The organism is Amycolatopsis thailandensis (assembly GCF_042723255.1).
In the GTDB taxonomy this organism is placed as follows: domain Bacteria; phylum Actinomycetota; class Actinomycetes; order Mycobacteriales; family Pseudonocardiaceae; genus Amycolatopsis; species Amycolatopsis thailandensis.
This window is the reverse complement of record NZ_JBHXJK010000078.1, coordinates 1-40,535: the sequence shown is the minus strand read 5'-3', so window position 1 is coordinate 40,535 and position 40,535 is coordinate 1. Positions and strand designations below refer to the sequence as shown.

Here is a 40,535-nt window from a genome sequence, read left to right as displayed (position 1 = left end):
CGCACTAGCACCATTACGATTTCCTGTGTGTTTGTGTGGGATCTTATTTTTTTATATCACACTGTTGGCTTTTCTAAAAAAAACCGCTCGTGAGTGGCTAGGACGGTTCTAACCGTCCTAGCCACTCACGAGAAAGGGCCACCACCAGTCTGCGGCGCCCCCACCGGAATCTTCGAAACCTGCCGCCCCGCCCCCGGCTTGACCGGAGCCACCGAAGACCCGGGCGGCACCGGTTTCCCTGTGGAGACAGTAGGTTTCGGCGGTTTGCCCGACGAAGACGAAGTCGGGACGGCCGCCACTTCGAGGTTGATCGTCACCGTCTTCGTCTTGCAGATGGCCGTGACCGCGTAGAAACCCGGACGCGCCTTGTCGCCGATATGCGCGACGGCGCCCTGGATCACCGGACCCTCCGAGGTGACCTCGAACTTCCCGACACGGTCCAGCACCATCGATTTCACCTCGCCGAGATCGGCGACCGGGCAGCCGACGGAAACCAAGACGTCTTCTCCCGTCTTCGATTTCGACGGCGAAACCGCGATGAACGGGTACTGCATCGGCGGCGGCGTGAACGACGTCGTCGGCGGGGCCGAGCCGTCCTGCGCGAGCGCGACCGCCGGCGCGGCCAGGACCGCTCCGCACACCACCACCAGGACGGACCGGAACTTGATCATGGACCTCACCTCGCGATCAGCCGAGCGAAAACGATGATGTTGTCGAGATAGTTGCGCGACGCCTTGTCGAAGACCCCGCCGCAGGTGATGAGGCGCAGTTCCGGCGCGGTCGTGTCGCCGTAGACGGCGTCGGTGGGGAACTTGTCCTTCGCCACCCGCTCGACCTTCGTGACCGCGAACTCGGCCGTCGTGCCGTCCTTTCGGCCGACCGAGACTTTGTCGCCGGGCGCCAGCTCCTTCAGCCGGAAGAAGATGCCCTTCTGCTTGTTCCCGTCCACGTGCCCGAGGATCACCGAAGGCCCGACCTCCCCCGGGGTCGGCCCGTTCTCGTACCAGCCCGCCTGCATCGGCCGGGTCACCGGCGGCACCTCGACGGTGTTGTCCGCGTTGAGCCCGAGCGGGACCAGGCTGGACTTCGCCTCGATCTTCGGCACGTCGATCGAGACGGGATCGGCCTTCGGCATCCCTTCGACGACGGTCCCCCCGTCGGCGGGCACCCCCTGTTCGGCCGGCGGCGTCTCCGCCTGGCTCACGTCCCCCGGCGGCGCCGCCTGTCCGGTCTCCCCCGGACCGGACAGCACGAACGCCAGCGTCACCAGAACGGCCAGCAGGACGACGGCGAGCGCCAGCGGCGCCCCTCGCCCCCGAATCCATGTCGACTTCATGTCCACCCCTCGAGGAAGCGGCACGAGACCGGTCCCGGCCCCCAGACCCGGGACCGGCTCGTCGTTCACCCCCACGCCTGCCATACGCTCGAACCCGCCCCGCCGGTTGCCCGCCCAGGTCACGAAATGATCGCGATCGCTATTCCCCGCCTGCCCGCACGGCCCCGGTCGGCACCTTCGCGACCTGCTTGGCGAGCACCGTGAAGATGACGGTCGACTTCCGCCCCCGGCAGGTCAAGGTGACCGGATACTTGCCCGGTTTGATGTTCTTGACCGTCGCGGACCACTTCACGCGGTCGACGGCGAGTGCCGACGAGCTGACCTTCGGGCCGCTGTCGCACCGGAAGTTCAGCCGGATCTGGTCGCCGGGCCGCCCCTTGGCGGGCGAGAGACTCAGCGGCTTGGCATTTCCCGCCGGAGACGGAGAGGTCGCGAGAACGGCACTCGGAGCGAGGAGAAGCAGACCGGCGACCGTACCGGCGGTGAACAGAATGGCGCGCTTCATGCGATTACCCCCTTTTCAGGAAGCCATACTGCCGTCACCGGCGTGCGCGGAACCGGACGGCACCGCGCTCACCTGTCGGGCAGGTACCGAAAACGTTGCCGTATAAGACTTTCCGTTGCAGTTGACGGTCAGCGGGTAGCTACCGGGCGCGGTGCCCTTCTTGAGCTCGACCTCGGCGCTGACGTTCGCCGGGACGCCGATGAGTGGCCCGTAGTCGTACTTCCCGATGCTCAACACCGGCGAAGAGAACGTCGTCGACGCCGGCGCCTTCAGGCCCTCGCCGCCGGGGCACTGCGCCAGCGCCACGTTCGAGTCGCCGTGCACGTACTTGTTGACGAGCCCCAGGTCGTAGGCCGTGTTGTCGTTGAGCTGCACCGTGACACCGCCGGGATCGGGCTGGGGCTGAGCCTGCTGAGCGAGACCGGTCGCCGGACCCGCCAGCAACGCCGCACCGATCGCCATCACTCCGACGACACTCCTGCGAACCACGAAAAACCCCTAGCTGTCAACGAAACACCGACACGCGCTAGACGCGGGCACCCCCGCGATGGTTGCTCGGACGACGAAGATCAGTCCAAGTCGTCGTGCCGCATCAGCTGACGGCCCGCCTCGGTGATCGATCCCGAGAGCGACGGGTACACCGAAAATGTCAGTGCCAGGTGTTCCACTGTGAGCTGGTTCTGGACGGCGAGCGCGATGGGAAGGATGAGTTCGCTCGCGTTCGGCGCCACGACCACCCCACCGACGACCACGCCGGTGGCGGGGCGGCAGAACAGCTTCACGAAACCGCGTCGCAGGCCTTCCATCTTCGCGCGGGCGTTCGTCGCGAGCGGGAGCATGATGGTGCGGGCGGGCACCTCACCCGAGTCGATCGCCTGCTGGCTGATGCCGACGGTCGCGATCTCGGGGTGGGTGAACACGTTGGCGGCGACGGTCTTGAGCTTGATCGGCGCGACACCCTCGCCGAGCGCGTGCCACATCGCGATGCGGCCCTGCATGCTGGCCACAGAGGCGAGCATGAGCACCCCGGTGCAGTCACCGGCGGCGTAGATGCCGGGCGCACTGGTGCGGGAAACGCGGTCGACGCCGATGAAGCCGCCGGGGCCTGCCTCGATGCCGACCTTCTCCAGGCCGATGTCGGTGGTGTTGGGCACCGAACCGACGGTCATCAGCGCGTGACTGGCTTCGATCACGCGGCCGTCGGCGAGGTGGATCTCGACGCCCTTTTCGGTCCGCACGACCTTGTCGGCGCGGGCCTGCTTGGCGACCGTGGTGCCGCGCTGCGAGAAGACCTCTTCGAGTACGGCGGCGGCGTCGGCGTCCTCGTGCGGGAGCACGCGGTCGCGGCTGGAGACGACGGTGACCTTGACGCCCATCTCGGTGTAGGCCGAGGCGAATTCGGCGCCGGTGACACCCGAACCGATGACGGCCAGGTGCTCGGGCAGCTCGCGCAGGTCGTAGAGCTGACGCCAGTCGAGGATGCGCTCGCCGTCCGGCACCGCGCCGGGCAGCACGCGCGGGGTGGCGCCGGTGGAGATGAGGACGACGTCGGCGTCGAGCACCTCGGTCGAGCCGTCGTGCAGGGTGACGGCGACCTTGTGCGTGGCGAGCCCGGCCTCTTCGTCGTCGAAGCGGGCCTGGCCGATGACGACGCGGACACCCTCGCGCTGGACACGGGCGCGGATGTCGGCGGACTGCGCGAGCGCGAGGCCCTTCACGCGGCCGTGGACGGTCGGCAGGTCGACGCTGGTGTCGGCCATGTCGGTGTTGATCCCGAGCTCACGCAGGTCGTGCATGTTCGCGAGCGCGCCGGAGGAGGCGATGAACGTCTTCGACGGGACACAGTCGTAGAGCACGCACGCGCCACCGAGACCGTCGCGTTCGACGATGGTGACGTCGGCTCCGTGCTGGGCCGCGACCAGTGCCGCTTCGTAACCGGCGGGGCCTCCGCCCATGATCACGATCTTGGTCACTGGTCTCCTCCTCGCAGCGGTGTCTGTGACTGCGTTTACCGTACGCGGGCGACCGCTGGGCGGATTGAGTGGCCGGACACGGCATGTGCGTCCAGCCGGGTGACCGGCGGGTCGCTACTCTGTCACCGTGCCGTTGTATGCCGCGTATGGATCCAATATGGAGCCCGCCCAGATGCTGGAGCGCGCTCCGCACTCGCCCATGGCCGGCACCGGCTGGCTGGAGGGCTGGAGGCTGACCTTCGGCGGCGAAGACCTCGGCTGGGAAGGCGCTCTGGCGACCATCGTCGAAGACCCGGGCTCCCGGGTCTTCGTCGTGCTGTACGACGTCACGTCGCTGGACGAGCCCAACCTCGACCGCTGGGAAGGCGGCGAGCTGGGCATCCACTCCAAGATCCGGCTCCGCGTACAGACCATGGACGGCTCCGTGCTGGCGTGGCTCTACGTCCTGGACGCCTACGAGGGCGGCCTCCCGTCGGCGCGCTATCTCGGCGTTCTGGCCGACGCGGCCGAGACGGCCGGAGCTCCCGCGGACTACGTCGACGCGCTCCGCACCCGCCCCTGCCAGGGCATCTCCGGCTGATCACGCGAGTTCCGCCTCCAATCACGCGAGTCCCTGCCCCAATCACGCGAGTTCCGCCTCCAAGCACGCAAGTCCCAGTCCCAATCACGCGGGTCGCGCCGTTCGGCGCTCGAACGCACCCCGCAACTCGGCCAGCAACCTTCCTGGATCCCGCAGATCGGCCGCCGTCGCGCGGATCGTGATCCACCCGCGGGCCGCCATTCGGGCATCGCGCTCAGCGTCGTAGCCCTGCCTGCCCTCGTGAGCGGCGTAGCCGTCGTACTCCAGGGCGATGCGCAGCTCGGGCCACGCGAGGTCGAGTACGTACAGCCTCCGCCCGTCGACGGTGTGGATCTCGTACTGGCCGACCGGTATCGGCAGCCCTCCCTCCACGACGATCAACCGAAGGATGCTCTCCGGCGGCGATTCGGCCTCGCCCGTAGCGAGTGCGAGCAGCATCTGTGCCCTGTGGATACCTCGCCGATCGCGACGGTCGATGATGCGATCCCGGACGTTGGTGTGCAGGATGCCCCGATGGTCCGGCGCGAGGTTGTGCAGCGCCTCTTCGAGCGCGGCGAACGCCGTTCGCTTGTCGCCGTCGCAGAGGTGGTCGGCCAGCGCGCGGTCCAATGAGAACACCGGAAGCTCGTCCAGTTCGAGCACGTCAGACGGGTGAAATTCCGCCCTGTGCACCACGAGCCCCGACCTCGATTCGACCCGTCTCGAGTAGGGGACGGTCAGGTGGACCACTGGGCTCTCAGCGGCCGAAATCCCATGTAGGGCAAGAGATGTGGCGCCGGAAAGCACCGCGGGCGGGCCGACCGCGAGCAGCGCCGCCTGTGCCAGAGTCGGCAACTTGAGCAGATCCGCCGCATGGACGATCACGCCTCGCCACGGCTGAGCCAGCACACCAGCCGCCAGGCCTTTGACGACGGCTCGTCGCCCCAAGATCTTGTCCGCCTCGCCACGCGAGACGGCCCCATGTCTTCCTCCCCAGTTGATCACGTCTTCGAGAATCGAAGATCGAACCGGCCTTGGGAAGGGGTGATTCGACAGCTGTGGATAACTTGTTCGAGCTGTGGATAACTCTGTGCACGGATGTTCGGACCCGATAGGGCGAACATCCGTGCACAGAGACGGGATTGGCGTGCTTGAAGCCGGAACTCGCGTGATTGGAGACGTGACTCGCGTGATTGGAGGCGGAACTCAGGCCAGGGTGGCCAGGGCGGTGTGGACCAGGGTGCGGACCCCGCACAGGAGCGAACGCTCGTCGAGGGTGAAGGTCGGGCGGTGGATGTCGGCCATCGGGCCTTCACCGGGCCACACGCCGAGACGCGCGAAGGCGCCCTGGACGTGCTCCAGGTACCACCCGAAGTCCTCGCCACCGGACGACTGCTCGGTCCCGGCCACGGCGTCCTCGCCCAGCGCGGCTTCGACACCGGCCCGCATCAACGCGTGCGACTCCGGGTCGGAGACGACCGGCGGCACGCCGCGGCGGTAGTCGAGGGAGAACCCGACGCCGGTCGGCGCGAGCAGCGACTCCACCGAAGACGCGACGAGCGGCTCCAGCATCGTCCAGACCTCGTGGTCCGCGGTCCGGAGCGTGCCGCGCAGCACCCCGTCCTGCGGGACGGCGTTCGCGGCCTGCCCGGCGTGCACCGCGCCCCAGACCAGGACGGTCCCGGACCTCGGGTCGACGCGCCGCGAAAGGACCGCGGGCAGCGACGTGATCACCGTGCCGAGCGCGTGCACCAGGTCCGCGGTCAGATGCGGCCGCGAGGTGTGCCCTCCCGGCGAGGTGAGCCGCAGCTCGATGAGGTCGGCGGCCGAGGTCAGCGCGCCTTCGCGCAGACCGACCTTGCCGACCTCGAGCCGCGGGTCGCAGTGCAGCCCGTAGATCCGCTCGACGCCTTCCATCGCGCCGGCGGCGATCATGTCCAGCGCGCCGCCGGGCATGACCTCCTCGGCGGGCTGGAAGATCAGCCGCACGCGTCCCGGCAGCTCCGGCGCACCGGCCAGCGCCCGCGCCGCGCCCAGCAGGATCGCGGTGTGCGCGTCGTGCCCGCACATGTGCGCGGCGCCTTCGGTCTGGGAGGCGTACGGGAGCCCGGTGGCCTCGGTCAGCGGCAGGGCGTCCATGTCGGCGCGGAGCGCGACACAGCGGTCACCGCTGCCGATGTCGCAGACCACTCCGGTGCCCGAAGGCAGCACCCATGGCTTGAGCCCCACCGAGCGGAGCAGGGACATGACCATTTCGGTCGTGGCGAACTCGTGGCGGGAGAGCTCCGGGTGCGCGTGGATGTGCCGACGCCACGCGAGGACGTCGGTGGCGTTCGCGCGGAGCCAGTCGTCGAGCCAGAAAGGGCCGCGCCCGGCGCCCAGATCATGCACAGGTGCCATGCTGACGCCGGCCTCGGAAATCAGCGCGGTGGACGCCTCTATAGGGGCAACAACGCGACCCTCGGGGTCGCCTGGAATGTCCGGTCGTGAGTCGAGCACGGTCACGCCGCACCTCCTCCCGCAACACTGTTGCCTTCGTCTACCACCGTACGGGTGGCCGCTGAAGGCACGCTGGGTGCCGTTCGATCTGTGATACGCATTTGCGATAGATCGTGCACCATGCAGATGACAAGCCGCTCGTCGAGTGATCGAGCCGGAGATGGCCGGTAGTGGATCTGCGATGAACGGCTACGAGGAGTTCGGCCCGGACTAAGCGGAGAGTCCTTCTACTTACGGGTAGCGGTTCAGGACTTCTTTTTCTTGGAGCGCGAGCGACGACCGAGGATCACCAGGCCCAGCAGGATCGCCGCGGCGACGCCCGCGATGATCTTGTGTTTGGTCTCCTGGCTGTTGGCCTTGTCGGTCTCGGCGGGGTCGAGCACCGGCCCCGGCGGAGGCTGCCGCAGCGTGTCCTGCACGGTCGCTGCCTGCGCGATCGCCGGCGCGGGCGCCTGGATCTCCACAGCCTGCGCGGCGGGCGCGCAGACGATCAGCCCGGCGGCGACCAGTCCGGCCAGCCGCCCGAGACGAGACCTTGTAGGCATGACTCCCTTTCGTCGGCAGAATGCGCCTTAGATTCTGCACTCTGCCGCCTTCCCGCGTCAGCCGCCACGCGGAGGACCGGAGAACGCCTCCAGAATCCGTTGAGCGGCCAGCGTCGGAGTCAGTTCACCGTCCCGGACCGCCCGTTCGACGTCGGGAACGACCGCTCGCACGTCCGGATGCGCCGCGAGGCGCCCGAGCAGCTGTTCGCGGACCATCGACCAGGTCCACTCGACCTGCTGCCGCCGTCGCCGCCCGTCGAGTTCTCCGGACGCGGTCAGCACGTCGCGGTGACGGCCGATTTCGGCCCACACCTCGTCGAGCCCGACGTCGGTGAGCGCGCTGCACGTCAGCACCGGCGGGGTCCACTCGGCGTCGCGTCCGTAGATCATCCGCAGCGCGCCGGACAGCTCACGGGCCGCGCGTTTCGCGTCGCGCTCGTGGTCGCCGTCGGCCTTGTTGACCGCGATGACGTCCGCGAGTTCGAGGACGCCCTTCTTGATGCCCTGCAACTGGTCGCCGGTGCGGGCCAGGGTCAGGAACAGGAAACAGTCGACCATGTTCGCCACGGTCACCTCGGACTGCCCGACCCCGACGGTCTCGACCAGCACGATGTCGTACCCGGCCGCCTCCATCAGCACGATGGTCTCGCGGGTCGCGCGCGCGACACCGCCGAGCGTGCCCGAAGTGGGCGAAGGGCGGATGAACGCCTTCGGGTCCACCGCGAGCCGTGCCATCCGGGTCTTGTCGCCCAGGATCGAGCCGCCGGTCCGCGTCGACGACGGGTCCACGGCCAGCACGGCGACCTTGTGCCCGGCTTCGGTCAGGTCCGTGCCGAGCTGGTCGATGAAGGTCGACTTGCCGACACCGGGCACGCCGGTGATGCCGACCCGCTGCGCGCCACCCGCGTGCGGCAGCAGCTCGACGAGCAGTTCCTGAGCCTGCGCCCGATGGTCTTCGCGGTTGGATTCGACGAGCGTGATCGCCCGCGACAGCACCCCCCGGTCACCCCCGAGGACGCCCTTGGCCAGCTCGCCGACGTCGATCTTGCGCGGCAAGGTCAGGACTCCTGGGCGGTCAGCTGTCCGATGAGGTCGATCGCCGCGTCGGCGATGACCGTGCCGGGACCGAAGATCGCCGCCGCGCCGGCCGCGCGCAGCTCCTCGTAATCCTGCGGCGGGATGACGCCGCCGACCACGACGATGATGTCCTCGCGGCCCTGGTCCGCGAGCTCGGAACGCAGCGCGGGGACCAGCGAGAGGTGGCCGGCGGCCAGCGACGAAACGCCGATGACGTGCACGTCCGCCTCGATCGCCTGCCGCGCGACCTCGCCGGGGGTGGAGAACAGCGGGCCGACGTCGACGTCGAACCCGATGTCGGCGAAGCCGGTCGCGATCACCTTCTGGCCGCGGTCGTGGCCGTCCTGGCCCATCTTCGCGACCAGGATCCGGGGACGACGGCCTTCCTCCTCAGCGAACTTCTCGACCAGCTCGCGCGCCTGCTCGACGTTCTCGGCCTTGCCGACCTCCTCGCGGTACACACCGGAGATGGTACGAATCTGGCCGGAGTGCCGCCCCCAGATCTTCTCCAGCGAGTCGGAGATCTCGCCGACCGTGGCCTTCGCCCTGGCGGCGTCGATGGCCAGCGCGAGCAGGTTGCCGTCGGACTGGGCACCCGCCGTGAGCCGCCGCAGCGCGTCCTGCGTCGCGTCCTCGTCGCGCTCTTCGCGCAGCCGCCTCAGCTTCTCCAGCTGCTGCGCGCGCACGCCCGCGTTGTCGACCTTGAGCACGTCGATCTGCTCGTCGTCCGTGACCTGGTACTTGTTGACGCCGATCACCGGCTGGCGGCCGGAGTCGATCCGCGCCTGCGTCCGCGCGGCGGCTTCCTCGATGCGCAGCTTCGGGATGCCGGCGTCGATCGCCTTCGCCATCCCGCCCGCCCGCTCGACCTCGCTGATGTGGCCCCACGCCTTGCGGGCGAGGTCGTAGGTCAGCTTCTCGACGAACGCGCTGCCGCCCCACGGGTCGATGACGCGCGTGGTGCCGGATTCCTGCTGGAGCAACAGCTGCGTGTTCCGCGCGATGCGGGCGGAGAAGTCCGTCGGCAGCGCGAGCGCCTCGTCGAGGGCGTTGGTGTGCAGCGATTGCGTGTGGCCTTGGGTCGCCGCCATCGCCTCGACACAGGTGCGGACGACGTTGTTGTAGACGTCCTGCGCGGTCAGCGACCAGCCCGAGGTCTGCGAATGCGTCCTCAAGGACAGGGACTTCTGCGACTTGGGCTCGAAGCCCTTCACCAGCTTCGCCCACAGCAGCCGGGCCGCGCGGAGTTTCGCGACCTCCATGAAGAAGTTCATCCCGATCGCCCAGAAGAAGGACAGGCGCGGCGCGAACTTGTCGACGTCGAGCCCCGCGTCGACACCGGAGCGGATGTACTCGACGCCGTCCGCGAGCGTGTACGCCAGCTCCAAATCGGCGGTCGCCCCGGCCTCCTGCATGTGATAGCCGGAGATGGAGATCGAGTTGTACTTCGGCATGTTCCGCGAGGTGAACGAGAAGATGTCCGAAATGATCCGCATCGACGGCTGCGGCGGGTAGATGTAGGTGTTGCGGACCATGAACTCCTTGAGGATGTCGTTCTGGATGGTCCCGGCCAGCTTGTCCGGCGAGACACCCTGTTCCTCGGCCGCGACCACGTACAGCGCGAGCACCGGCAGGACGGCGCCGTTCATGGTCATCGAAACGCTCATCTTGTCCAGCGGGATGCCGTCGAAGAGCTGGCGCATGTCGTAGATGGAGTCGATCGCGACGCCCGCCATGCCGACGTCACCGGCGACGCGCGGGTGGTCGGAGTCGTAGCCGCGGTGCGTCGCGAGGTCGAAGGCGACCGAGAGGCCCTTCTGCCCGGCGGCGAGGTTGCGGCGGTAGAAGGCGTTCGACTCCTCGGCGGTGGAGAAACCCGCGTACTGGCGGATGGTCCACGGCTGGTTGACGTACATCGTCGGGTACGGGCCGCGCAGATAGGGCGCGACGCCGGGATAGGTCCCGAGGAAGTCCACTCCGGACAGATCGTCGGCGGTGTAGACCGGTTTGACGCCGATGCCCTCCGGCGTCTCCCAAGCGAGCGCGTCGGGGCCCTTGCCGGTGGCGGCGTGCAGCGCCTCGGTCCACTGAGGACGGTCGGCCGGGTCCGGGCTGCCGAGGTCGACACCGGCGAAGTTCGGGATGGTCATCACTGCACTCCGAGCTCGTTCAACGTGCCGGTCAGGACTTCGAGGGCGTCGCAGCCGGTGAAGAGGTAGCCCGTGACGTCCGGGTGGTCGCCGGGCTTACCGGCGAGAAGCACCGATGTGGCGCCCGCTTCCTTCAAGGCCTTCGCGACGCTGTCCGCTTCCTCCGCGTAGGAGGTGTTGCTGCCGCAGAGGCAGGCGATCGTCGTTCCGCTGGCGCGGAATTCCGCGACGACGTCCTCGGGGGCACCGGGGTTCACCGCCTCGATCCCGCCCGCCTGGAACAGGTTCGCCGCGAAACTCGCCCGCCCGGTGTGCGCCGCGACCGGGCCGAGCGTGGCGAGGAAGACGCGGGGACGGCTGGGATGCGCGTCCGCCCGGTCCCGCAGGGTCTCGAAGGCCTCGGCGTACCGGTACCGGGGCAGGCCGCCGCCAGGCACGTCTTCGACGGCGTCACGGACGACCGTTTTCTCCGTCAGGTTGGGGAATTCGCTGACGCCGGTGATCGGATCGCGACGCGTCCCGATCCGCTTCGACCGCTTTTCCCAGGTCTCGGCGAGACGTCCGGCCAGCGCGCCGGAGGCAAGTTCGGCCTCGATCCCGCCCGCCGCCTCGATCCCGGTGAACTCGCGCCACGCGGCCTGGGCCAGGTCATCGGTGAGGTTCTCGACGTACCAAGAACCGCCCGCCGGGTCGATGACGCCTGCCAGTTTGGACTCCTCCAGCAGGACGGCGTGCGTGTTGCGCGCGATCCGCGCGGAGAACGCGTCCGGCTGGCCGATCGCGGCGTCGAACGGAAGCACGGTGATCGCGTCCGCGCCGCCGACCCCGGCGCCGAAACAGGCGAGCGTGGTCCGCAGCATGTTCACCCACGGGTCGCGCTGGGTCAGCATCGCGGGCGAGGTGACCGCGTGCTGCCGCATGCCCGCCCCCTTCCCGCCGGAGACCTCGGTGACGCGGGCCCACAGGCGGCGCGCGGCGCGGAACTTGGCGATCGTGAGGAACTGGTCGGCCGTGGCGGCGAGCCGGAATTCGAGCTGCGCGGCCGCGGTGTCGACGTCGAGCCCCGCTTCGGTGAGCGCCCGCAGGTACGCGACGCCCGCCGCGATGGCCGCGCCGAGCTCCTGCGCGTCCGAGCCGCCGGCCTCGTGGAACGGCAGGCCGTCGGCGACGATCGTCCGCACCTTCGGGTGACTCGTCGCGACCCGTGCCGCCAGCCGCGCGGCGGGCGCGAGGGGATGCGCCGTGCCGGTGCGCGCGGTCAGTCCGATCGGGTCGGCGCCCAGGGTCGCGGTGACCGCGCTCGCCGGGATCTCGCGTTCGGCGAAGAGGGTGAACAACTCGTTCGCGGCGGCTTCGTAGTCCTCGCCCGCGTCGAGGGTGACAGGCGCCAGGTCGACGTAGACCTCGTTCAGCGCGTCGCCCAGCTCGGCGACGGGGACCCCGGTCGCGCCGGCGCGCAGCCAGATCGAGCTGACGCCGCCTTCGAGGTCGGCGAGGATCGCGGTGTTGGTGACCTTGGCGTCGCGGCGGGCGTACCGGGCGCGGATGTCCCAGCCCGTCGTCACCGAGCCCTCGGGCCGGGCGCTTCTCACGAACGGCGGAAGACCGGGGAAGCCGGTTCCCTCGACGGTGTCTTCGGCGGTGTAGAGCGGCTGGATCTCCAGGCCGTCGTAGGTCCGCGTGACCAGCTTGCTTTCGGGCAGGCCTTCGAAGTCCTCCCCGATCGCGCCGCTCTTGCGCAGCACTCCGGCGACGAGCTCCCGCCACTGCTCCCGGCTCGCTTCCGGGAACTCGGCCGCGAGCTTCAGCTCGTCAGGCGCGTCGGGGGTCGGCACTGACTCCGTCTCGGCCACTTCCGTCATAACCAACGATGCTAACGGCCCGCAACTGCCCCTACCTGTGACGCTAGTCGCGCCGGAAGGGTGACGGCGCATAGGGCCGCCACGGGGGCATACGACACAATTGGGCCGTGCCGTCCGACACCACCGAGTCCCCCGAGAGCCCCGGCGAAGAGAAGCGTGTCGTCGCCGGGCGATATCGGTTGCGCTCGGTGATCGGCTCGGGATCGATGGGCACGGTCTGGTCGGCCTACGACGAGTTCCTGCACCGACCGGTCGCGGTCAAGGAGGTACGGATGCCGCCCGGCGTCCCGACCTCGCAGGCCGACGAACTGCGCGAACGCACCCTGCGCGAAGCCCGGGCGATCGCCGTCCTGAGTCACCCGAACGTGATCATCCTGCACGACGTCGCGCGCGAGAACGACGAACCCTTCGTCGTCATGGAGCTGCTGCCGTCGCGCAGCCTCGCGCACATCCTGCGCGACCACGGGCCGCTGACGGTCGAACAGGCGGCGGCCGTCGGCATCGCGGTGGCGTCCGCGCTCGAAGCCGCGCACGCCGCCGGGATCACCCACCGTGACGTCAAACCGGGGAACGTCCTGGTCGCCGGGGACGGCCGGATCAAGCTCACCGACTTCGGCATCGCGCGCAACGTCTCCGAAGCCACCATGACCCGCACCGGGATGATGCTGGGCTCCCCCGCCTACATCGCGCCCGAGGTCGCCTCGGGCGGCGCGGTCGTGCCGGCCGCCGACCTGTGGGGACTCGGCGCGACGCTGTTCGCCGCCATCGAGGGCTCGCCGCCCTACGACGCCGACGGCGACCCGCTCGAAACCGTCGGCAAGGTCGTCAACGGGAAGGTGCCGAAGCCCGGCCCCGGCCCGCTGGCCGACGTCATCGGCGCGCTCATGAAGAAGGAGCCGTCGAAGCGGATCGCGCTGCGCGAAGTGCGGCGCCGCCTGTATCCGTTGCAGGCCAAGACGCTGATCGACCTCTTCCCCGCCGAGCTGTTCCACACGCCGGACGGCAAGAAGACCACCGCGCATCTCGACGCGACCGACACCCAGGTGATCAAACCGGTCGCACCGGAGAAGCCGGGCGAGGGCACGAGTTCCGAACTCGCCGCCGACCCCGGTCCGCTGCCGTTCCTGAACAAGCCCGCCGCGGCACCCGCACCGCCGGCCGAACTCCCGCCGATGCCGACCGTCGTCCCGCTGCCGCCCCGCCCGCCGGGCCGGTCCGCGGCGGGCACCGTACTGCTGGCTTTCGCGTCGGTGATCGTCTTCCTGCTGGCGGCGGGAGGCGGGTTCGTGCTGGCCAGGACGGTCGGCGGGCAGGATCTGCGGCCGCCGGAAGAACTGCGGCAGGGCGACACGATCGTCACGCAGGCGCCGCCGAAACTGATCACGCAGCAGGGTGACGCCAGTACGGTGAACGGCCTCAAGGGCGGCCGGTTCACCATTGGCGTGCCGGAAGGCTGGCAGAAGTTCACCGCGCCGCACATCACCCAGGGTGTACCGAGCACCGTGGTCCAGTACGTCTCGCCCGACGGCCGCCAGGTCATCCGGATCGAGCGGCTGAGCGGTTTCCTGGCCGAGCGCCCGCCGCCCGCCTACTTCAGCTGGCTGAAGACGCAGCACCCGGACATCGACCCGATCGGCGAGCCGTCCACCGTGCCCGGCCGGGGCGACAGCAGCATGCGCTACACCTACCGGACGACCGAGCGCGGCGCCGCGACCAGGGACGCCACGAACGACACCGCGCGGCGTACGACGTTCATGGACCTGTTCAGCGGGGGCTCGGATCTGTGGATCTTCTCGGTGACCTCGCCGATCGAGCAGGAGACCTCGGCGAAGACCGCGGTCTTCGAGCCCGTCGCGCTGTCGCTCATCGTCGACGGCTAGCCGGGCGGGGCCTGCCGCGGCTGAAGGGAACTTTCCCCGCATCCGACGTGGGGAAAGCGCCCTTCACCGCATGAGATGAGGGGAAAGTCCCCTTCAGCCCCCGTCGACGGCCTGCCGCGCGAAGTACGCCTTCGAAGCGCGCTGCTGCGCCAGCCTGCGAAGCACCGAGAGCAGCCTGTCCCCGAGGACGGTCTCGACGACGGCGACCTCGATGATCCGCTCCAGTGACTCGATCCCGGCGATGCCTTCGAGGTCCAGGTCGGCGGTCCGGTCGGCGATCTCCGCGTAGTCGTCGAGTTTGTCGAGGTACCAGCCGTGCCCGACCTCCCGGATCGCGCACAGGACGCCGACGAGGGCCTGGATGACCAGGTCGTCGTCCTCCTTGCAGGGCCAGTCACGTCGCTCGGCGAGGTCGCGGACCGTGGCGAGCGCCCATTCCCGGCTTTCTTCGTCGACGACCTGACGCGTGCTCGTGATGCCCTGCTGAGCGATGCCGAGGATGCGGTGCGGGCTTTCCTTCCCGGCGTCGACCGCGGCGAGCACCTCGCCGACCGTCGCGAGCGAGAGGCCGCCGACGTCCATCAGCGCCCTGATCAGCTTGATCCGCTGGACATGCCCCTCGTCGTACTTCGCCTGATTGGGACTGGTCCGCTCACCCGCCGGGAGCAGCCCTTCCCGCAGGTAGTACTTGATCGTGGCGACCGGGACCCCGGCTTTTTCACTCAGCTCCGCCATCCGCACGTGTGAGCTCTCCGATCTCGGGGACGGTTCCAGGGTCTTCCCTGAAGACTTCTCAGGATGGATAGTTTAGCTTCCCATAACGGAGAGCTTGACTATCCATTCTGGGAGGGACCCATGACCATCTTGACCGATCTCCGTGACAGAACCCGCACCTGGCACCGTGGTTCGTATCGCTGCGGACAGGCCTTCGCCGTGATCACCGCGCTGTGCGTCCTCGCCATGCTGATCGACCAGCGGACGCTGGAAGGCGCGCCGATCTGGGCGAAACCGTTCAAATTCGCCGTCTCCGGCTCGCTGTACTTCTTCAGCTGGAGCTGGCTCGTCACGCTGCTGCCGAAGTTCCGGCGCACGGCGAGCGTGCTGACGAACGTGCTCGTCGTGATCTTCTCGGCCGAGTACGTGCTGATGGTGTTCCAGGCCGCCCGCGTCCGCGCGAGCCACTTCAACTACGCGACCCCGCTGGACAACGCGATCTTCCAGACCATGGGCGGGATGGTCGCCACGCTGTGGGTGGTCAACCTCGTCCTGACCGTCGCCGTCATGTTCACCCGGCTCCCCGACCGCGCGACGCGATGGGCGGCCAGGATCGGCGCGGTCCTCGGCACGATCGGGATCTCGCTGGCGACGCTGATGACCGGCCCCACCCCGGAACAGCAGGCCATGCTCGAGAAGACCGGCCAGTCCGCGATGATCGGCGCGCACACCGTCGGCCTCCCCGACGGTGGCCCGGGCCTGCCGATCCTCGGTTGGAGCACGGTCGGCGGCGACCTGCGGATCCCGCATTTCCTCGGTCTGCACGGACTCCAGGCGCTGCCGCTGCTCGCGCTCGCCCTCGGCGTCCTGGCCGCGCGCTACCCGCGGCTGCGCGACGACGTCGTCCGGCTGCGCCTGGTCGTGATCGCCGGTGTCGGGTACGCGGGTCTTCTCGCGCTGCTGACCTGGCAGGCGCTGCGCGGCCAGTCCATCGTCGCCCCCGACGGCGCCACCCTGACCGCCTTCGCCCTGCTGATCGCGGGCGTCGCCTTTAGCGGGCTAATCGCGATCCGGCGGTCGGCGAAGGACCGGGAGCTGGAGGTTTCCGTCCGATGAGCGTCGAGACCCTGTTCACCTGGACCTTCCCGCTGGCGACGCCGTTCTGGCTGCTGATGATCTTCCTGCCGGGCTGGTCGTGGACCCGCCGGATCATGTCCTCGCCCTGGGTACCGCTCCTGCCGCTGATCCCGTACTTCGTGCTCGCCGTCGCGCACCTCGGCGAACTCTGGACGGCGGTCAGCAGGCCGGACCTGGACGTGCTCAGCGCGTTCACCGGCACGCCGTACGGGGCGGCCACGATCTGGGCGCACCTGATCGCCTTCGACCTGTTCATCGCCCGGTGGATGTACCTCGAATCCCGCGAGCACCGGATCCATCCGCTGGTGACGGGCCCGATCCTGGCGCTCACGATCTTCCTGTCCCCGTTCGGGCTGGTGGCGTTCCTGCTCGTGCGAACCGTCCGGATACGCTCGTCGCATGAGTGAGAACGAGGTCGCGGCGGCCGCCGCCATCGCCGAGCGCACCGGCGTCGAGAAGCACGACATCGCCGTCGTGCTCGGTTCGGGCTGGCGCCCGGCGGCGGACGTCATCGGGGAGCCCGAGGCGGAGATCCCGCTGGGCGAACTGCCCGGATTCGTCGCGCCGGGCGCGGTCGGACACGGGGGAACCGCCCGGTCGGTCCGCGTCGGCGAGAAGCGCGCGCTGATCATGCTGGGCCGCACGCACTTCTACGAGGGCAAGGGCATCGACCCGGTCGTGCACAACGTGCGCACCGCCGCGGCCGCCGGCGCCAAGACGGTGCTGCTGACCAACGCGGCCGGTGGCCTGCGCGAGGGCTTCCGCGTCGGGCAGCCGGTGCTGATCTCGGACCACCTGAACCTGACCGCGCGCTCGCCGATCGTCGGCGCGAACTTCGTCGACCTGACGGACCTCTACTCGAAGCGGCTGCGCGACCTCGCGCGCGAGATCGACCCTTCGTTGGAAGAGGGTGTCTACGCGGGACTCACCGGGCCGCATTTCGAGACCCCGGCGGAGATCCACATGCTGCGGACGCTCGGCGCCGACCTCGTCGGCATGTCGACGGTGCTGGAGGCCATCGCCGCCCGCGCCGCCGGGGTCGAGGTGTTCGGGCTTTCGCTGGTGACCAACCTGGCGGCCGGGATGACCGGGGAACCGCTGAACCACGAAGAGGTCCTGGAAGCGGGGCGGCAGTCCGCCACCCGCATGGGCACTCTCCTCAAGGAACTCGTCACCCGCGCCTGAGAAGTGTCATGAATGGGTCTTTCAGGACGAAAAACGTCCTGAAGACCCTTTCATGACATCCGGGGAGGCTCAGCCCGCGAACTCGGGAAGCCGCTGAGCGACCTCCGCCGGCGACGGCATCGCCGCGACCTCGTCGGCGAGTTTCCGTGCCGCGCCGAGGACAGCGTCGTCGGCGAGCAGCGTGCGCGCCTGCTCGTGAATCGCGTCCTTCGTGGCGTCGGCCCCGATCAGCTGCGCGCCCACTCCGGCCGCGACAACGGCCTCGGCGTTCGTGAACTGATCCGCCCCCTGCGGAAGCACCAGCTGCGGCAGCCCGGTGCCGAACGCGCCCAGCGTCGTCCCGCTGCCACCGTGGTGGACCACGAGGTCCGCGTGCGGCAGGAGGTCGGCCTGCGGCACCCACGACTCGACACGGACATTGCCGGGGACGTCGCCCAGTCCCGCCGGATCCACCGTCGGACCGGCCGCGACGATGACGTCCGCGTCGATCCCCGCCAGGCCGCCGATGGCCCGCTTGAGCACGCCTTCGTCACCGAAAGCGGTGCCGAGGGTGAGGTAGATCAGTGGACGGCTCTTGTCCCGTCCGGCCACGCCCGCCGGGAGATCCCCGGGCTCGGCCCAGCTGACCGGCCGCAACGGGATCCGGTTCGCGCCGGCCAGGAAGTCCGGCGCCTGCACCGATTCCGGGCAGATGTCGACGACCGGGTCGCCGAACGAAGGCAGCTCCACGCCTTCGAAACCGACCTCCCCGGCGAATTCCGCGAGGCGGCCGTTGATGACGTCGATGACCTCGCCCGGCGAGAACCGGCCGAAACCGTGCCCGATCGCGGGGATGCCGGCGAGCCGGGCGGCGATGGCGCCACCGGCGTTGCCGCTTTCGTACACGACGAGATCCGGCCGGTGCCGCTCGAACAACGGCGCGAGATCGGCGACGAACCGCCGCGGCAGGACATTTCCGAACACTTCCCCGATAACGGGATAAAACGATTCGGGCGGGCCGTCCGTGGCCCGCGGCTCGGCATCGGGGCCGAAGAACGAAACGAACGCCGCGTGCATGCCGAATCCGGCGCTTTCCGCGGCGAGACCGGCCTTTTCGACGACCGGCAGCATCTCGTCACCGGTGGCGAACAGGACGTCGTGTCCGGCGTCGCGGGCGGCGACGGCGAGCGGTAGTAGGGGATAGAGATGACCATGACTCACCAGAGAAGTGAAGATCAATCGCACCCTCTCCAACGTACCCGTAGGCTGACTCGGTGACGACTTCCTTGACCCCGGAGCTGCGGGACCGGACGTTCCGCTGGATCGCCGACGACCCGGACGACGATTCCCGCGTCGAGCTGCAGAACATCCTCGCCCGCGCGATGGGCGGCGAAGCCGGTGCGGCGGACGAACTCGCGGACCGGATGGCGGGCCCGCTCGAATTCGGCACCGCCGGGCTGCGCGGACCGGTACGCGCGGGACCCAACGGGATGAACGTCGCGGTCGTGACCCGCACGACGGCCGGCGTCGCGGACTGGCTGACCGCACAAGGACATCCGGGCGGGGTCGTGGTGGTCGGCCGCGACGCGCGGCACGGTTCGGAGGCCTTCGCCAAGGCCGCCGCCGAGGTGCTGACGGCCGCCGGTTTCGCGGTGAAGGTGCTGCCGGGACCGCTGCCCACGCCGGTGCTCGCGTTCGCCGTACTGGAACTCGGCGCCGTCGCCGGCATCCAGATCACCGCGTCGCACAATCCCCCCGCCGACAACGGTTACAAGCTTTACGACGCGACAGGCGGCCAGATCGTCCCGCCTTCGGACGGCCTGATCGAGCGCGCCATCGAGGCCGCTCCCCCGGCGATCAGCGTGCCGCGCGAGCCGGGCGCCGCGGTGCTGGGCGACGAGCTCCGGGACGCCTACCTCGCCAAGGTCGCGCTTCTTCCGCGCGGCCCGGAACGCGAGGTCAAGGTCGCCGCGACGGCGTTGCACGGCGTCGGCGCGGAGACCCTGAGCGCCGCGTTCGAACGCGCCGGATTCACCGAGCTGAGCCTGGTCGCCGAGCAGTCCACACCGGATCCCGACTTCCCGACGGTCGCCTTCCCGAACCCGGAGGAACCGGGCGCGACGGACCTGTTGCTGGCGTTGGCGTCCGAGGTGGACGCCGATCTGGCGATCGCGCTCGACCCCGACGCCGACCGGTGCGCCCTGGGTGTCCGCGAACGGGACGGTTCGTGGCGGATGCTGCGGGGCGACGAGACCGGTGTCCTGCTCGGCTGGCATGTTCTGTCCACTGTGGATAGTTCTGATCCGCTGGTGGCCACGACGATCGTGTCGTCGTCGATGCTCGGCGAGGTCGCGAAGGAATTCGGGGCTCGCTACGCGGAGACGTTGACCGGGTTCAAATGGCTGGTCCGCGCGGGCGAAGGGCTCGTGTTCGCCTACGAGGAGGCGCTCGGCCTCTGCGTGAACCCCGGTTTCGTGCGCGACAAGGACGGCATCTCGGCCGCCGTGCTCGCCGCGGGCCTGTCCGCTTCCCTGCGCGCGGCGGGCCGCGGTCCGCTGGACGTCCTCGACGAACTGGCCGTGAAGCACGGCGTGCACGTGACGGATCAGGTCTCGCTGCGGGTCACCGATCTGTCGGTGCGGGAGAAGCTGATGGCCGGCCTGCGCGCCGCGCCGCCGGCGTCGCTGGGTGGCACCGACGTCACCATGGAAGACCTCCTGCCCGACGCCGACGTCCTGCGCCTCACCGGTGAAGGCCTGCGTGTCGTCATCAGGCCTTCCGGGACCGAGCCGAAGCTGAAGGCGTACCTCCAGGTGAAAGAGCCGGTCTCCGGCGAACTCGCCGAGGCACGCACCGCCGCGGACGCCCGGCTGGCCGCGCTGCGGACCGACGTCGAGTCCCGTCTGGCCTGACGATGCCCAAGCTGCTGATCGTCCACCACACGCCGTCGCCCTCGACGCAGGCGATGTTCGAAGCCGTGCTCTCCGGCGCGAACCATCCCGATATCGAGGGCGTCGACGTCGTGCGGCGTCCGGCGCTGGGCGCGACCGTGCCCGACGTCCTCGACGCGGACGGGTATCTGCTCGGCACACCGGCGAATCTCGGCTACATGTCCGGCGCGCTGAAGCATTTCTTCGACACCGTCTACTACCCGTGCCTGGACGCCACGCGGGGCCGGCCGTTCGGGTTCTTCGTGCACGGCAACAACGACACCGCGGGCACGGTGCGCGGCATCGAGAGCATCACCACGGGTCTCGGCTGGGAAAGCGCGGCTTCTCCGGTGCTCGTCACCGGAGAACCGGGCAAAGCGGATTTGGAAGCCTGTTTCGAACTGGGCGGCACTCTGGCCGCCACCCTCATGCCCTGACCCTTCACGCGTTTCGTCCTCTGGATGCGGTAGTTCGCGATGCCGACTACCGCATCCAGAGGACGAAGTGCGCTGAAAAAGTAAGGGGCCTGTCACCGGAAGCCCTGGGGGTCGACCTCCGGCAACAGGCCTAGGCCAAGGGTTCGCCGTGATGGCGATCAACCTTGGCTGCCCAAGCGTACTACATCCGGCACGATCTTGTGCACCCGCCCGGAAAAACGCCCCTCACTCCGTTGTCCGTGCACCCCCAGGGCACGGATTCCGGAGTGAGAGGCCGGAACACGGTGCGAAACCGCTTGACAACTGTAAACCACTGCATACATACGCTGTCAACAGCTGCGGACAGGCCGGATCGCGTTACACTCCGACTACGGAACGGGGCTATGGAACCGATGGGGGGATCATGTCGCCGGAGAGCACCTTCGCGCGGAAACTGACCGCGCTGATCGACTCGGCGCGCGCGGACGAAGGCGCGCCGCACAGCTATCGCGAGCTGTCCGCGGCGATCGATCGCGCCGGCGGGCCCGCCATGTCGCCCGCGTACCTCCAGCAACTCGCCACGGGCAAGCGGGTAAACCCGAAGATCCACTACGTCGAGGCGCTGGCCAGGCTGTTCGGGGTCCCGATCACCTACTTCTTCGAAGACCAGGAAGCACAGCCCGTCGGAGAGGCGAAGCTCATGGCCATGCGCGCGCAGGAGCTTTCCCCGCAAGGCCGTCGCCAGGTCATGGACCTGCTGGAACTCGTCGAGCGGTACGAACGCGCCGAGCGCGAGCAGCCGGGCGAGCGCCGATGAAGGAACGGGAGCTCCGCAAGCGCTGCCGCAAGATGCTGCACAACCTCGACATCGAGCCGCCGCTCGACGTCGGCGTGCTCTGCGAGCGGCTCGGCGAGCAACGCGGCAGGCCGATCCGGCTGATGCCGTATCCGCTGGAGGTCCCGGGCCCGTTCGGCTGCTGGATCGCCACCGGTTCGGCGGACTACATCTTCTTCCAGCAGGAGACCACGAAGTCCCATCAGGACCACATCATCCTGCACGAACTCGGGCACATGCTCGCCGATCACCATCCCGGCGGAGACGCCGAACCCGCCGATTTCCTGCGCGGTCCCGCCCCCGGTCTCGACGGCGACGCCGTACATCGCGCTTTACGCCGCACCTCCTACGATGAGGCGCACGAATGGGAAGCCGAGACCGTGGCGACCATCATCCTCGAATGGGCGTCGGTCTTGAACTACACGATTCCCCGTCGCGCCGACGACGATGACGTCCGCCGCGTCCAAGGCGCGCTGGGCGACCATCAAGGGTGGCTGTGAACTCGCTGTTCTCCCCTCTCAACGTCGTGGCGATGGTGCTGTTCGCGACGGCGCTCGCCTGGCGGATCTACCAGACCTACCGGGCGCCGAGGGTCCTGTCGAACTGGGCGATCACCATCACGATCGTCTGCGTCGCCGGTTCGTTCCTCGCCCAGCAGAAGGTCATCTCCGGCTGGCTCGACGGGCTGACCGGCAGAGGCACCGGACGCCTGGTCAACAACGTCCTGCTCGCCATCGGCGTCTGCGCGCTGCTGATCGTCTTCCTCGGCTCCGCGCTGGGCCCGCGCCGTCCGGGACGGGTCCTGTTCGAACTGCTCCCGCTGTCCGGCGCGATCGCGCTGATGCTGGTCGCGATGGCCGTCACCCCACCGGAGGCACGCGGACTCGCGCTGAGCCCGAAACTCGTGCACGAGCCCGGCGTGGCGCTGTTCTACCTCGGCGCCGGGCTGTACCTGATCTACGGACTGTCCGCCTGCGCCTGGTGGATCTTCCGGTACATCCGCACCGCGGACCGTCATCTGCGGACCGGGCTGAAACTCAGCGCCGCCGGGCTGATCGCCCTTTCCGTGGGCAGTGTCTTCCGCGCGCTCTACATCGTGATCGCGTGGGCGTTCGGGCCGTCGATCCCGTTCCTGCTCACCATCGCCGTCCCGTTGGTACTCCTCGGGATCGTGCTCTTCCTCGCCGGGATCACCTACCCCGGCGCCCGCGCGCGGTTCGCCGCGCTGCGCCGCCGTCGCCAGCATCGGCTGCAACACGAACGGCTCACCCCGCTGTGGACAGCCCTGGCCGAGATCTACCCGAACATCGTGCTGCGGACCACCCCGCAGGGCGTGTGGGAACGGTGGCGCCCGCGCACGGTCCACCGCCGGTACTACCGCCGCGTGATCGAGATCCGGGACGGGCTCGTGCAGCTGAGCCCTTACCTGGAAACCGATCTCGCCGCCCTCGCCACCGACGATCCGCGCGCGGCGGCGGAGGCGCTGAAGACGGCGATCGCCCGGCAGGCCGCGGGCGAGGAGACCGACGGGCGGGCGAAACTCGTGCTCCCGGGCGGCGCCTCGGACATCGAATCCGACGTGCGGCCACTGCTCGCGCTCTCGGCCGCCGTCTCCCGGAACGAGGCATGACCGTGCAGCTTCTCCTGACAGCGGACCGGATCCTGCCGCGGCCGAGCACTCCTGTCGAAAACGGCGCCGTCCTCGTGGAGGGCGACCGGATCCTCGCGGCCGGCCCTCGCGCCGAGGTCGTCGCACAGGCGTCGCCGGACGCGGAAAGGCTCGACTTCCCGGGCGCGACGCTGCTGCCCGGCCTGTTCAACGCCCACGTGCACCTGGCTTTCGACGCCACCCGCGAGATGCTGCCGAACTTCCTGGCGAGCGGGGACGACACCCTGCGCGCGGGCGCCGAGGACCGCTTGGGGCAATTGCTGCGCAGCGGCGTCACGACCGTGCGGGACCTCGGCGATCGCGACGCTTTGGGCGCGCGCGTCCGGGCCGGACTCGAAGCCGAAGGCACGGCCGCCCCGCGTCTGCTGACCGCGGGAGCCCCTTTGACAGTCCTCAATGGACACTGTCATTTCTTCGGTGGCGAGGTCGGTGACGACGCCTCCGTGCGCGCGATGATCGACGCCAACGCCGCCGCGGGCGCCGACGTGATCAAGGTGATGGCCAGCGGCGGGCAGATCACCGAAGGCGGCGCGGACATGTGGGAGTCCCAGTTCGACGCCCGGGCCCTGCGCCTGATCGTCGAGCACGCGGCGACCCACGGGCTTCCGGTCGCGGCGCACGCCCACGGCGCGGACGCGATCGAGGCGTCGGTCGAAGCGGGCGTCGCCACGATCGAGCACTGCACCTGGATGACCGGCCCGCAGCGCCAGGACAGGCGCGAAGGCGTCGCCAAACGCATGGCGGCCGAGGGCATCGCGGCGTGTTCGACCAGCAGCCGCAACTGGCGGACGCTGGCCGAGCGCATGGGCGAAGAACTCGCGAAGACCGTCTACGGCAGGCTTTCCTGGCTGGAGGAGCTGGGCGTCCCGCTGCTGGCGGGGACGGACGCCGGGCTGCCCGGCTCGGTCTTCGACGATCCCGTGGGCGCCCTCGAACTCTACGAATGGCTCGGTTTCGGCAGGCGGCGGATCCTCGAGATCGCGACCGAGGACAGCGCCGCCGGGCTCGGCCTCGGCGACGTCACCGGACGGCTCGCCCCCGGTCTGAGCGCCGACGTCCTGGTGGTCGACGGCGACCCGCTCGCCGACCTTTCCGCCCTCCGGAACCTCCGCCTGGTGCTCGCGCGCGGGCGGGCCTTCGGGTTGGAACCGCAGGCGTCTTACTGACCTGCTTCGGACGACACGCGTGACTGGATGGACGACACACGTGATCCGATGGACGACACGCGTGTCCAGATGGACGCCGCGCGGCGGGCCCCAGCCTCACTTGTGTCGTCCGTCCGATCACACGTGTCGTCCGTCCGATCACACGTGTCGTCCATCGGATCACGTGGAGGGCGGGACAGGCCGGATGCCAACTTTGGTGACAGCGTTTTAAAACAGTGTTATCGTTGCCTTTCCCCACCACCACGAAGGGATCGACCATGGAAGGCCCGATCAGGCTGTTCACCGTCATCGCGCTCGTTTCGCTGCCGACGGTGATGTACGGCGGCTACGCCCTGATGGGTGTCCTGCGCGACAGGAAACTGACCGAACACCAGCGCGGGATGTTCCGCGCCGGGCACGCCCACGCCGGCGTCCTGCTGGTCCTGGCACTGGTCGCGCTCCAGATCCTCGGGCAGACCGGGCTGCCGGACGCCGTGCTGTGGATCGTCTGCTTCCTACTGCTGTTCGGCGTGCTCGCCCAGTCCGGCGGGTTCTTCCTGCACCTGGCACCGGGCAAAGGCAAGCTCGGCGGACGCGTCACCGGCGCCGGGGCCGTCCTACTCGGGGCCGCGATCCTGACCACCGCGTACGGCGTGGCCTTCCCCTGACAAAAGCCCTGGCGGCCGCTAGTTAAGCTTGCTGACGTGCCTGAATACCTGCCGACAGCCCCCGCCAAGGGGACCCGCGACTTTCTGCCCGCCGAGATGTCCGTCCGGACGCAGGTGTTCGGCCATCTCTACGACGTGCTCGAACTGCGGGGTTTCCTCCGCTACGACGGGCCGATCCTCGAACCCGCCGAGATCTACGAGCGGAAGTCCGGGCAGGAGATCGCGGATCAGCAGCTGTACACGCTGACCACCAAGGGCGGCGAGCGGCTGGCGCTGCGCCCGGAGATGACACCGTCGGTCGCCAGGATGATCGCGGGCAACGCCAAGTCGCTGCAGTTCCCGGTGCGCTGGTACAGCCACCCGAACTGCCACCGCTACGAGCGGCCGCAGCGCGGGCGGGTCCGGGAGCACTGGCAGATCAACGCGGACATCTTCGGTTCGGACAGCGCGAACTGCGAGATCGAGATCTTCGAGCTCATCCACGACATGATGGAAGCGCTCGGCGCGACCCCGGACATGTTCCAGGTGCGGGCGAACGACCGGAACCTGCTCTCCTCGGCGCTCACCGACATCGTCGGCGTGACCGCGGAGCAGTTGCCGCAGGTGTTCACCCTGGTGGACCGCTGGGAGAAGTCGGACCGCGCGAAGCTGAGCGACACCGCGACCGAGATCGGCCTGACCGAGAAGCAGTTCGAGAAGCTGGCCGAGATCCTTTCGTCCGGCGCCGCGCTGCTCGACGAGCTGCCCGAACAGGTCAAGGAGAACTCGAACCTGGTGAAGGTGCTGAACAGCGGCGCCGCGAACCTGATCAAGTTCGACCCGATGATCGTGCGCGGGCTCGCGTACTACACGTCGACCGTGTTCGAGGTCTTCGACACCTCGCCGGAGAACCGCCGGGCCCTCTTCGGCGGCGGCCGGTACAGCGACCTGGCGTCGCTGTTCACGTCGCAGCAGATCCCTGGGATCGGCTTCGGCATGGGCGACGTCACGCTGATCGACTTCCTCGACACCCACGGCCTGACGCCGCAACCGCGCAGCGAGACCGACGTCGTGGTGATCCCGGTGGTCGAGGAGCTCACCGACGCCGCGCGTGAAGTCGCGGGGCGGCTCCGCAAGGCCGGGCTGCGCACGTCCACGCCCGTCGAACTCCGCAAGCTGGGCAAGGAACTCACCCGGGCCGACAAGGCCGGGGCGCGGGCCGTGGTCATCGTCGGCCAAGAGGACTGGGACGCCGGGAACGTGACGGTCCGCGGTCTCGCGACGCGCGAGCAGCAGACCGTCGCCGTCGATGGCGTCGTTTCGGCGGTCAATTCCCTTCTCTGACAACAGAAACCGGCGCCCTGATCAGGGCGCCGGTTTCCGTTTCAGCGCGACAGCGTCTTCATGGACGCTTCGGGGTACCGCTCCCCCGCGACCGCGTCGGCCGGGACAGCCGCCTCGATCGCGGCCACGTCCTCGGCGGTCAGCTTCAGGCCGACGGCCGCGACGTTCTCTTCGAGGTACTTGCGCCGCTTGGTGCCCGGAATCGGCACGACGTCGTCACCCTGAGCCTGCACCCAGGCCAGCGCGAGCTGCCCGGCGGTGACGCCCTTCCGCTCGGCCAGCGCGCGCAGCGCCTCGACGATCGCCAGGTTCCGCTCCAGGTTGCCATCGGCGAACCGCGGCTGGAGCGTCTGCCGGAAGTCACCCTTCTCGAAGTCCTCTTTGGACTTGAAGCGGCCGGTCAGGAAACCGCGGCCCAGCGGGGAATACGGCACCAAGCCGATGCCGAGCTCCCGGCAGACCGGGACGACCTCGTTCTCGATGTCGCGCGACCACAGCGACCATTCCGTCTGCACCGCCGTCACCGGATGCACGGCGTGCGCCCGCCGGATCGTCTCCGGACCGGCCTCGGACAACCCGATGTGCCGGATCTTCCCCTGTTCGACCAGCGAGGACAACGCGCCCGCGGTCTCCTCGATCGGCACGTCCGGGTCGACCCGGTGCTGGTAGTAGAGGTCGATGTGATCGACGTTCAGCCGACGCAAGGACGCCTCGACCTGTTGCCGCACATAGAATTCGTCGCCGCGGATCCCGCGCTTCGAAGGGTCGGCCTCGTCGCGCACGATGCCGAACTTGGTCGCCAGCACGACCTTGTCCCGCTTTCCGGCCAGCGCACGGCCGACCAGTTCCTCGTTGCGGCCGAAGCCGTACATGTCGGCGGTGTCGATCAGGGTCACGCCCAGGTCGATCGCGCGGTGGATCGTCGCGATCGATTCGGTGTCGTCACCTTGGCCGTAGAACTCGCTCATGCCCATGCAGCCGAGCCCCTGCGCGCCGACTTCCAGTGTGCCGAGCCCGCGGGTGGGCAGGGTTGAACCCGTCATGATTTCTCGCAATTCTCTGGTGTTTTACTTGCCGGCCGCGCGGGCGAGCCGCTCCGGGTACCGTTCACCGGCGATCGCCTCGACGGGCGCGGCCTTTTCGATGGCCTCGATGTCCACTTCGGACAGTTCCAGCTCCGCGGCGGCGGCGTTCTCTTCGAGGTACTTGCGCCGCTTGGTGCCCGGGATCGGCACGACGTCGTCGCCCTGCGCTTGGACCCACGCCAGCGCGAGCTGCCCGGCGGTGACGCCCTTCCGCTCGGCCAGCGCGCGCAGCGCCTCGACGATGGCCATGTTGCGCTCGAAGTTGCCCTCGGCGAACCGGGGCAGGCCGCGGCGCATGTCGTCCGCCGGAAGGTCCTTCACCGAGGTCACGCTGCCGGTGAGGAAACCGCGGCCGAGCGGCGAGAAGGGCACGACACCGATGCCCAGTTCGCGGGTGGTCGAGCGGATTTCGCCTTCGATGCCGCGCGTCCACAGCGACCATTCGCTCTGCAGCGCCGTCACCGGGTGCACGGCGTGCGCGCGACGGATCGTCTCGGCGCTGGCCTCGGAAATCCCGGCGAAGCGGATCTTGCCCTCCTCGACCAGCTCCGCGAGCGCGCCCCAGGTCTCCTCGATCGGCGTGTTCGGGTCGACGCGGTGCTGGTAGTAGAGGTCGATGTGGTCGACGTTCAACCGGCGAAGGGACTCTTCGCAGCTCTGCTTGACGTACGCCGCGTCGCCGCGAGCGGACATCCCACCGTCCTTGTCCCAGACGATGCCGAACTTGGTCGCCAGCACGACCTGGTCCCGCTTGCCCGCGATGGCCCGGCCGACCAGCTCCTCGTTCGCGCCGGCGCCGTAGACGTTCGCGGTGTCGAGCAGGGTCACGCCCAGTTCGAGGGCGCGGTGGACGGTGGCGATCGACTCCGTGTCGTCGTCGCGGACGCCGTAGGCCTGGCTCATCCCCATGCAGCCGAGCCCCTGCGCCCCGACTTCCAGACCGCCGAGCCTCCTGGTGCTGATCACGCTGAAATTCCCTCCACGGTGGCGCCGATGCCGAGCACGCTGCGCTCCACCTGGTCGTAGTGGTCGATCTTGTAGTCGAGGATGTCGAGACAGGCCTGCAACTCGGCGATCCGGTCGGCGACGGATTTGCGCTGGTCGACGAGGATCGCCTTGCGCCGCCCCGCGCTCGGCGCCCCGTGGTGACGCAGGGCCGCGTACTCCCGCATGCGCTTGATGGGCATACCGGTCAGGCGCAGCTTGGTCAGGAACCCCAGCCACCCGAGGTCGTCGTCGGTGTAGGCGCGGCGGCCCGCGGCGTCCCGCGCCGGGGGCTCGACGAGTTTGATGCGCTCGTAGTACCGGAGAGTGTCGATGGACAGTCCGCTACGTCGCGCGGCTTCCGCTATCGAGTAGCTCATGTGAACGACAGTACGACCTGGAGTGCGCTCCAGGTCAACTCCGAATCCGAGCCATTGATAACAGCGTTGCGTTACCCTCTGCTCATGCCCCGTCCCAGGACGCACGACGAGAACCTCCGGCTGAAACTGCTGGACCGCGCCGGTGAGCTCATCTCGGCCGACGGCCCGAAGGCCCTCAGCCTCCGCAAACTGGCCGCCGACGTCGGTACGTCCACCACGGCGGTCTATTCGCTCTTCGGCGGGAAGACGGATCTGGTCGCCGCCCTCTTCACCGAGGGCTTCCGCCGCTTCGGCCTGCGGATGTCGGGTGTTTCCCTGACCGGCGACCCGGTCGAGGACCTCGTGCGGCTCGGCGTCGCCTACCGCGAAAGCGCGCTGGCCGACCCGCACCTCTACGCGATCATGTTCACGAAGTCGGTGCCGGGTTTCGAGCCGGCCGAGGAGACATCCGGCCAGGCCCGCGCGACGATGGCGCCGTTGGAGGAGACGATCCGCGCGGCCGTCGCGGACGGCGTCTTCCTCGACGTGCCGCCCGAGGTCGTCACGGTCGCCTGCTGGGGTTTCGTGCACGGGCTCGTGTCGCTGGAGCTGAACGGGAACCTGCCGGAGGAGTTCACCGTGAGCGCGGCTTACGAGACCGCGCTGCGGGCGAACGCCTCCGGCTGGCTGCGCCGCTGACGCCCTCCTCCGCCACTTCGCGTTTAGCCCGCTAAACGCGATCCGGCGGCCGAGCGCAGTTAGCGGGCTAAACGCGATCTGCCCCTTCCCACCGGAAGTCCGTGAAGGCCTCCTTGCCTACCTTCAGGGTAGGGAAGGAGGCCTTCACTACCCGCGGCCTCGCCGCTTCGCGGATCGCGTTTAGCCCGCTAAACGCGATCCGGTCGGTCAGGCCGCCCTGCTCAAGTACATGAAGGCCCCCATGCTTGCGCCTAGCTCCGTGAAGGCCCCCTTCATGTACTTCCCCGACGCGCGCGAAGCGCCAGTCGCGTTTAGCGGGCTAAACGCGATCCGGCCAGTCGCGGTCAGTAGAGCGGCAGGGTGCCCTGGTGGAGGATCGCTCCAGCAGCGTCCAGGACGGTGATCCCCACCTTCGCGTTCTCGTAGTCGCGGCTGACGTCATCCGGGACCCAGGCCCCGAACGTCCCGGCCCCCACCGTCGCGTCGACCGTCTTGCCGGTCCCGAAGTCGAGCTTCACGACGGCCGCGGCCTCGGGCACGACCCCCACGTACGAGTTCCTCGGTTTCACGCTGTTCCCGTCCTGGTCGACCCTGCCGACCGTTTCGGTCCGCAGCGTGTGGATCGCGCCGGGAGACTTCGGCAGATCCGGGAACGTCCGGTAGTACTCGTTCTGGCCTGCCCGGTACCCGATCCCTCCTTGGCACACGACGGCCCGGTCGCCCGAGCGAGCGGCGACCACCTTGACGTCATCCACTTCGAGAAGCGCTCCGACCTGGTAGGCGTCCGCATCGGGCAGTGCCTCGGACGCTCCTTCCGTGCAGGTCTTGAAGAACTCGCCCGCCGGGGTGGCTCGCTCGGGCACCGGGGACACCGGCCGGTCGATACTCGACACAGCCGGCTCCGGCGCGGGCGGCAGAAGGTACGGCGCCTGGTACTCGTTCGGCCGCGACTGCTCTCCCTGCGTCGGCCCGACCGAGTACGTCGTCCGCGAGACCTTCATCGACCCCAGGTGCACGAACAGGTTCCCCGGCCGGAAGATCGCGGTCTCCATCACGGAGGAGGAGCCGTCGTTCTTGCCCGTCACCTCCAGTTTCGGCCAGTCCGGATCGGCGATACCCGCCACCGTCCCGGCCGGCGTCGCGAACAGAGCCGCCGTCCGCGCACCCCGGGTGTAGACAGGAACGGCCGCCGGATCCGACACCGTCGCCGTCATCAGGGTGGTCTCGCAGAAGAACGGCTTGTCGTCCGCCGTGATCGCGACGACGGTGACCTGCGTCCACGCCGGGGACACCGTGAAGCGCGGCACCCACTCGTCTCGGGCGGGGAAGTCCGCCGCCCTGCCTCGCTTCTGGATCGCGGCCCAGCACCGGTCCATCGCCGCCACGGCCTTCGGCCAGTCGAGGGAGAAGTCAGGGTTCGCGACGACGGGACCCGGCCGGTCCGGCTCCCGGATGAGCACGGCCGTCACCAGCGCGCCCGCGAGGACCAGGACGACGGCGGCCGCGGCGGCGGCGACGATCGGCCGGCGCCGCCGCACGGGTTTTCCCATCCCCTCCCGCAGGGACATCCGCAGGTTGTCCAGCACTTCCGGAGGGAGTTCACGCCTGCCGGGCAGGCCGAGGTCGTCGGTCATTTCTCCTCCAGGGCGACCCGCAGCTGCGCGCGGGCCCGCGAGATGTGGGCGCGAACGGTCACCTCGGCGACGCCGAGCAGTTCGGCGGCGTCGGAAAGGGAGAGATCCCCGAGGAGGCAGAGTTCGACGGCCTGGCGTTGCGACTTCGGCAGCTTCGCGACCAAGGCGAGCACTCGCCGGAGGCGCTCCTCGCCGTCGAGCTGGTCGACGACGGTGTCGGCGTGGTCGGACACCGACCTGGGTTCCGGCAGCCGCCGGACGAGCCGGAGCCGCCGCCCTGAGCTGCGGCTTTCGCTGAGCGCGAGGTTCCCCGCGACGGTGTACAGCCAGGGCAGCGCGCTGTCGCGGATGAGCGTGATGTCCGCCCGGCGCCGCCACGCGGTCAGGAAGGTCGTCGACGTCAGGTCTTCGGCCGACGCCCACGACCCCGTCAGCCGGTACGCGTGGTTCCACACGGACTGGGCGTGGCGTTCGAAGAGCTCGGTGAACGCCCCGTGATCACCGCCCGCGGCCGCCTGCCAAAGCTCCGTGTCGCTCCTGCCGGGAGGAGGTCCGCACGAGTCCACCGGCACCCCCACCGATCCGGTCGCTGTTCTGGTCACATCCCTCAGTGACCGGCACCCGGCGAACTGTTGCGAACGGCACCGGATCGCGTTTAGCCCGCTAAACGCGATCCGGCGCAGAGCGCGGTTAGCGGGCTAAACGCGATCCGGCAGGTCAGACGGCGCCGTACTGCCGGTCTCCCGCGTCCCCGAGACCGGGCACGATGAACCCGGAGTCGTTCAGCCGCTCGTCGATGCTCGCGGTCACCACGCGCAGCGGCAGCCCGGACTTCTTCAGGTGCTCGATGCCTTCGGGTGCGGCCAGCGCGCAGATCGCGGTGACGTCGGTGGCGCCCCGGTCGGTCAGCAGCCGGATCGTGTACTCCATCGACCCGCCGGTCGCCAGCATCGGGTCGAGCACCAGCACCGGCCGGTCGGCGAGCGATTCGGGCAGCGATTCGAGGTACGGCGTCGGCTTGAGCGTCTCTTCGTCGCGGGCGAGGCCGACGAAGCCCATCTGGGCGTCCGGGATCAGCTTGTGCGCCTGATCCGCCATGCCCAGGCCTGCCCGCAGCACGGGCACCAGCAGCGGCGGGCTCGCCAGCGCGTAGCCGTCGGTGCGCGCCACCGGCGTGTGGATCCGCTCGATCCGCACGGGCATGTCACGCGTGGCTTCGTAGACCAGCATGACGGTCAGTTCGTGCAGCGCCGCGCGGAAGGCGGCGCTGTCGGTGCGCGCGTCGCGCATGGTGGAGAGCCTGGCCTTGGCCAGCGGGTGATCAACGACGTGCACATCCATGCGAGTCAATTTACTGCCGCGCGAACCAGCCGACCCAGCGGCGCTGCCACGGCGTCTCCACCGAACGTTTGTCGTGGTTCGCCCGCGCCCAGGCCACGGCCTCCTCGGCGGTCAGCCCGCCGAGCGTGGCAAGACAGGACAGCACGGTGCCGGTCCGGCCGACCCCGCCGTAACAGGCGACCTCGACGCCTTCCCCGGCCACGGCCCGCTCGTGCAGGTCCACGATCCGCCGCCGCGCGTCCGCCCAGTCCGTCGGCAGCAGGAAGTCCGGCCAGCGGATCCACGCCCGCTCCCAGTCCATTTTGTGATCGTGCTTCCGGCGCAGCTTCGCGCCGCCCAGATACAGCCCGAAATCCGGCGAAGGTCCGTCCGGCCAGGGCCGACCCAGGCCCCGTCCCCGCACTTTCGCCCCGTCCGGCAGCTCCACGGCGCCGGGTAGTGAGTTCCCCATCACGGGAGAATGCCACCCCTCGGCCGGAAGGTGGACGCCTGGCCCCTCCACCAGCGCTAGGCTCCCGCACGTGAGCGAAGAGCCGGCCTTGCCAGGACCCGAACAGATGCGCATCTCCGACGCCGACCGCGAGCAGGTCGCGCAGGTGCTGCACGCGGCGATGTCCGAAGGGCGCATCACCATCAACGAGCTGGAAGAACGGCTCACGGTCGTCTACGCGGCCAAGACCGTCGGGGACCTGAAACCGGTCACCGCGGACCTGCCGCGGCAGTCTCGGTCGGCGATCGAGCCCGCGACGTCCCGCGCGCTCGGCCTGCCCGACGACCGCATCGGCGGCCACCCGGGCTCCGGTGCCTCGATCGCCGTCATGTCCGGCGCGTCGCGCAAGGGCAGCTGGGTGGTCCCGCCGCAGCACAACAGTTTCGCGTTCTGGGGTGGCGCCGAACTCGACCTGCGGCACGCGCGGTTCGCCGAGAAGCACTCGACGATCACCGCGGTCGCGATCATGGGCGGGATCGACATCATCGTGCCCGACGACATCAACGTGGACGTCACCGGAATCGGCTTCATGGGGGCCTTCGAACTGGAGGACCGCGCCGGGACGCCCGCCGCGCCGCCGACAGCGCCGACCGTGAAGATCACCGGCCTCGCGTTCTGGGGCGGCGTCGTCGTCAAGCGGAAACCGCGTAAGAAGGAAGTACCCGAAATCGAGATCTGAGCCGAACTGGGGGGTTCATCCGATGCGCCGAAGTTTCGTCGCCATCACTTGTGCCGCACTGCTTTCCGTCACCGCCTTCCCGGCGGCGGCGGCCGAAAAGACCGACCCGCGCCAGACCGCGATGGACGCGGCGGTCGCCGCGGGCATTCCGGGAATGGTCGCCGTCGCCGACGACTTCCGCGGTGCCAGTGGCGCCGCGAAGATCGACAGGCCCGGCAAGCCCGACGCGTCGGGCCGCTGGCGGGTCGCCAGCGTTTCCAAGGTGTTCGTCGCGACGCTCGTCCTGCAGCTCGTGGCCGAAAAGCGCCTCGGGCTGGACGAGCCCGTGCAGCGCTACCTGCCGGGACTGCTGCCGTATCCGGAGCCGATCACCGTCCGCCAGCTGCTCCAGCACACCAGCGGCCTGCCGCGCGACCTCGCCCCCGAGGACACCTGGGCGTCCGGACCGGAGATCGACACCGAACGCTTCGAGCACTTCGACAGCGACGACCAGATCCGCCTGAGCGTGTCCAAGCAGCCGCTGCAGTTCAAGCCGGGGACGAGCTGGGCGTACTCCAACACCGGCTACAACGTCCTCGGCCTGCTGGTCGAGAAGACCACCCGCAAGCCGCTCGAACGCGCGCTGGCCGAGCGCATCACCGGCCCGCTGCACCTGCGTGACACCTCGCTCCCGCGTGACTTCCCGTTCCTGATCGGCGCGGCCGCCCACGGCTACGAGCAGCTGTACGACGCGCCGCGCGGCCTCACCGACGTCACCACCTACAACTACTCGCGCTACTTCGGCGCGGGCGGCGTGGTGTCCTCGGGCAAGGACCTCAACCGCTTCTTCGAGGCTCTGCTGGGCGGCCGCCTGCTCCCCGCCGACCTGCTGAAGCAGATGAAGACGACCGTCCCGGCGGGCAACGGCCTGGAGTACGGCCTCGGCCTGATGAAGCTGAACCTCAAGGTCGCGGGCTGCACGGAGGACCACATCATCTGGGGCCACGCCGGTGACCTGCCGGGCTTCGCCACCCTCAGCTTCCACGACGAGTCCGGCAAGGACATCTCCACGCTGGCCACGGTGGACCTCACCGTGTCACCGGAAGCCGCGCTCAAGCGCCAGCTGCCGATGGTCAACGAGTTCTGCACCCCGGTGCTGCCCTCGGCCATGGCCGCCGCCCAGCCCCCGGTGCCCAGCCTGTAGGCCGCTTACACTCACCCGTATGACAGCTACGACCAGCTCGTCAGCGGCGACGGGGACCCCGTCGCCGCTGACGGACGCGACTCGCGACGAGGCGAGCCTGCGCCGGTTCCTGCACGGGCTGCCTGGTGTCGACCAGGTCGGCGTCGAGCAGCGGGCCGCCGGACTCGGCACGCGCAGCATCAAGAAGGCCGCCAAGCTCTGGGCGATCGACACCGCCATTTCGATGGTCGACCTGACGACCCTCGAAGGCGCCGACACCCAGGGCAAGGTCCGCGCGCTCGCGGCGAAGGCCAAGCGGCCGGACCCGGAACGCCCGGACACCCCGCGGGTCGCGGCCGTATGCGTGTACCCGGACATGGTCGAGACGGCTGTCGAGGCGCTTCGCGGCACCGGCATCCATGTCGCGAGTGTCGCCACCGGCTTCCCCGCCGGGCGCACGAGCCGCGAGATCAAGCTGGCCGACACCAAGATCGCCGTCGACGCCGGAGCCGCCGAGATCGACATGGTGATCGACAGGGGCGCCTTCCTGGAAGGCCGCTACCTGGAGGTCTTCGAGGAGATCCGGGCGATCAAGGCCGCCTGTGGCAGCGCTCACCTCAAGGTCATCCTCGAAACCGGTGAGCTGGCCACCTACGACAACGTCCGCCGCGCGTCCTGGCTCGCGCTGCTGGCGGGCGGCGACTTCATCAAGACCTCCACCGGCAAGGTGTCGCCCGCCGCGACGCTGCCGGTCACCCACGTGATGCTGCAGGCCGTCCGCGACTGGTTCGTCCAGACCGGTGAACTGCGCGGCGTCAAACCGGCCGGTGGCATCCGGACGACCAAGGACGCGATCAAGTACCTGGTCGCGGTGCACGAGGTCGCCGGCGAGCAGTGGCTGAACCCGGATCTGTTCCGGTTCGGGGCGTCCAGCCTGCTCAACGACCTCCTGCTGCAGCGCCGCACCCAGGCCGACGGCCACTACAGCGGCCCCGACTACGTCACGGTGGACTGATCCATGGGCATCTTCGAGTATGCGCCCGCGCCCGAATCGCGCGACCTCGCGAACCTCAAACCGCATTACCGGCCGTTCGTGAACGGTGAGTTCGTCGACGGCTCGGGTGAGCCGCTCAAGACGATCAACCCGGCCACCGAAGAGGTGCTGGCCGAGGTCGGCACCGCGTCGGTGTCCGATGTGGACATCGCGGTGAAGGCCGCACGCAAGGCGTACAACAGTGTCTGGTCCAAGATGCCGGGCTCCGAACGCGCCAAATACCTGTTCCGCATCGCGCGCCTGATCCAGGAGCGGTCGCGGGAGCTGGCCGTCCTGGAAAGCCTCGACAACGGCAAGCCGATCAAGGAATCCCGCGATTCCGACGTGCCGACGGCCGCCGCGCACTTCTTCTATCACGCGGGCTGGGCCGACAAGCTCGACTACGCGGGCTACGGTCCGAACCCGAAGCCGCTGGGCGTCGCGGGCCAGGTCATCCCGTGGAACTTCCCGCTGCTGATGCTGGCGTGGAAGATCGCGCCCGCGCTGGCCACCGGCAACACCGTGGTGCTCAAGCCCGCGGAGACCACGCCGCTGACGGCGCTGGTGTTCGCCGAGATCTGCCAGCAGGCCGAACTCCCGCCGGGCGTGGTCAACATCCTGCCCGGCGCCGGGGACATCGGTGCCGCGCTGGTGGGCCACGGCGACGTCAACAAGGTCGCCTTCACCGGCTCGACCGAGGTCGGCAAGGCCATCCAGCGCCAGATCGCGGGCACCGCGAAGAAGCTGACGCTGGAGCTGGGCGGCAAGGCGGCGAACGTCGTCTTCGACGACGCCCCGCTGGACCAGGCCGTCGAGGGGATCGTCAACGGGATCTTCTTCAACCAGGGCCACGTCTGCTGCGCGGGCTCACGCCTGCTGGTTCAGGAGTCGATCGCCGAAGAGGTGCTCGAAAAGCTGCGCCACCGCGTCTCGACGCTGCGGCTGGGCGACCCGCTGGACAAGAACACCGACATCGGCGCGATCAACTCCGCCGAGCAGCTGGCGAAGATCAAGGGTCTGGTGGAGTCCGGCGACGCCGAGGGCGCGGAGCGCTGGACCAGCCCGTGCCCGGTGCCGGAACGCGGTTTCTTCTTCGCCCCCACGGTGTTCTCCGACGTCCAGCAGTCGATGCGCATCGCCCGCGAGGAGATCTTCGGGCCGGTGCTTTCGGTGCTGACCTTCCGCACGCCGGACGAGGCCGTCACCAAGGCGAACAACACGCCGTACGGGCTTTCGGCCGGCATCTGGACCGAGAAGGGCTCGCGCATCCTGTGGATGGCGAACCAGCTCCGCGCCGGTGTCGTCTGGGCCAACACGTTCAACCGCTTCGATCCCGCCGCGCCGTTCGGCGGCTACCAGGAGTCGGGTTTCGGCCGCGAAGGCGGACGCACCGGACTGGAGGCCTACCTCGATGTCTGACCGTATTTCGGTAGCCAAGACCTACAAGCTCTACATCGGCGGCAAATTCCCGCGCTCGGAGTCGGGCCGCGTGTACCCGGTCACCGACAGCAAGGGCAAGTTCCTGGCGAACGCCTCGCACGCGTCCCGCAAGGACGTCCGCGACGCGGTTTCCGCCGCCCGCAAGGCTTTCGGCGGCTGGTCGGCGGCGACGGCGTACAACCGCGGCCAGGTGCTGTACCGGGTCGCGGAGATGCTGGAAGGCCGCCGCGAGCAGTTCGTCGCGGAGGTGTCCGCGTCCGAAGGCGTCGCGGCGAAGAAGGCACAGTCCATTGTGGACGCGTCGATCGACCGCTGGGTCTGGTACGCGGGCTGGACGGACAAGATCGCGACCGTGCTCGGCGCGGCCAACCCCGTCGCGGGGCCGTACTTCTCCTTCACCGTGCCCGAGCCGACGGGTGTCGTCGGCGTGCTGGCGCCGCAGCAGTCGTCGCTGCTGGGTCTGGTGAGCGTGCTGGCCCCGGTGCTGGCGACGGGTTCGACCGCGGTGGTCGTCTCCAGCGCGGACAGGCCACTGCCCGCGATCACGCTTTCGGAGGTCCTGGCGACGTCCGACCTGCCCGGCGGCGTCGCGAACATCCTGACCGGACGGGCGTCGGAGCTGAGCTCGTGGCTGGCTTCGCACGGCGACGTCAACGCCCTCGACCCGACCGGCGCGGAGCCTTCCGCGCGGGCGGACCTGGCGCGTGACGCCGCCGGCACCGTGAAGCGCGTCCTGACCGTGCCGGACGCCGAGCCGGACTGGACGGCCGACGCCGACATCTCGCGGCTGCGGCGATACCTGGAGGCGAAGACCGTCTGGCACCCGCTGGGCGTCTGACCTCCGCATTTCGTCCTCTGAATGCGCTGGGGCCGGATCGCGTTTAGCCCGCTGAACGCGATCCGGTCTCAGGGGTCCAGGTCGGATCCGGTCAACGCCCTGCCCGGAAGCGGCTCGGTCTTCCCCGCCCGGAGACCGTCGATCATGATCCCGATGCAGCGCCGCATCGCGATCCGCGCGACCTCTTCGCCCTTCCCCGGCATCTGCCGCAGCAACGTCGCGAACAACATCGCGACGTCCCCGGTGCCGACGTCTTCGCGGAGCCTGCCCTCCGCCTGCGCGCCCTGGACGAAGCCACCGAGCACCACCAGCAGCTCGTCACGCAGGGCCTTGATCGCGGGATCGCTCCTGAGGATCACCAGCGCGCGGGGCGACACCATCGCGAGCTGGATGCTCAGCTGCAGCTCCATCGACTGGTGCAGCAGCCGGATCAGGGCGTCCCAGTTCGAAGGCTCCTCGTCCTTCGCGGCCTTCGCGTCCCTGAGCACCCTGTCGAAGTTGTCGACGGCGACCGCCCTGATCAGCGCGTCGCGGTCCGGGAACCGCCGGTAGAGAGTGCCGACGCCGACGCCCGCCGAGCGCGCGATCTCCTCCATCGGGACCTCGGCGCCTTGCGCGGCAAAGATGGCTCTCGCGGCGGCCAGGATCTGATCCCGGTTCCGGCGCGCGTCGGCACGCAAGCGGGTCTCGGGGTCGGCTGTCATGGTCCTCGCCTCTCGAAGGTCCTTCAGGGCCGTGATTCTCGCACGTAAGGGCCTTCCCTTCACGCTTCCCGGGAAACCACCCCTTCGCGAGTGGACGACCCGCCTCCACTTGAGTACCTTGGGGTCATAAGCGGAATGAAACCATCCGCATACGTTTTGGGGCCCCCTGTCCGATATCGCCCGAACCCACCCGACATTCCGGGAAAGGACAAACCCGATGACTGACGTCGAGGAAACCACCGCGAACCTGCCGCTCATGCGGAAATGCCCGTTTTCCCCGCCACCGGAATACGAGACGCTTCGTACGGAAAGCCCGATTTCCCGGGTCGGCCTCCCTTCCGGGCAGACCGCTTGGGCGCTCACCCGGCTCGAGGACATTCGCGAAATGCTGAGCAGTCCGCATTTCAGCTCCGACCGGCAGAATCCGGACTTCCCGTTGATGATCAAGCGGCCCGTCCGCCGCGAGGAAAAGCCGTTCCGCGCGTCCCTGATCTCGATGGATCCGCCGGAGCACAGCCAGGCCAGGCGTGACGTCGTCGGGGAATTCACGGTCAAGCGCATGAAAGCGCTCCAGCCTCGAATCCAGCAGATCGTCGACGAGCACATCGACGCCCTGCTCGCGGGCCCTCAACCCGCCGATCTCGTCCAGGCGCTTTCCCTGCCGGTGCCGTCCCTGGTGATCTGCGAACTGCTCGGCGTCCCCTATTCGGACCACGAATTCTTCCAGGGCTGCAGCTCCAAGCTGCTCAACCGGGAGGTTCCCCCCGAAGACCGCCAGGTGGCGTTCGAACAGCTGGAAAACTATCTCGACGAACTCGTCAGCAAGAAAGAAGCGAACGCCACCGAGGACGACCTCCTCGGCCGCCAGATCCTCAAACAGCGGGAAACGGGCGAAGCCGACCACGACGAACTCGTCGGCCTGGCGTTCTTGCTGCTCATCGCCGGTCACGAGACCACGGCGAACATGATTTCGCTCGGCACCGTGACCCTGCTGCGGAATCCCGACCAGCTGGAGAAGATCAAGGCGGACCCGGGCAAGACCCTCGCCGCGATCGAAGAGCTCCTGCGGGTCTTCACCATCGCCGAGACTGCGACCTCACGCTTCGCGACGGCGGACGTCGAGATCGGCGGCACGCTGATCCGGGCAGGTGAAGGCGTCGTCGGCCTGAGCAACGCGGGCAACCACGACCCGAACGGCTTCGAGAACCCCGACGACTTCGACATCGAGCGCGGGGCGCGGCACCACGTCGCGTTCGGGTTCGGGGTGCACCAGTGCCTCGGCCAGAACCTGGCGCGGATGGAACTCCAGATCGTGTTCGATACGTTGTTCCGTCGTATGCCGGGGATCAAGGTCGCCGTTCCGGTCGACGAGCTGCCGTTCAAGCACGACTCGACGATCTACGGCCTCCACGCCCTCCCGGTCACCTGGTAGGAGGAGCCATGAAGATCATCGCGGACACCGGGAAATGTGTGGGCGCGGGCCAGTGCGTGCTCACCGATCCCGACCTGTTCGACCAGAGCGAGGACGACGGGACGGTCCTCGTGCTGAACGCCGAGCCCGAGGGGGAAGAGGCGGAGGAGAACGCGCGGACCGCCGTGCACATCTGCCCTGGTCAGGCGTTGTCGCTCGCGTAGGGGACGGTCAAGCCAGGCCTCACCGAAGTACATGAAGGCCCCCTTCCTTGCGCCTGGCGCAAGGA

42 protein-coding genes are annotated in these 40,535 nt (G+C 69.1%); 21 read left to right on the top strand and 21 right to left on the bottom strand.

Annotation, left to right across the window (positions count from 1 at the left end):
- Positions 1-125 precede the first annotated feature (125 nt).
- The 5 genes from ACFWMR_RS27535 to ACFWMR_RS27515 all read right to left on the bottom strand — a co-directional run bounded on the left by ACFWMR_RS27535 (position 126) and on the right by ACFWMR_RS27515 (position 3,814).
- Positions 126-671 carry a hypothetical protein gene (locus ACFWMR_RS27535; RefSeq protein WP_378380439.1) on the bottom strand — a complete coding sequence of 182 codons (546 nt, stop codon included), beginning with the start codon at positions 669-671 and terminating at the stop codon, positions 126-128.
- Positions 672-676: 5 nt separating this feature from the next.
- Complete coding sequence (locus ACFWMR_RS27530; RefSeq protein WP_378276953.1) at positions 677-1,336, bottom strand: class F sortase; 660 nt, start codon at positions 1,334-1,336, stop codon at positions 677-679.
- A 139-nt stretch (positions 1,337-1,475) separates the two neighbouring features.
- Positions 1,476-1,841 (bottom strand): hypothetical protein, encoded by a 366-nt coding sequence (locus tag ACFWMR_RS27525; protein ID WP_093934920.1) that lies wholly within the window; start codon positions 1,839-1,841, stop codon positions 1,476-1,478.
- Between the two features lie 15 nt (positions 1,842-1,856).
- On the bottom strand, positions 1,857-2,303 hold the full coding sequence (locus ACFWMR_RS27520; protein ID WP_378380443.1) for a hypothetical protein: 447 nt from the start codon (positions 2,301-2,303) through the stop codon (positions 1,857-1,859).
- A 107-nt stretch (positions 2,304-2,410) separates the two neighbouring features.
- Positions 2,411-3,814, bottom strand: a complete 1,404-nt coding sequence (locus ACFWMR_RS27515) for an NAD(P)H-quinone dehydrogenase (protein WP_093934922.1) — start codon at positions 3,812-3,814, stop codon at positions 2,411-2,413.
- Between the two features lie 127 nt (positions 3,815-3,941).
- Here ACFWMR_RS27515 and ACFWMR_RS27510 point away from each other — a divergent pair, with 127 nt between their 5' ends.
- Entirely contained in the window at positions 3,942-4,394 is a 453-nt protein-coding gene (locus tag ACFWMR_RS27510) for a gamma-glutamylcyclotransferase (RefSeq protein ID WP_208635977.1), read from the top strand.
- Positions 4,395-4,478: 84 nt separating this feature from the next.
- Here the strand turns inward: ACFWMR_RS27510 and ACFWMR_RS27505 are convergent, their stop codons facing one another.
- From ACFWMR_RS27505 to ACFWMR_RS27480, 6 genes are all read right to left on the bottom strand, one after another.
- Complete coding sequence (locus ACFWMR_RS27505) at positions 4,479-5,321, bottom strand: DUF559 domain-containing protein (RefSeq protein WP_378380442.1); 843 nt, start codon at positions 5,319-5,321, stop codon at positions 4,479-4,481.
- 258 nt (positions 5,322-5,579) lie between these two features.
- Positions 5,580-6,878: an amidohydrolase gene (locus tag ACFWMR_RS27500; RefSeq protein WP_093934924.1), complete on the bottom strand. Its 1,299-nt coding sequence runs from the start codon at positions 6,876-6,878 to the stop codon at positions 5,580-5,582.
- A gap of 239 nt (positions 6,879-7,117) precedes the next feature.
- Complete coding sequence (locus ACFWMR_RS27495; protein WP_093934925.1) at positions 7,118-7,417, bottom strand: hypothetical protein; 300 nt, start codon at positions 7,415-7,417, stop codon at positions 7,118-7,120.
- A 57-nt stretch (positions 7,418-7,474) separates the two neighbouring features.
- Positions 7,475-8,473, bottom strand: coding sequence for a methylmalonyl Co-A mutase-associated GTPase MeaB (gene meaB / locus ACFWMR_RS27490; RefSeq protein ID WP_093934926.1), 999 nt, complete (start codon positions 8,471-8,473; stop codon positions 7,475-7,477).
- A gap of 2 nt (positions 8,474-8,475) precedes the next feature.
- Entirely contained in the window at positions 8,476-10,644 is a 2,169-nt protein-coding gene (gene scpA / locus ACFWMR_RS27485) for a methylmalonyl-CoA mutase (protein ID WP_093934974.1), read from the bottom strand.
- Positions 10,644-12,506, bottom strand: a complete 1,863-nt coding sequence (locus ACFWMR_RS27480; protein WP_378380438.1) for a methylmalonyl-CoA mutase family protein — start codon at positions 12,504-12,506, stop codon at positions 10,644-10,646. Before ACFWMR_RS27480 ends, scpA begins: the two co-directional genes overlap by 1 nt.
- Before the next feature lie 107 nt (positions 12,507-12,613).
- Here ACFWMR_RS27480 and ACFWMR_RS27475 point away from each other — a divergent pair, with 107 nt between their 5' ends.
- Positions 12,614-14,386 carry a serine/threonine-protein kinase gene (locus ACFWMR_RS27475; RefSeq protein WP_378380437.1) on the top strand — a complete coding sequence of 591 codons (1,773 nt, stop codon included), beginning with the start codon at positions 12,614-12,616 and terminating at the stop codon, positions 14,384-14,386.
- Between the two features lie 93 nt (positions 14,387-14,479).
- Here ACFWMR_RS27475 and ACFWMR_RS27470 read toward each other — a convergent pair whose 3' ends face one another.
- Positions 14,480-15,121, bottom strand: a complete 642-nt coding sequence (locus tag ACFWMR_RS27470; RefSeq protein WP_378380436.1) for a MerR family transcriptional regulator — start codon at positions 15,119-15,121, stop codon at positions 14,480-14,482.
- A 120-nt stretch (positions 15,122-15,241) separates the two neighbouring features.
- Here ACFWMR_RS27470 and ACFWMR_RS27465 point away from each other — a divergent pair, with 120 nt between their 5' ends.
- The 3 genes from ACFWMR_RS27465 to ACFWMR_RS27455 are packed head-to-tail and all read left to right on the top strand — an operon-like array spanning position 15,242 to position 17,422.
- Positions 15,242-16,216, top strand: coding sequence for a hypothetical protein (locus ACFWMR_RS27465; protein ID WP_378380435.1), 975 nt, complete (start codon positions 15,242-15,244; stop codon positions 16,214-16,216).
- Positions 16,213-16,644, top strand: coding sequence for an ABA4-like family protein (locus tag ACFWMR_RS27460; RefSeq protein WP_378380434.1), 432 nt, complete (start codon positions 16,213-16,215; stop codon positions 16,642-16,644). Before ACFWMR_RS27465 ends, ACFWMR_RS27460 begins: the two co-directional genes overlap by 4 nt.
- The gene (locus ACFWMR_RS27455) at positions 16,637-17,422 is read left to right on the top strand and encodes a purine-nucleoside phosphorylase (RefSeq protein WP_093934932.1); all 786 of its coding nucleotides are present in this window, start codon (positions 16,637-16,639) and stop codon (positions 17,420-17,422) included. Before ACFWMR_RS27460 ends, ACFWMR_RS27455 begins: the two co-directional genes overlap by 8 nt.
- A 69-nt stretch (positions 17,423-17,491) precedes the next feature.
- Here ACFWMR_RS27455 and ACFWMR_RS27450 read toward each other — a convergent pair whose 3' ends face one another.
- Positions 17,492-18,646, bottom strand: coding sequence for a glycosyltransferase (locus ACFWMR_RS27450; protein ID WP_378380432.1), 1,155 nt, complete (start codon positions 18,644-18,646; stop codon positions 17,492-17,494).
- Between the two features lie 29 nt (positions 18,647-18,675).
- Here ACFWMR_RS27450 and ACFWMR_RS27445 point away from each other — a divergent pair, with 29 nt between their 5' ends.
- The 8 genes from ACFWMR_RS27445 to hisS all read left to right on the top strand — a co-directional run bounded on the left by ACFWMR_RS27445 (position 18,676) and on the right by hisS (position 26,387).
- Positions 18,676-20,313 (top strand): phospho-sugar mutase, encoded by a 1,638-nt coding sequence (locus tag ACFWMR_RS27445; protein WP_378380431.1) that lies wholly within the window; start codon positions 18,676-18,678, stop codon positions 20,311-20,313.
- A gap of 2 nt (positions 20,314-20,315) precedes the next feature.
- Positions 20,316-20,768, top strand: a complete 453-nt coding sequence (locus ACFWMR_RS27440) for a flavodoxin family protein (protein WP_378380430.1) — start codon at positions 20,316-20,318, stop codon at positions 20,766-20,768.
- A 403-nt stretch (positions 20,769-21,171) separates the two neighbouring features.
- Positions 21,172-21,564: a helix-turn-helix domain-containing protein gene (locus ACFWMR_RS27435; protein ID WP_093934936.1), complete on the top strand. Its 393-nt coding sequence runs from the start codon at positions 21,172-21,174 to the stop codon at positions 21,562-21,564.
- Positions 21,561-22,082 carry a hypothetical protein gene (locus ACFWMR_RS27430; RefSeq protein ID WP_093934937.1) on the top strand — a complete coding sequence of 174 codons (522 nt, stop codon included), beginning with the start codon at positions 21,561-21,563 and terminating at the stop codon, positions 22,080-22,082. Before ACFWMR_RS27435 ends, ACFWMR_RS27430 begins: the two co-directional genes overlap by 4 nt.
- Positions 22,079-23,212 carry an MAB_1171c family putative transporter gene (locus tag ACFWMR_RS27425; RefSeq protein WP_378380441.1) on the top strand — a complete coding sequence of 378 codons (1,134 nt, stop codon included), beginning with the start codon at positions 22,079-22,081 and terminating at the stop codon, positions 23,210-23,212. Before ACFWMR_RS27430 ends, ACFWMR_RS27425 begins: the two co-directional genes overlap by 4 nt.
- Positions 23,209-24,417 (top strand): amidohydrolase family protein, encoded by a 1,209-nt coding sequence (locus ACFWMR_RS27420; protein WP_378380429.1) that lies wholly within the window; start codon positions 23,209-23,211, stop codon positions 24,415-24,417. The genes ACFWMR_RS27425 and ACFWMR_RS27420 overlap by 4 nt, the downstream gene beginning before the upstream one ends.
- Positions 24,418-24,674: 257 nt before the next feature.
- Entirely contained in the window at positions 24,675-25,064 is a 390-nt protein-coding gene (locus ACFWMR_RS27415) for a hypothetical protein (protein ID WP_093934940.1), read from the top strand.
- Between the two features lie 36 nt (positions 25,065-25,100).
- Positions 25,101-26,387 carry a histidine--tRNA ligase gene (gene hisS / locus ACFWMR_RS27410; RefSeq protein ID WP_093934941.1) on the top strand — a complete coding sequence of 429 codons (1,287 nt, stop codon included), beginning with the start codon at positions 25,101-25,103 and terminating at the stop codon, positions 26,385-26,387.
- A gap of 41 nt (positions 26,388-26,428) precedes the next feature.
- Here the strand turns inward: hisS and ACFWMR_RS27405 are convergent, their stop codons facing one another.
- Genes ACFWMR_RS27405 through ACFWMR_RS27395 form a run of 3 tightly spaced genes read right to left on the bottom strand, consistent with a single transcriptional unit; the run spans position 26,429 to position 28,836 of the window.
- Positions 26,429-27,430, bottom strand: coding sequence for an aldo/keto reductase (locus ACFWMR_RS27405; protein WP_378380428.1), 1,002 nt, complete (start codon positions 27,428-27,430; stop codon positions 26,429-26,431).
- A gap of 24 nt (positions 27,431-27,454) precedes the next feature.
- Complete coding sequence (locus ACFWMR_RS27400; protein WP_378280216.1) at positions 27,455-28,438, bottom strand: aldo/keto reductase; 984 nt, start codon at positions 28,436-28,438, stop codon at positions 27,455-27,457.
- Entirely contained in the window at positions 28,435-28,836 is a 402-nt protein-coding gene (locus ACFWMR_RS27395; RefSeq protein WP_093934943.1) for a MerR family transcriptional regulator, read from the bottom strand. Before ACFWMR_RS27395 ends, ACFWMR_RS27400 begins: the two co-directional genes overlap by 4 nt.
- 84 nt (positions 28,837-28,920) lie before the next feature.
- Between ACFWMR_RS27395 and ACFWMR_RS27390 the strand changes: the two genes are divergently transcribed.
- On the top strand, positions 28,921-29,514 hold the full coding sequence (locus ACFWMR_RS27390) for a TetR/AcrR family transcriptional regulator (RefSeq protein ID WP_093934944.1): 594 nt from the start codon (positions 28,921-28,923) through the stop codon (positions 29,512-29,514).
- A gap of 344 nt (positions 29,515-29,858) precedes the next feature.
- Here the strand turns inward: ACFWMR_RS27390 and ACFWMR_RS27385 are convergent, their stop codons facing one another.
- The 4 genes from ACFWMR_RS27385 to ACFWMR_RS27370 form a co-directional block, all read right to left on the bottom strand.
- The gene (locus ACFWMR_RS27385) at positions 29,859-31,148 is read right to left on the bottom strand and encodes a hypothetical protein (protein WP_378380427.1); all 1,290 of its coding nucleotides are present in this window, start codon (positions 31,146-31,148) and stop codon (positions 29,859-29,861) included.
- Positions 31,145-31,720: an RNA polymerase sigma factor gene (locus ACFWMR_RS27380; RefSeq protein WP_378380440.1), complete on the bottom strand. Its 576-nt coding sequence runs from the start codon at positions 31,718-31,720 to the stop codon at positions 31,145-31,147. The genes ACFWMR_RS27385 and ACFWMR_RS27380 overlap by 4 nt, the downstream gene beginning before the upstream one ends.
- A gap of 145 nt (positions 31,721-31,865) precedes the next feature.
- On the bottom strand, positions 31,866-32,489 hold the full coding sequence (gene upp, locus ACFWMR_RS27375; RefSeq protein ID WP_378380426.1) for a uracil phosphoribosyltransferase: 624 nt from the start codon (positions 32,487-32,489) through the stop codon (positions 31,866-31,868).
- A 10-nt stretch (positions 32,490-32,499) separates the two neighbouring features.
- On the bottom strand, positions 32,500-32,940 hold the full coding sequence (locus tag ACFWMR_RS27370; RefSeq protein ID WP_378380425.1) for a protein-tyrosine phosphatase family protein: 441 nt from the start codon (positions 32,938-32,940) through the stop codon (positions 32,500-32,502).
- A gap of 106 nt (positions 32,941-33,046) precedes the next feature.
- Between ACFWMR_RS27370 and ACFWMR_RS27365 the strand changes: the two genes are divergently transcribed.
- The 5 genes from ACFWMR_RS27365 to ACFWMR_RS27345 are packed head-to-tail and all read left to right on the top strand — an operon-like array spanning position 33,047 to position 38,131.
- Complete coding sequence (locus tag ACFWMR_RS27365; protein WP_093934947.1) at positions 33,047-33,658, top strand: DUF1707 SHOCT-like domain-containing protein; 612 nt, start codon at positions 33,047-33,049, stop codon at positions 33,656-33,658.
- 22 nt (positions 33,659-33,680) lie between these two features.
- On the top strand, positions 33,681-34,841 hold the full coding sequence (locus tag ACFWMR_RS27360; protein ID WP_378380424.1) for a serine hydrolase domain-containing protein: 1,161 nt from the start codon (positions 33,681-33,683) through the stop codon (positions 34,839-34,841).
- Positions 34,842-34,860: 19 nt separating this feature from the next.
- Entirely contained in the window at positions 34,861-35,835 is a 975-nt protein-coding gene (deoC, locus tag ACFWMR_RS27355; protein WP_378380423.1) for a deoxyribose-phosphate aldolase, read from the top strand.
- Between the two features lie 3 nt (positions 35,836-35,838).
- On the top strand, positions 35,839-37,272 hold the full coding sequence (locus tag ACFWMR_RS27350; protein ID WP_378380422.1) for an aldehyde dehydrogenase family protein: 1,434 nt from the start codon (positions 35,839-35,841) through the stop codon (positions 37,270-37,272).
- Complete coding sequence (locus ACFWMR_RS27345; protein WP_378380421.1) at positions 37,265-38,131, top strand: aldehyde dehydrogenase family protein; 867 nt, start codon at positions 37,265-37,267, stop codon at positions 38,129-38,131. Before ACFWMR_RS27350 ends, ACFWMR_RS27345 begins: the two co-directional genes overlap by 8 nt.
- A 68-nt stretch (positions 38,132-38,199) precedes the next feature.
- Here ACFWMR_RS27345 and ACFWMR_RS27340 read toward each other — a convergent pair whose 3' ends face one another.
- The gene (locus ACFWMR_RS27340) at positions 38,200-38,835 is read right to left on the bottom strand and encodes a TetR/AcrR family transcriptional regulator (RefSeq protein WP_378380420.1); all 636 of its coding nucleotides are present in this window, start codon (positions 38,833-38,835) and stop codon (positions 38,200-38,202) included.
- Positions 38,836-39,052: 217 nt separating this feature from the next.
- Between ACFWMR_RS27340 and ACFWMR_RS27335 the strand changes: the two genes are divergently transcribed.
- Together ACFWMR_RS27335 and ACFWMR_RS27330 are read left to right on the top strand one after the other, a co-directional pair.
- On the top strand, positions 39,053-40,267 hold the full coding sequence (locus tag ACFWMR_RS27335) for a cytochrome P450 (RefSeq protein ID WP_378279130.1): 1,215 nt from the start codon (positions 39,053-39,055) through the stop codon (positions 40,265-40,267).
- An 8-nt stretch (positions 40,268-40,275) separates the two neighbouring features.
- Complete coding sequence (locus ACFWMR_RS27330; protein WP_034304647.1) at positions 40,276-40,470, top strand: ferredoxin; 195 nt, start codon at positions 40,276-40,278, stop codon at positions 40,468-40,470.
- Positions 40,471-40,535 lie beyond the last annotated feature (65 nt).

Bases quoted from the DNA above. Each gene is read 5' to 3' on its own strand.
- ACFWMR_RS27535 (WP_378380439.1), bottom strand. From the start codon at position 671: ATGATCAAGTTCCGGTCCGTCCTGGTGGTGGTGTGCGGAGCGGTCCTG.
- ACFWMR_RS27530 (WP_378276953.1), bottom strand. From the start codon at position 1,336: ATGAAGTCGACATGGATTCGGGGGCGAGGGGCGCCGCTGGCGCTCGCC.
- ACFWMR_RS27525 (WP_093934920.1), bottom strand. From the start codon at position 1,841: ATGAAGCGCGCCATTCTGTTCACCGCCGGTACGGTCGCCGGTCTGCTT.
- ACFWMR_RS27520 (WP_378380443.1), bottom strand. From the start codon at position 2,303: ATGGCGATCGGTGCGGCGTTGCTGGCGGGTCCGGCGACCGGTCTCGCT.
- ACFWMR_RS27495 (WP_093934925.1), bottom strand. From the start codon at position 7,417: ATGCCTACAAGGTCTCGTCTCGGGCGGCTGGCCGGACTGGTCGCCGCC.
- scpA (WP_093934974.1), bottom strand. From the start codon at position 10,644: ATGACCATCCCGAACTTCGCCGGTGTCGACCTCGGCAGCCCGGACCCG.
- ACFWMR_RS27480 (WP_378380438.1), bottom strand. From the start codon at position 12,506: ATGACGGAAGTGGCCGAGACGGAGTCAGTGCCGACCCCCGACGCGCCT.
- ACFWMR_RS27470 (WP_378380436.1), bottom strand. From the start codon at position 15,121: ATGGCGGAGCTGAGTGAAAAAGCCGGGGTCCCGGTCGCCACGATCAAG.
- ACFWMR_RS27465 (WP_378380435.1), top strand. From the start codon at position 15,242: ATGACCATCTTGACCGATCTCCGTGACAGAACCCGCACCTGGCACCGT.
- ACFWMR_RS27460 (WP_378380434.1), top strand. From the start codon at position 16,213: ATGAGCGTCGAGACCCTGTTCACCTGGACCTTCCCGCTGGCGACGCCG.
- ACFWMR_RS27455 (WP_093934932.1), top strand. From the start codon at position 16,637: ATGAGTGAGAACGAGGTCGCGGCGGCCGCCGCCATCGCCGAGCGCACC.
- ACFWMR_RS27440 (WP_378380430.1), top strand. From the start codon at position 20,316: ATGCCCAAGCTGCTGATCGTCCACCACACGCCGTCGCCCTCGACGCAG.
- ACFWMR_RS27435 (WP_093934936.1), top strand. From the start codon at position 21,172: ATGTCGCCGGAGAGCACCTTCGCGCGGAAACTGACCGCGCTGATCGAC.
- ACFWMR_RS27430 (WP_093934937.1), top strand. From the start codon at position 21,561: ATGAAGGAACGGGAGCTCCGCAAGCGCTGCCGCAAGATGCTGCACAAC.
- ACFWMR_RS27420 (WP_378380429.1), top strand. From the start codon at position 23,209: ATGACCGTGCAGCTTCTCCTGACAGCGGACCGGATCCTGCCGCGGCCG.
- ACFWMR_RS27415 (WP_093934940.1), top strand. From the start codon at position 24,675: ATGGAAGGCCCGATCAGGCTGTTCACCGTCATCGCGCTCGTTTCGCTG.
- ACFWMR_RS27405 (WP_378380428.1), bottom strand. From the start codon at position 27,430: ATGACGGGTTCAACCCTGCCCACCCGCGGGCTCGGCACACTGGAAGTC.
- ACFWMR_RS27395 (WP_093934943.1), bottom strand. From the start codon at position 28,836: ATGAGCTACTCGATAGCGGAAGCCGCGCGACGTAGCGGACTGTCCATC.
- ACFWMR_RS27390 (WP_093934944.1), top strand. From the start codon at position 28,921: ATGCCCCGTCCCAGGACGCACGACGAGAACCTCCGGCTGAAACTGCTG.
- ACFWMR_RS27385 (WP_378380427.1), bottom strand. From the start codon at position 31,148: ATGACCGACGACCTCGGCCTGCCCGGCAGGCGTGAACTCCCTCCGGAA.
- upp (WP_378380426.1), bottom strand. From the start codon at position 32,489: ATGGATGTGCACGTCGTTGATCACCCGCTGGCCAAGGCCAGGCTCTCC.
- ACFWMR_RS27370 (WP_378380425.1), bottom strand. From the start codon at position 32,940: ATGGGGAACTCACTACCCGGCGCCGTGGAGCTGCCGGACGGGGCGAAA.
- ACFWMR_RS27365 (WP_093934947.1), top strand. From the start codon at position 33,047: ATGCGCATCTCCGACGCCGACCGCGAGCAGGTCGCGCAGGTGCTGCAC.
- ACFWMR_RS27360 (WP_378380424.1), top strand. From the start codon at position 33,681: ATGCGCCGAAGTTTCGTCGCCATCACTTGTGCCGCACTGCTTTCCGTC.
- deoC (WP_378380423.1), top strand. From the start codon at position 34,861: ATGACAGCTACGACCAGCTCGTCAGCGGCGACGGGGACCCCGTCGCCG.
- ACFWMR_RS27350 (WP_378380422.1), top strand. From the start codon at position 35,839: ATGGGCATCTTCGAGTATGCGCCCGCGCCCGAATCGCGCGACCTCGCG.
- ACFWMR_RS27345 (WP_378380421.1), top strand. From the start codon at position 37,265: ATGTCTGACCGTATTTCGGTAGCCAAGACCTACAAGCTCTACATCGGC.
- ACFWMR_RS27340 (WP_378380420.1), bottom strand. From the start codon at position 38,835: ATGACAGCCGACCCCGAGACCCGCTTGCGTGCCGACGCGCGCCGGAAC.
- ACFWMR_RS27335 (WP_378279130.1), top strand. From the start codon at position 39,053: ATGACTGACGTCGAGGAAACCACCGCGAACCTGCCGCTCATGCGGAAA.
- ACFWMR_RS27330 (WP_034304647.1), top strand. From the start codon at position 40,276: ATGAAGATCATCGCGGACACCGGGAAATGTGTGGGCGCGGGCCAGTGC.